The 46,784-nt window shown below is 34.1% G+C and carries 51 protein-coding genes and 1 pseudogene; 9 read left to right on the top strand and 43 right to left on the bottom strand.

Translation table 11 applies throughout. The features are described 5' to 3' along the window. The 7 genes from BAQ48_RS00265 to BAQ48_RS00235 all read right to left on the bottom strand — a co-directional run. On the bottom strand, window positions 1–516 hold a 516-nt coding region (locus BAQ48_RS00265), incomplete at its 3' end, for a GntT/GntP/DsdX family permease (protein WP_116758435.1). Window positions 517–530: 14 nt separating this feature from the next. After that, complete coding sequence (gntK, locus tag BAQ48_RS00260; RefSeq protein WP_071709516.1) at window positions 531–2,069, bottom strand: gluconokinase; 1,539 nt, start codon at window positions 2,067–2,069, stop codon at window positions 531–533. A gap of 341 nt (window positions 2,070–2,410) precedes the next feature. Then, window positions 2,411–3,448, bottom strand: coding sequence for an alcohol dehydrogenase AdhP (gene adhP / locus BAQ48_RS00255; protein WP_000649108.1), 1,038 nt, complete (start codon window positions 3,446–3,448; stop codon window positions 2,411–2,413). 333 nt (window positions 3,449–3,781) lie between these two features. Then, window positions 3,782–4,636, bottom strand: coding sequence for a MurR/RpiR family transcriptional regulator (locus BAQ48_RS00250; protein ID WP_071709513.1), 855 nt, complete (start codon window positions 4,634–4,636; stop codon window positions 3,782–3,784). Between the two features lie 210 nt (window positions 4,637–4,846). Next, window positions 4,847–5,482, bottom strand: coding sequence for a response regulator (locus BAQ48_RS00245; RefSeq protein WP_071709512.1), 636 nt, complete (start codon window positions 5,480–5,482; stop codon window positions 4,847–4,849). Window positions 5,483–5,496: 14 nt separating this feature from the next. Next, window positions 5,497–6,615 (bottom strand): GAF domain-containing sensor histidine kinase, encoded by a 1,119-nt coding sequence (locus BAQ48_RS00240; protein WP_071709511.1) that lies wholly within the window; start codon window positions 6,613–6,615, stop codon window positions 5,497–5,499. Window positions 6,616–6,801: 186 nt separating this feature from the next. Beyond that, entirely contained in the window at window positions 6,802–7,695 is an 894-nt protein-coding gene (locus tag BAQ48_RS00235; protein WP_071709510.1) for a mechanosensitive ion channel family protein, read from the bottom strand. A 358-nt stretch (window positions 7,696–8,053) separates the two neighbouring features. On the opposite strand from BAQ48_RS00235, the gene BAQ48_RS00230 reads away from it, so the two are divergent. Beyond that, window positions 8,054–8,503 carry an NUDIX hydrolase gene (locus tag BAQ48_RS00230; RefSeq protein WP_071709509.1) on the top strand — a complete coding sequence of 150 codons (450 nt, stop codon included), beginning with the start codon at window positions 8,054–8,056 and terminating at the stop codon, window positions 8,501–8,503. Window positions 8,504–8,539: 36 nt separating this feature from the next. On the opposite strand, the gene BAQ48_RS00225 is transcribed toward BAQ48_RS00230, so the two are convergent. The 11 genes and pseudogenes from BAQ48_RS00225 to asnB all read right to left on the bottom strand — a co-directional run bounded on the left by BAQ48_RS00225 (window position 8,540) and on the right by asnB (window position 17,117). Continuing rightward, complete coding sequence (locus BAQ48_RS00225) at window positions 8,540–9,088, bottom strand: cysteine hydrolase family protein (protein ID WP_000816777.1); 549 nt, start codon at window positions 9,086–9,088, stop codon at window positions 8,540–8,542. A gap of 114 nt (window positions 9,089–9,202) precedes the next feature. Further along, window positions 9,203–9,457 carry a hypothetical protein gene (locus BAQ48_RS28130; protein ID WP_242660423.1) on the bottom strand — a complete coding sequence of 85 codons (255 nt, stop codon included), beginning with the start codon at window positions 9,455–9,457 and terminating at the stop codon, window positions 9,203–9,205. Window positions 9,458–9,521: 64 nt separating this feature from the next. Beyond that, on the bottom strand, window positions 9,522–10,010 hold the full coding sequence (locus BAQ48_RS00215) for a putative periplasmic lipoprotein (protein WP_000713452.1): 489 nt from the start codon (window positions 10,008–10,010) through the stop codon (window positions 9,522–9,524). A 260-nt stretch (window positions 10,011–10,270) separates the two neighbouring features. Next, entirely contained in the window at window positions 10,271–10,918 is a 648-nt protein-coding gene (locus BAQ48_RS00210; protein WP_001105347.1) for a nitroreductase family protein, read from the bottom strand. A 98-nt stretch (window positions 10,919–11,016) separates the two neighbouring features. Continuing rightward, on the bottom strand, window positions 11,017–11,892 hold the full coding sequence (gene dat, locus BAQ48_RS00205; RefSeq protein ID WP_071709508.1) for a D-amino-acid transaminase: 876 nt from the start codon (window positions 11,890–11,892) through the stop codon (window positions 11,017–11,019). A 133-nt stretch (window positions 11,893–12,025) separates the two neighbouring features. Further along, window positions 12,026–12,988: an ABC transporter substrate-binding protein gene (locus BAQ48_RS00200; RefSeq protein ID WP_071709507.1), complete on the bottom strand. Its 963-nt coding sequence runs from the start codon at window positions 12,986–12,988 to the stop codon at window positions 12,026–12,028. A gap of 331 nt (window positions 12,989–13,319) precedes the next feature. Then, the gene (locus BAQ48_RS28525) at window positions 13,320–13,589 is read right to left on the bottom strand and encodes a phosphatase PAP2 family protein (protein WP_084064311.1); all 270 of its coding nucleotides are present in this window, start codon (window positions 13,587–13,589) and stop codon (window positions 13,320–13,322) included. Between the two features lie 152 nt (window positions 13,590–13,741). Then, window positions 13,742–14,128 (bottom strand): annotated as a pseudogene (locus tag BAQ48_RS00190) (phosphatase PAP2 family protein); the annotation flags it as partial. 253 nt (window positions 14,129–14,381) lie between these two features. Further along, window positions 14,382–14,711, bottom strand: coding sequence for a hypothetical protein (locus BAQ48_RS00185; protein WP_071709506.1), 330 nt, complete (start codon window positions 14,709–14,711; stop codon window positions 14,382–14,384). Between the two features lie 51 nt (window positions 14,712–14,762). Then, entirely contained in the window at window positions 14,763–15,122 is a 360-nt protein-coding gene (locus BAQ48_RS00180; protein ID WP_071709505.1) for a GNAT family N-acetyltransferase, read from the bottom strand. A 93-nt stretch (window positions 15,123–15,215) separates the two neighbouring features. Next, window positions 15,216–17,117, bottom strand: a complete 1,902-nt coding sequence (gene asnB / locus BAQ48_RS00175; RefSeq protein WP_071709504.1) for an asparagine synthase (glutamine-hydrolyzing) — start codon at window positions 17,115–17,117, stop codon at window positions 15,216–15,218. 217 nt (window positions 17,118–17,334) lie between these two features. On the opposite strand from asnB, the gene BAQ48_RS00170 reads away from it, so the two are divergent. After that, a complete protein-coding gene (locus tag BAQ48_RS00170; protein WP_001288092.1) occupies window positions 17,335–17,799 on the top strand; it encodes an Hsp20/alpha crystallin family protein in 465 nt (154 codons plus the stop codon). A gap of 34 nt (window positions 17,800–17,833) precedes the next feature. Here BAQ48_RS00170 and BAQ48_RS00165 read toward each other — a convergent pair whose 3' ends face one another. Further along, on the bottom strand, window positions 17,834–18,421 hold the full coding sequence (locus BAQ48_RS00165; RefSeq protein ID WP_071709503.1) for an SCO family protein: 588 nt from the start codon (window positions 18,419–18,421) through the stop codon (window positions 17,834–17,836). A 335-nt stretch (window positions 18,422–18,756) separates the two neighbouring features. Here BAQ48_RS00165 and BAQ48_RS00160 point away from each other — a divergent pair, with 335 nt between their 5' ends. Beyond that, window positions 18,757–19,731: an MBL fold metallo-hydrolase gene (locus BAQ48_RS00160; RefSeq protein ID WP_071709502.1), complete on the top strand. Its 975-nt coding sequence runs from the start codon at window positions 18,757–18,759 to the stop codon at window positions 19,729–19,731. Between the two features lie 181 nt (window positions 19,732–19,912). Here the strand turns inward: BAQ48_RS00160 and BAQ48_RS00155 are convergent, their stop codons facing one another. From BAQ48_RS00155 to BAQ48_RS00140, 4 genes are all read right to left on the bottom strand, one after another. After that, on the bottom strand, window positions 19,913–20,755 hold the full coding sequence (locus BAQ48_RS00155; RefSeq protein WP_071709514.1) for a DegV family protein: 843 nt from the start codon (window positions 20,753–20,755) through the stop codon (window positions 19,913–19,915). Window positions 20,756–20,907: 152 nt separating this feature from the next. Next, window positions 20,908–21,159: a DUF2535 family protein gene (locus BAQ48_RS00150; protein ID WP_000629012.1), complete on the bottom strand. Its 252-nt coding sequence runs from the start codon at window positions 21,157–21,159 to the stop codon at window positions 20,908–20,910. Between the two features lie 341 nt (window positions 21,160–21,500). Then, on the bottom strand, window positions 21,501–22,241 hold the full coding sequence (gene tatC / locus BAQ48_RS00145; protein WP_071709501.1) for a twin-arginine translocase subunit TatC: 741 nt from the start codon (window positions 22,239–22,241) through the stop codon (window positions 21,501–21,503). A 42-nt stretch (window positions 22,242–22,283) separates the two neighbouring features. Further along, window positions 22,284–22,469, bottom strand: coding sequence for a twin-arginine translocase TatA/TatE family subunit (locus BAQ48_RS00140; RefSeq protein WP_000492443.1), 186 nt, complete (start codon window positions 22,467–22,469; stop codon window positions 22,284–22,286). Window positions 22,470–22,682: 213 nt separating this feature from the next. Between BAQ48_RS00140 and trhA the strand changes: the two genes are divergently transcribed. Beyond that, entirely contained in the window at window positions 22,683–23,339 is a 657-nt protein-coding gene (gene trhA / locus BAQ48_RS00135) for a PAQR family membrane homeostasis protein TrhA (RefSeq protein WP_071709500.1), read from the top strand. A 41-nt stretch (window positions 23,340–23,380) separates the two neighbouring features. Here the strand turns inward: trhA and BAQ48_RS00130 are convergent, their stop codons facing one another. From BAQ48_RS00130 to BAQ48_RS00110, 5 genes are all read right to left on the bottom strand, one after another. Beyond that, window positions 23,381–24,100 (bottom strand): lysophospholipid acyltransferase family protein, encoded by a 720-nt coding sequence (locus tag BAQ48_RS00130; protein WP_071709499.1) that lies wholly within the window; start codon window positions 24,098–24,100, stop codon window positions 23,381–23,383. A 112-nt stretch (window positions 24,101–24,212) separates the two neighbouring features. Continuing rightward, window positions 24,213–24,848, bottom strand: a complete 636-nt coding sequence (locus BAQ48_RS00125; RefSeq protein WP_001991934.1) for an FMN-dependent NADH-azoreductase — start codon at window positions 24,846–24,848, stop codon at window positions 24,213–24,215. Between the two features lie 241 nt (window positions 24,849–25,089). Further along, window positions 25,090–27,075, bottom strand: a complete 1,986-nt coding sequence (gene pbpC, locus BAQ48_RS00120) for a penicillin-binding protein 3 (RefSeq protein WP_071709498.1) — start codon at window positions 27,073–27,075, stop codon at window positions 25,090–25,092. Window positions 27,076–27,231: 156 nt separating this feature from the next. Next, a complete protein-coding gene (locus BAQ48_RS00115) occupies window positions 27,232–27,720 on the bottom strand; it encodes a dihydrofolate reductase (RefSeq protein WP_071709497.1) in 489 nt (162 codons plus the stop codon). A gap of 19 nt (window positions 27,721–27,739) precedes the next feature. Continuing rightward, on the bottom strand, window positions 27,740–28,696 hold the full coding sequence (locus tag BAQ48_RS00110) for a thymidylate synthase (protein ID WP_071709496.1): 957 nt from the start codon (window positions 28,694–28,696) through the stop codon (window positions 27,740–27,742). Window positions 28,697–28,894: 198 nt separating this feature from the next. On the opposite strand from BAQ48_RS00110, the gene BAQ48_RS00105 reads away from it, so the two are divergent. After that, window positions 28,895–30,352 (top strand): serine hydrolase, encoded by a 1,458-nt coding sequence (locus tag BAQ48_RS00105; RefSeq protein WP_071709495.1) that lies wholly within the window; start codon window positions 28,895–28,897, stop codon window positions 30,350–30,352. Window positions 30,353–30,404: 52 nt separating this feature from the next. Here the strand turns inward: BAQ48_RS00105 and BAQ48_RS00100 are convergent, their stop codons facing one another. From BAQ48_RS00100 to BAQ48_RS00075, 6 genes are all read right to left on the bottom strand, one after another. After that, window positions 30,405–31,337 carry an aminoglycoside phosphotransferase family protein gene (locus BAQ48_RS00100; protein WP_071709494.1) on the bottom strand — a complete coding sequence of 311 codons (933 nt, stop codon included), beginning with the start codon at window positions 31,335–31,337 and terminating at the stop codon, window positions 30,405–30,407. Between the two features lie 11 nt (window positions 31,338–31,348). Beyond that, a complete protein-coding gene (locus BAQ48_RS00095) occupies window positions 31,349–31,735 on the bottom strand; it encodes a VOC family protein (RefSeq protein WP_071709493.1) in 387 nt (128 codons plus the stop codon). 1 nt (window position 31,736) lies between these two features. Continuing rightward, complete coding sequence (locus BAQ48_RS00090) at window positions 31,737–32,372, bottom strand: HAD family hydrolase (protein WP_071709492.1); 636 nt, start codon at window positions 32,370–32,372, stop codon at window positions 31,737–31,739. A gap of 108 nt (window positions 32,373–32,480) precedes the next feature. Next, window positions 32,481–33,068, bottom strand: a complete 588-nt coding sequence (locus BAQ48_RS00085) for a YpjP family protein (protein WP_071709491.1) — start codon at window positions 33,066–33,068, stop codon at window positions 32,481–32,483. A 281-nt stretch (window positions 33,069–33,349) separates the two neighbouring features. Next, window positions 33,350–34,549 (bottom strand): ABC transporter permease, encoded by a 1,200-nt coding sequence (locus BAQ48_RS00080; protein ID WP_071709490.1) that lies wholly within the window; start codon window positions 34,547–34,549, stop codon window positions 33,350–33,352. Beyond that, window positions 34,542–35,252 carry an ABC transporter ATP-binding protein gene (locus BAQ48_RS00075; protein WP_071709489.1) on the bottom strand — a complete coding sequence of 237 codons (711 nt, stop codon included), beginning with the start codon at window positions 35,250–35,252 and terminating at the stop codon, window positions 34,542–34,544. Before BAQ48_RS00075 ends, BAQ48_RS00080 begins: the two co-directional genes overlap by 8 nt. Window positions 35,253–35,405: 153 nt before the next feature. Here BAQ48_RS00075 and BAQ48_RS00070 point away from each other — a divergent pair, with 153 nt between their 5' ends. Next, window positions 35,406–35,837: a GNAT family N-acetyltransferase gene (locus tag BAQ48_RS00070; protein ID WP_071709488.1), complete on the top strand. Its 432-nt coding sequence runs from the start codon at window positions 35,406–35,408 to the stop codon at window positions 35,835–35,837. 29 nt (window positions 35,838–35,866) lie between these two features. After that, a complete protein-coding gene (locus BAQ48_RS00065) occupies window positions 35,867–36,394 on the top strand; it encodes an HAD-IIIA family hydrolase (RefSeq protein ID WP_071709487.1) in 528 nt (175 codons plus the stop codon). A gap of 243 nt (window positions 36,395–36,637) precedes the next feature. Here BAQ48_RS00065 and BAQ48_RS00060 read toward each other — a convergent pair whose 3' ends face one another. From BAQ48_RS00060 to BAQ48_RS00030, 7 genes are all read right to left on the bottom strand, one after another. Then, a complete protein-coding gene (locus BAQ48_RS00060; protein ID WP_071709486.1) occupies window positions 36,638–37,123 on the bottom strand; it encodes a DUF2975 domain-containing protein in 486 nt (161 codons plus the stop codon). Window positions 37,124–37,308: 185 nt separating this feature from the next. Continuing rightward, on the bottom strand, window positions 37,309–37,749 hold the full coding sequence (locus tag BAQ48_RS00055; protein ID WP_071709485.1) for a GNAT family N-acetyltransferase: 441 nt from the start codon (window positions 37,747–37,749) through the stop codon (window positions 37,309–37,311). Next, the gene (locus BAQ48_RS00050; RefSeq protein WP_071709484.1) at window positions 37,746–38,219 is read right to left on the bottom strand and encodes an SAM-dependent methyltransferase; all 474 of its coding nucleotides are present in this window, start codon (window positions 38,217–38,219) and stop codon (window positions 37,746–37,748) included. The genes BAQ48_RS00055 and BAQ48_RS00050 overlap by 4 nt, the downstream gene beginning before the upstream one ends. Before the next feature lie 95 nt (window positions 38,220–38,314). Continuing rightward, window positions 38,315–39,007: an aspartate/glutamate racemase family protein gene (locus tag BAQ48_RS00045; protein ID WP_071709483.1), complete on the bottom strand. Its 693-nt coding sequence runs from the start codon at window positions 39,005–39,007 to the stop codon at window positions 38,315–38,317. A gap of 183 nt (window positions 39,008–39,190) precedes the next feature. Beyond that, window positions 39,191–40,393, bottom strand: a complete 1,203-nt coding sequence (locus tag BAQ48_RS00040) for an iron-containing alcohol dehydrogenase (RefSeq protein WP_071709482.1) — start codon at window positions 40,391–40,393, stop codon at window positions 39,191–39,193. Window positions 40,394–40,480: 87 nt separating this feature from the next. Continuing rightward, window positions 40,481–41,920, bottom strand: coding sequence for a GntP family permease (locus tag BAQ48_RS00035; RefSeq protein WP_071709481.1), 1,440 nt, complete (start codon window positions 41,918–41,920; stop codon window positions 40,481–40,483). Between the two features lie 216 nt (window positions 41,921–42,136). After that, entirely contained in the window at window positions 42,137–42,802 is a 666-nt protein-coding gene (locus BAQ48_RS00030; protein ID WP_071709480.1) for an HAD family hydrolase, read from the bottom strand. Between the two features lie 194 nt (window positions 42,803–42,996). Between BAQ48_RS00030 and BAQ48_RS00025 the strand changes: the two genes are divergently transcribed. Both BAQ48_RS00025 and BAQ48_RS00020 read left to right on the top strand, forming a co-directional pair. Continuing rightward, window positions 42,997–43,794, top strand: a complete 798-nt coding sequence (locus tag BAQ48_RS00025) for a lipid II flippase Amj family protein (RefSeq protein ID WP_071709479.1) — start codon at window positions 42,997–42,999, stop codon at window positions 43,792–43,794. A gap of 24 nt (window positions 43,795–43,818) precedes the next feature. After that, a complete protein-coding gene (locus BAQ48_RS00020; RefSeq protein ID WP_071709478.1) occupies window positions 43,819–44,394 on the top strand; it encodes a nucleotidyltransferase family protein in 576 nt (191 codons plus the stop codon). Window positions 44,395–44,430: 36 nt separating this feature from the next. Here the strand turns inward: BAQ48_RS00020 and BAQ48_RS00015 are convergent, their stop codons facing one another. Both BAQ48_RS00015 and BAQ48_RS00010 read right to left on the bottom strand, forming a co-directional pair. Beyond that, on the bottom strand, window positions 44,431–45,351 hold the full coding sequence (locus BAQ48_RS00015; protein ID WP_071709477.1) for an alpha/beta fold hydrolase: 921 nt from the start codon (window positions 45,349–45,351) through the stop codon (window positions 44,431–44,433). Between the two features lie 35 nt (window positions 45,352–45,386). Beyond that, window positions 45,387–46,727, bottom strand: coding sequence for a sodium-dependent transporter (locus BAQ48_RS00010; protein ID WP_071709476.1), 1,341 nt, complete (start codon window positions 46,725–46,727; stop codon window positions 45,387–45,389). Window positions 46,728–46,784: the final 57 nt, after the last annotated feature.

Genomic DNA, 46,784 nt, shown 5'->3' with positions numbered 1-46,784 from the left:
ACCTACCGCTGCCATCGCTGCTGGATGCGGCGGCACTAGTCCGTGTACAACGGATAGCCCTGCTACAAGCGGAATACCGATTGTAATAAGTGATACCCCTGTTTCTAATGCAATTGTAAATACCAATGGAATTAGTAGTACAAATCCAACTTGGAAAAATACCGGAATCCCTACTAAAAATGCAACGAACATCATTGCCCAGTGAACACGTTTCTTCCCAAAACGATCAATTAATGTGTTAGCAATTCGTTCAGCACCGCCAGATTCAGCCATCATTTTTCCAAGCATCGTTCCTAAAGCTAAAACAATTGCCAAAAATCCTAACGTACTTCCAAGCCCCGATTTAATAGAATCAATGATCCCTGGATGTTGTGGTGAAGTTGCAACCAAGGGCATCCCCATTGCTAGCCCAACTCCGATTGCTGTTAAAATTAAAGCGACAAATGGATGCCATTTCACTACCGTAATAAGTAGAAGTAGTATGACAACTGCCGCTAGTACGATCCCAACTACCATTTCTCCCAATCCCCCTATTGTTTACGCTGGAAAGCAGCTATACAATCAAATTCTTCTTTCAAGCGATTGTAAAGTCGTTCATACATATAAAACATTTCTAAATAAATAGCCGTATTTTCTTTATTCGGTACATGGTGATGAACGATATCAATCCAATCTTTTACCTCTTCAAGAGAATCAATTTTTCCTATAGCATATAAAGCAACTGCCGCTGCCCCTAGCGCAGATGCTTCATGGCTTTCAGGTACAAGCAATTCTTTCCCCATCATATCGGATAACATTTGTCTCCAAAATGCAGATTTCGCAAATCCTCCTGAAACGCGTATTTCAGTAAGTGGGCCTGTACAATCCCTGATTGCGAGTGCAACAGAATATACGCTCATACAAACCCCTTCCATGACTGCACGTATAAAATGTTCTCGTTTATGCTGAAGATTAATTCCAAAGAATGTACCACGAGCATTTGCATTCCAATAAGGTGCACGTTCTCCAGATAAAAAAGGTAAGAACAGTAATCCACCCGCTCCAGCTGGTACACTTTCCGCATACTTAATTAATAAATCATACGGATCAATTCCAAGCTTCCTTGCTACTTCTTGCTCTGGACTACCAAATTCATCCCGTAACCATCTCAGTAATATTCCGCCATTATTCGTTGGTCCACCAATAACCCAGTGCTCATCAGTTAATGCATAACAAAACGTTCTACCTTTTTCATCTGTATTAACACTTGATGAAATTGTTCGAACTGCACCACTTGTTCCAATTGTAATCGCAGCTGATCCAGGCGATATTGCACCAACACCTACATTTGCAAGAACTCCATCACTTGCACCAATAACAACTGGAGTATCTTCATGAATACCCATCTTTTGCGCTAATTCCGGTTTCATTCCCGATAAAATATATGTAGTTGGTACAGGTGTTGATAATTGTTCTGATGACATTTGTAACATCGTTAAAACATCTTCATCCCAGTTTAATGTTTCTAAATTAAATAACCCAGTAGCAGAAGCAATCGAATAATCAACTACGTAACGTGAGAATAGTTGGTAAATAACATATTCTTTAATAGAGATAAATTTATAAGCACTCTTATATAACTCTGGTTCCTCTTCTTTCATCCATAATAATTTAGAAAGTGGTGACATCGGATGAATCGGTGTACCAGTTCTTCTATAAATATCATGACCATTCATTTGTTGTAATAATTTTTCTGATTGCTTTGTGCTTCGATTATCAGCCCATATGATAGAGCGCGTTAACGGCGCACCGTTTTTATCTACTGCAATTAATGCATGCATTGCTGTACTAATACCAATTGAAGAAATATCCTCTGGTAACACATTACCCTTTTCGATGGCAACGCTTACAGTTTTATATACAGCGGCACATATTACATCAGGATCTTGCTCCGCCCATCCGACGTTCGGCTGAATAATAGGATAATCAATTGCATGTGATGCAACGACTTTTCCTTTTTCTGTAAATACAACCGTTTTCGTACTTGTGGTACCGATATCAATCCCGATTACTCTCCCCCTTGTTTCCATACGAATCTTCCCTTCGTTTCTAGCAAAATATAATCTAGTAAACCGTTTACATGAATTAGTATATAAAATATTTTTTCTTAAATCAAGTTTTAAAAAGAAAATTTTTTTCATAAATGAATATAAGTCCTTTCTTTCCACTTGCATACAATCATAATTTCTCTCATTAACATGACAGGTTATATGGGATATGAAACGAAAATTGAAGAACTATATTCACTACTACAAACGAATTAAGGAAACATGAAAAGGCATGAATCCAGTTCAATACCGGACTCATGCCTCAAAACTATCGTTCTATTATTTAAAGAGATTCGCACTAACGATGATTTAAACAAAATGAATTATTTACAATTACAATCATGTTGTTTAAAATCGATGACCATACGTCCCTGAATTCTACCTTCTTCCATTTCTTTGAATACGTCTTGTACTTCATCTAGTGGACAAGTTTGGACAACCGGCACTACTTTTTCTTCTGCACCAAACATAAATGCTTCTTCTAGATCCTTACGAGTACCGACTAGAGAACCAACTACTTCAATCCCGTCTAGTACAAGTCGTGGAATATTTAAGTCCATCGTTTCTACTGGTAAACCTACCGCAACTACTTTACCACAAGCACGTACCGCATCAACTGCTGAGTTGAAGGCTACTTTAGAAACTGCTGTTACTACAGCAGCATAAGCGCCACCGAGTTCCTCTTGTACAATCTTATCAGCAGGCCCTTGCGTAATTGGATTGATAGTCATATCGGCACCAACTTCTTTTGCTAAGGCTAGTTTGTCATCATTAATATCTACTGCAATTACCTTTGCACCAAATACATGTTTAGCATATTGGATAGCTAGGTTACCTAATCCACCACAACCATAGATTACGATAGGTTGACCTGGTTTAATATCTGATACTTTAATAGCTTTATATGTAGTTACACCTGCACATGTAATTGATGATGCTTGAGCAGGATCTAATCCTTCTGGTACTTTAACCGCGTAATCAGCTGTTACGATACACTGTTCAGCCATACCGCCATCTACTGTATAACCAGCATTTTTAACTTCACGACAGAATGTTTCTCTACCAGTTACACAATATTCACAACGTCCACAAGATTGGAACATCCATGCAATACTTACACGATCACCAATCTTAAGTGAAGTTACATCATCAGCAAGTTTTGTAACAATACCTACACCTTCATGACCAAGGATACGGCCATCCGTGTTACCAAAATCATGATTCGCAACGTGTAAGTCAGTGTGGCAAACGCCACAATATTCTACATCTACTAACGCTTCGCCTGAACGTAACGGACGTAATTCTTTTTCAACAATTTCAATGTTTGCTTTACTATTTTTATTTACAACTACTGCTTTCATATGTGATCTCCCCTTTAGTGTTTTAGAATTTCAATGAGTTTACCTCACAACTTCTGTCTTCACTGTTTTGGTCAATTATTGCACCAAATTTAAGTGTTCAATCATCATTACATGTTCATCATAACATGTAATTTTGGAAGCATATTGTAAAATATTGAACAATATTTGAATTTTTAGCCAAATAGTTTTTTAAAGTATTTGAAAGGAAACCTGAAATTTTATTATATGTATATCGGTGTTTATTGGGGGAAATTGTGCACATTGAGTAGATCTAGTGACTATATCAACAAACTATTAACGAATATAAAAAAGCTCCTCATTTGAAGAGCTTTTTTATATTCGCTTCATCGAAATCGTTTCACGAATGCTTTGTAAATTTTGTAGTGTTACCTCTTGACGCTGTAACGATAATCCCACATACAAAGTATCCAACAAACTTAGCTGTGCTAATCGTGATGAACTTGCTTCCGTACGAAATTCTGTCTCACGAGTCGAAGTATATAGTGTTATGTCAGCAAGTTGACTAAGTGCTGATTTCTGATAGCTCGTAATCGCAATAATACGAGCTCCTCTCTTCTTTGCTACTTCTAATGCTTCAAGTAATCCTTTATTGCTACCAGAATGAGAAATTGCAATTACGACCGCTTCTTTTGTAAGTAAACCCGCACCCATAATTTGAAAATGTGAATCTGTATGAGCGATACAAGAAATACCCGTTCTCATAAATTTATGATATGCATCCATCGCAATAATACCAGAACCACCATTCCCATAAAACTCGATTCGGCTTGTTTCTTGCAAGGCCCGTATAGCCTGCTCGAGTGCCGTTTCATTTAATAAATGTAATGTATCTTGCAGTCCTGTAATATGCGAATGAAAAACTTTTTTAGCGACAGTTACCATACTATCTTCTGCTGATACTTCTTCATGAATATTTTGCATCGGTGTATGCACAATTTCACGAGCTAACGTAATCTTTAAATCTTGAAACCCTTGAAAACCAAGGTGTTTGCATAAACGGAATATCGTAGCTTCGGAACTATTCGTAACTTCAGCTAATTCCGTAATTGATTTATGTACAACATCTTGTGGATGTTTCAAAATATGTTCAGCAATACTTCGCAATTTCGGTGATAAACCATTTAACGAAGCCTGAATCTTTCCAATCCCACTTCTTGTACTAGGCATACCTATCTTCCCCTTCCATCGTAGCTGTATCCCGTAAAAACCCGATTGGTGCGGGCTAATAATCAGTGGGAATAGCCCCCACTGATTAAAGTTTCACTTTATTGTACCTAATTATTGAAAGAAGAAAAACCTTTATTCGGAATCACTATACATTTTAATGGTTCCTATGTATTCTGTCATAACATATAACACAATTATTCATACTTATTATTAGCTTCCCCTATGTTTCACTGCGTATAATGCAGCCTGTGTACGATCATCTACTTCCAATTTAGCTAAAACATTTGATACATGCGTTTTCACAGTTTGCTCTGTAATATGAAGTGCTGCTGCAATTTCCTTATTACTTCTTCCTTTCGCAATTTCACGAAGTACCTCTTGCTCCCTTTTCGTTAACATAGCAAAAGGATTCTCTTTTTCTTTTTTAACTGCTGGGCGTCCTAATAATGCAGGTGTTACTTTCGGATGGAAATTCGCATTTCCTTCATGTACTGCAATGATAGAAGCGACAAGTTGCTCAGGTTGTACTTCTTTTAATTGATAGCCATCTGCTCCAGCTTCGAGTGCGGGCAAAACATAATCTTGCTCTGAAAAACTACTTAGCATAAGTACCTTTATCGTCTCATCGTATTCTTTAATGCGTTTTGTCGCCTCAATTCCATCCATCTTCGGCATAGATACATCCATTAATACGACATCCGGTTTTTCTTTTTTTACAAAACATAACGCCTCTTCACCATTTTCTGCTTCCCCGATAATTTCAAATTCATCTCTTGTTTTCAAAAAGAATACAAGTCCTCTTCGAACGATATGATGATCTTCTGCTAATAGCAATTTAATCTTCACCTAGCTTCTCCCCTTCAAACCGGTAATTGAATTTCTATTTTTGTACCTTTTTTCGGCTCTGTTGTTATTTGAAACGATCCCCTCATTAATTCAATTCGTTCCTTCATACTTTTCAAACCAAGTGCGGACTCTCTTACTTGCTCTTGTATAAATCCTATTCCGTTATCTTCTATGTAAAAATGTAACTGGTTATTTTCTATCTTTAAATGAACATACACCTTTTCACACGAAGCATGTTTTTTACAATTATGTATTGCTTCTTGACTAATACGCCATAATACTTCTTCTATTTCATCTCCAATTGAGACCATTCCATCAATTCGAACTTCCACATGAATCCCTAACAACTTTCCGTAATTTTGAACTGCTTCTGCTAATCCTTTTTCTAATCCTTCCGGCCTTAATTGCCAAATTAAAAGCGTCATCTCTTGCAAGGCTTCTTGCGATAAATCTCCAATATAACTTAACATCTCTTGCAAGGCTTTATCTTCCGTCATATTTAGAGTGCCTTTAGCTGTTAGCATAATAGAAAATAACAATTGTTTAACGGAATCGTGTAAATCACGTGCAAGTCGATTTCTTTCAGCTACCACTACGTATTTACGTTCTTTCTCAACTAACTGAATACGTTGTATTGTCGTTCCAATTTGAAACGCAATCGATTCTAATAACGCTAACTCTTCCTCTGCAAAATGTGATTTATGAGGCGCAGCCACATTTAATAGACCAAATTTCTCCGATCCAGATCTTAACGGGATTGTTGCATGATGTGTAATATCTTCTGTTTCACCCCAATTACATTCAATCGCATCCTCTATTCGTTTACATTCAATAATATTTGTCGCTTTTTCCAATCTCCCGTTCACAAAACGCTCCACACACCAACAATCCCCCTCACACATTGGTTTCTTTTCTTGCCATGTAAGCGCTGGTGGTAAGTTTTGATCTACAAGCATTCGATGTTCTCCACTTTCATCAATAAAGAATATCCATCCTGTTTGTAAATTCATAACTTGTAATAATGTGTGTAATACTTTTTCTAACATATCCTGTAAATTTGTTGCTTCATTCAATAATTCAGCAATTTCTTTTAATGCTTCTAAACGATATATCTCTTGTTCATCAAAGTTCATTCTCATCACCAATTACCATTATAACATTAAGAAATTTCTAAATTCTACAAACAAAAAAGAACTGAATTCCTTCAGCTCTTTCTTCATATGAATGTTTCCTCTTCCAAACTTGGTAGTGTAATTCTTGTTACTATATACGCCAAGTATTAAAATCATTTTCTAGCAAAAGAAACTCCATCTTATTTTTTAACTATCCGATGAAGTTTGTCCTCTATGAATAGGCTGTAAACTTTCAGTAGTAACGAACATATTTGCTGCTGGCATTTGCACTTGATTCTTATGAAACATAGACATTAATTCAAACCTTACTTGTCTAGAAGTTTCAAAATAATCTTCTGGCCTTATCAAACCTATAATACAAAATTCGTACCCAACATATTTAAGGTTAGGATTTAAGTCTGTAACACCAACATATTTAAATGGTTCAACAGCCTCGTCCTCTACTCTATAAAGACTTTGATCTAATTTTTCATTGCAATTCACACATACTTCTTCTAATAATTCCTTAATTCTTGTAGGATCTTCCTGATAACTTACCGTGATCCGCTCAATAACTCGCATCCATCCTTTATTAAAGTTTTGAATCGTTCTGATTTCTCCATGTGGTATAGTAAGAAGTTTTCCTGACCATTCACGAATTTGCATAAACCGAATACTAATTTCCTCAATCGTTCCTGAATTTGTTCCATTAAAAGTAACAAAATCACCAACACGAAACTCTTTGTCCGCTAATCTTGCGAATCCTAAAATAACATCTTTTAGCATCTGTTGTGCAGCAAAACCGATGACAACTCCAGCTATCCCTGCACCTGCAATAATACTTTTTATATCTACAAATTGGCTAATTAAATATATGATAAGACTGATGATAATGATATACCTAAAAATAGATCGAATTACACTTTGTATCGTCTGCTCTACCTCTTCATCAAAAAAGCTTGATTTTCTAAAAAACCAATCAATAATACGGTTTATGACAAAAGAAATAATTAGAAGAACTAAAGCAAATAGTAGAAACCTTAAAAGTAAAAACTCCCTTACAAAATTAAAAAATTCCTCCGTATACGTCAATACACTCATTCATCCACTTCCTTAACTAATGAAAATTTCATACAGAGCTGATTTATTATAAATACATATTTATCATCTCGACACTTGTTATCGGAACACCCTGTATCCTGATCTTAAATCGCACTTTCTTACTTATGTATTTGTATTCATTTTTCCTCTTCAACAATATAACCCTTCCGTCAATCTTTGCATTTTAGATGCCCTTTTCTATTTATTATAAATATACCCTTTTTAATAGTCTAAAGGGAGATTACAATAGAAATTTTTATAAACAAGTTTGCTGCAATACTCAACTCATTCAAAGGAATATATTCACATAACACCGAATAGTTCATTTGATACTTTTTTCTCACGGAGGTTACAAACAATGGGATATATCGAAGAGCTAAGAGAAGTTATTGGATCAAGACCACTCAATTTAGCAGGTGTTGCTGTAGCTGTTTTCAATGAACAAGGACAAATACTATTGCAACAAAGACGAAATGGTATTTGGGGCGTTCCTGGAGGTTTTGTGGAGATTGCTGAATCAACAGAAGAAGCCGGAAGACGAGAAGTACTTGAAGAAACAGGTATTGAAATAGGAACTCTACAGTTAATAAACGTATTTTCTGGAAAAGAATTTTTTGTAAAATTACCGAACGGGGATGAATTTTACCCCATAACGATTGCATATCTTTGCAAAGACATTACAGGTGGTACGTTAAAAGCCGATGGGTTTGAATCATTACATGTACAATTTTTTGATTTAAATGCTTTACCAGAAAAAATTAGTCCGTTCCTAAGAAAACTAATCGAGCAAAACGTCGTCTCAATTTAAAAGTAAAAAAGAGACCTTTTTTAAAGGCCTCTTTTTTCACTTCACTTCTGCGTCTAAACAAGATTTAAAATGTCCAAGTGCATATTCATGACCTTGTGCATTAAAAGATGCAACTGCCTTTTCAAAAACAACAATTTTAAATCCTTTATTATAAGCGTCTACTGCTGTGTGAAGAACACAAATATCAGTACATACCCCTACAAGGTGGACTTCTTCAATTCCTCTTTCTCTCAGCTTCATCTCTAAATCTGTTCCAGCAAATGCGCTGTATCTCGTTTTGTCCATATAATATACATTCTCTGCATTTTTATATGTTTCGTATACACCTTGTAATTCACCGTATAAGTCTCTACCATTTGTCCCTGCTATATTATGTGGCGGGAATAACTTCGCTTCTGGATGATGCACATCATTTTCTTCATGTTTATCAATTGCAAATACAACATAATCTCCATTTTCTATGAATTGCTTCGTTATATGTACAAGTTCTTTCTCGATTTCTTGACCTGGTTTTCCACAAGTTAAGGCACCTTTTTCTGCTACAAAATCGTATGTATAATCAATATTTATTAGAGCTCTCTTCATTACTTCTATCTCTCCTTCTCCTGTTTCACAGTAAACAATAGAAAATTTGTTATTACGACATCGTATGTACTATTCGACATTTCGAATGAAATACCTACATTTTTCTTGCAAAACTTACCTTAGTCTGAGTTTATCATAAAACAAATAAGCAAAGACAAAACATACTATTCCCATTATCATGTCATGGATTTGATAATTGAGCGTCACGTGAATAATCTCTTGTATAGTAAACCAAATTACTAACATCATCATACTAATCAAGACGATACGAGCAAACCGATTCACATCTTCAACCTCTTTCTCTGTCATAGTAGTAATAAGCGATTTCTTATTACCCATTACTACTAGAACGCAAAACAAATTATTCACTATTAGATCATTCAATACAAACAAAAAAGCACACTACTTTTTAAGTAATGTACTTTTATTCATATTAAGACGCGGGCTTCGTTTCAAACGTCGCTTGATTAAAACTAATGACCTTTCCTTTCGGATCATTGTTTTCATACTGAACTGCAGTTATCGTATGACTACCTGTCTCAAGAGTCTTTTCTTTTAATTGTACTGTTGTCTGTGTTGTACTAGTTACTTGATGTTTATCTGCATACACTTTGTCTACAAAAACGAATGTTTCTATATCGTTTTGAAAATTAGACAGTTCTAATTCAACTTGCTGAATTAAAGTATCCTTTTTGATGAATACAGTCGGTATATTACCATTTTCAGAAGTACCATTTGGTGTAATAACTTTTACTTTTCCTTCTCCAACTGGCATTACTCCTTCAGGAAATACGACCATATTCTCATCACTTGCATTTACAACTTGTTCTTCCTGATTTGACTGTGCGTCCTCTTTTTCCTTTGGAGTACCACAGCCTACTAATAACAATACAGACAATCCAGCGATTATGAATTTCTTCAAAATTCATCCCCCCGGTAATTTCATTATAATTTATTATACAAAAATAATTTATAGGTCTTAAAACTAGTTTTCAACACTTTCATGAACAAACTTAAGCTTACTCACGATTACTGTATCATACTTTCCTTAATAGAACATTAATTTTTTGTATGCAATAAATAGAAATTCTTTCTTATTCATCATTTTAGCCCAAATTCGCAACAAAATATCCACAAAAATAAAAAAGACATTGTTATTTCCAATGTCTTTTAATCAAGTATTTAATAAACAAATGTCGTAATCTCATCTACTTCTTTTCTTGGAAGTTTCTTCGGCTTATCTTTTGGAAAACCAAGAGAAATAACCATATTTATTTGTTTTTCAGATTCAATCTGTAAATATTTTCGCAGTTCATCTTGCGCTAACAATACCGGTCCTGTCATTGGACAAGTGCCAAGCCCCTTCGCATGTGCCGCTAACATTAAGTTTTGTGCCGCTAAACAGCTACTCTTAATCCCTTCTTCTTCCCAAACTGAATCAGGAACGAAAGCAATTGGATCAAATATCTTTTCACGAAACTTTGATTCATATGGTGTTGCCAAACATACGATTAATACTGGCGCTTCAGAGAAAGCTGTCGCATACGGTCCGAAAGAACGTGTAAGTAATTTCCCCGCTTTTTCTTCTCCGTTTTCTGCCGCTTTTGCCGCAAGTTTATGTAATGCATCCCACGTCATTTGTTCAATTTCTTTAATTTTCTCTCGGTTCATAATGACCACGAATTCCCACGTTTGTGAATTCGTATCGCTCGGTGCGTAACGAGCACAATCAATAATTTCTTTTATATCACTAGTGGATACTTCTTGTTCCGTGAATTTTCTAACACTTCGTCTACCGTGAATTATTTCTTTAAAACCTTCATAATTCATACATTAAATCCCCTTTTTACAGCGTTTTCAAAACTTGTCCTACGGTTGAATTATATCATGAAAAAAAGCTGGGGGAATACCAGCTTTTTTCTTCATCATTAATTTGTCACTTTAAACAAACTAATACTTTCTTCATATGCAGCTTGTAGTTTTTTCGTAATTGGCCCTCTTTCGCCGCTTCCAAACTGTTCATCACCAATTTGAACGACTGGGAATATTTCAAGTGGTGTCGCTGTGAAGAAGCACTCATCTGCCTCATATACTTCTTGTAGTGAAAATTCTCGTTCTTCTACTTCAATATGTAACTCTTTCGCTAATGTAACAACGTAGTGACGTGTAATGCCGTGTAGAATGAAATGATCAGCTGGATGTGTAATCAATTTATTATTTTTCACGATAAAGAAATTTGAATGACAGCCTTCAGTAACAATGCCATCTCGTACTAATATCGCTTCTTGGTATCCTTGTTCATTTATTTTATTTTTAATCATAATATTAGGTAACAAGTTTAAAGATTTTATATGACAAAATTTCCATCTTATATCCTCTTCTACCGTTACTTTGATTCCTAATTCCATTGAAGAAATCGGCCTTGGGAACGAAACAATATTTGCAAAATATGTCGGTTGTAAATCTTTTTCATATACATGATTGCGTGGTTGTGCTCCTCTTGATATTTGCAAATAGACATTCCCATCTTCTTGAAATTGATTTTTTCCAATCATTTGAAGCAACTCTTCCACTAACTCTTCCTTCGTAAACGGTGGAATTAGTTTTATTTCTTCCATTGAATTAAAGAAACGCTCCAAATGTAAATCTAATAAATGAGGCTTCCCATCGTATAGTCTAAATACTTCATAAATACCATCACCAAATTGGAAGCCTCGCTCTTCTAGCGCGACCATCGGCTGTTCTTCCTTCGTATTTATAATTCTTCCATTGAACAAGATCCAATCTTTATGAGTAGCCTTCATTCTTTCCACTCCTTTTATTTATACTTGATTTAATTGTACAACTTATAACAACTCAATTAAAGGAATTTTCTGTATTTTAAAGCGATAAAAAAGTACATCACTTCGTAAGCGATGTACTTCATCATTCATCTATTTAATTAAAAAAATATTTTTCAATATCATCTAACATAAGGTTTGCAGCTACAATACCGCCTGCTGTATTCCAAATCACTTCATCTACTTGGAATACTTTATTATTTTTAGAAGCTTGCAGTTGCTTGAAGAGTGGATCTTCTGTCCATTCTTTTGCTAATGTATTTCCCTCATTATTCTTATCTGCATCTTTATCAGATGTGAAGTAGAATATGTAGTCCCCGTCCATATTAGGAATTTGCTCTTTTGTAATTCCTTTAATTGCAAATTCATCTTTATCTTGTAACGGCGGTCGTTTAAATCCGATATCATTTAATACAACGCCTGAGAATGAATTTTTTTGATAAATACGAACATCACCTGGAACGAAGCGAATAATGGAAACTTTAGAGTTAACTTTATCACCTAATTTTTCTTTTATTCCTGCAATACGCTTTTTATAATCATTAAGAGCATTTTGCCCTTCTTTTTCTTTATTTACAGCTTTTGTATAAAGCGTAAAGTTTTCTTTCCAATCCCCGCGTAATGTTTCAGCATAAACAGTTGGTGCAATTTCTTTTAACTGATCGTATATTTTTTCATGACGCATTTTGTTTCCGATAATTAAATCCGGTTTAAGCTTCATTACTGCCTCTAAATTAATATCACGCTCAGTTCCTACAACTTTCGTATCTTTTAACTCTTTCGCTAAATGAGGATACCATTCATCACCAGCACGTGGTTTTGTAGTTCCAACCGGTGTTACTCCAACAGATAACAGTGCCTCAGCACCTTCATTTGTTAAAACAACAACTCTTTTTGGCGTGCCATTAACTGTCGTTTCACCCATAGCATGTTTTATCGTATATGAATCTTTTGCTTTCGCTGACGTATCATTTTCTTTTTTCTCTTCTTTACCACACCCTGCGATTATGATCATTAGTAACATAATGCAAAGTATTAACATATTTTTAGTGCGTGTCATAAGTCCTCCTAGATGAAATTGATTATCATTTACATTTTAAAGACTAATGTATATCTCATACATTGTCAATAGATATATCAGAAAACTTTTTCAATATATATAATTCGGACCTCATTTTTATTCAAAATATTTTTTATTTGCTACTCACATTTTTTAAACTGTAACATGTAAAAAATACATGGACATAAGAACGTAATTGTAATTCCCGTGAATGCATAGCGTAAGTAATACATATGAGGCATTACTTTTTTTAGTATGAGCTGCATCAGTATCATAAAGCTGAGACCTAACACTATTTTTACGACTTGTATTTTTAAATTGTTAGTTTCATTCATTTAATAAAATGATTTTCTAGCATTGTACCAATCGTAGAACCTGTTAAAACTCCCAATAGTTTAAAATGATCTATTTGCTCTGTCATAAAATATGTAATGATTGAAACTGCCAATACAATTCGCTGTAACAAAATGAATTTCTTATCACTTAATTCCACTGTAACTTTCGTGTATAAATAAACAACTATAGCACTAAATAAAATGGCACCTAGTATATCACTGAGCCAATGTACACGCAAATATAGACGAGAAATAGTAACCAACATAATAAAGTGAAACTTTAATCAGTGGGGGTTTTCTTCATCCCCCACTGATTATTAGCCTTCACCAATCGGACTTTTATGGGCAGTTGATCCCCACCTAACTTCTTTGCTTCCGCTGAATTTTGAGGTGAGGGTCTTACTGCCCATTAAAGCGGGATAAAAATAATTCCCATACTCCAAATGATTCTCTTTTGGCATAAAGTCATAAGTGAACCCCAAAATGTTGTCGCTAACTGTACGTGTGTACTTGGAAATGAATAACTTGAAGCTGATTTTTCATATAAAGCCGAAATTCCATCATATGTATACGGACGCGGGATTTTCATGAAGTCTTTTACCGCTATCCATATATATCCGTATAAACAAATGATAACAATCATATGAAATGCTTTTCTCTTAGAAACAGACCAATATATAATCGAAATAATAACTAAATACAACGTTTCATTTGCAATACTAGATACAAGTTTAAAAAATGTTGTAAGCGCACTTCCTTCCAAACTTGTCATCCATTCAAGAAATAAAATATCAATATTAAACATACAAAAACGACGCCTCCCAAAAATTTCATTCCGCTATTTGCAAGCAATTAGGATACCTTAGCTTACTAACAATTCAACTTTATACCTCCACTTCCTATATAAGCTAAGAATTTATAGTATCACATACTAATAACAGGTGAAGTATTTAATCATCTAATCATTTTTATAAATTCTAACGAAAATTTTAGCTATATATACAATAGCGTACGTTTCATTTTTATAATCATTAGTAATACACAAATAAAAAACCACCTTATGTAAGGCGGTTTCTATCATTTTGCTTTAACCAATTTAAAATAAATATATATGATTGATAGTGAATATAACGTATGCAAAATAAGATAAATAAAAGAGCTATTCCAGCACCACTATACAGCAAACCAAACTTTAAAAAAATATTCAAAAGTGGTGGGAAGTTAGTTATATTTTGTAATGTAACAAGCATACAAAACAAAAATAAAAATACAGGGACGTATTGTATTTCATATGGCTTTCTTTTCTTATTCATTTTATTCCGAATGTATATATGGCTTAGTTCTGCTACTATAAAACATCCTCCAATTAATACAAGACCAGAAGTCATCGTCATACATCCACCTGCCTTATATTTATTTTACTGCATAACTAATCATCGTTATATTTTCTTCACATACATTTCATCTACCTCAATAAAGCCAAAGCTCTCTATGAACGATTTAGCTTGTTCTGTCAATTGCTCTTGTAATACTTGTATCTCTTTTACGCCCCTTTGTTTCATCATTTCTTCAAATGTGAAATACGTATTTGTACCATAACCGTAACCTTGATAATCAAAATGAATAATGAGCTGAGATAAGATAGCACTTTCCTCTTGAATACTATAATCTATTACACCAATATATGTATCATCAACTTTCACACAATACTGTACCTTTTTCTCACCTAAACTATGTGAGCTGAACATTTCTGTAACAACGCTTTCATTTTCTGTAGTTACTTTCTCAAACGTAATCATATGTTGTCCATCCTTTTACTATTATTGTATCAATAACACGTTCTATTTATGAAAAAAACCTTAAGACCATTTGTGATCTTAAGGTTTTTCTTATTAAACTAAGCTATACGCACGTTTTGTTTCTTCGTGGAACTTATTCGTATCGTATTTATGCTCAACATAAATTTGGTGCCATACCATAAATGCAAGTACAGTCCAAATTTTACGGCTATAATCGCCTTTATCTGCACAATGTGCTTCCAGTAAGTTTAATACATACTGTTTGTCGATTAAATGATCTGTTTTACTTTCGTTAATAATATTTATAGCCCAATCATGCATTTCGTCTTTTAACCAGTGACGAATTGGTACTGGGAATCCAAGTTTTTTACGGTCTAACACGTGATCTGGAACGATTCCGCGTGCTGCTTCACGTAAAATAGCTTTCGTAGTTCCGTTAGCAATCTTAAATTCAGTTGGAATTTTAGATGCAACATCGAATACTTCTTTATCTAAGAACGGTACACGAAGTTCTAATGAGTTTGCCATTGTCATTTTATCAGCTTTTAATAAAATGTCACCGCGTAACCATGTGAACATGTCAATGTACTGCATTTTGCTTACATCATCATAATCTTTAATCTCGTTATACAATGGTTTCGTGATATCCATATAGTTAACACTTTCATCGTAATACTTCATTAATTCAGCTTTCTCTTCTTCACGGAAGATTTTCGCGTTTCCATAGTAACGCTCTTCAATTGGCGTACATCCACGCTCTAGGAAGCTCTTTCCTTTAAATCCTTCTTTAAGCGCTCCACTTAATGCTTTTAGAACGCTCTTACCTGGGCTAGGAATGTAAGAGAACATTTTTAGTGAGTTTGGCTCACGGTAAATGTTATAACCACCAAATAGCTCGTCTGCCCCTTCACCTGAAAGAACAACTGTTACATGCTTACGTGCTTCTTTTGCAACGAAGTATAATGGTACAGCTGCTGGATCTGCTAAAGGATCATCCATATGCCAAATGATTTTTGGGAACTCATCCATAAATTCTTTCGCTGAAATGAATACGTTATGGTTTTTAACGCCTAGTTTCTCAGCAGTTTCTTTGGCAACATCAACTTCACTGAAACCACGTTGTTCAAAACCAACAGAGAATGTTAATAGGTTCGGATTCATTTCTCTTGCAATAGAAGCGATGATAGATGAATCGATACCACCAGAAAGGAATGAACCTACTGGTACATCACTGCGCATATGCACTTTTACTGAATCATATAACACATCACGAATTGCTTGGATATGCTCCTCTTTCGTTGCGCTTGAAGCGTTGAAATAAGGTTTCCAGTAACGATGGATTTCCATCTCTTTTCCAATTTCTTTCACGAAGTAATGGCCAGGCTCGATTTTATTAACATCAACTGTTAATGTTTCTGGTTCTGGACCATATTGGTACGTAAAGTAATGTTGTAGTGACTTTGGATTAACTCCTTTGTCTTCCATTACATGCATAATACTTTTCTTCTCAGATGCGAAGAATGTAGTATCACCTTGTTGTGCGATATATAATGGTTTAATACCGAAGTGATCACGTGCACCGAATAGTTTCTTTTCTTCACGATCCCAAATCATAAATGCAAACATACCACGAAGGTAATCTACACATTTTTCTTTCATATGTGCATACAATGCAATGATAACTTCTGTATCAGATTGCGTTGCAAACGTTGCACCTTTTTCAAGTAACATTTCACGTAATTCTACATAGTTGTAAATTTCACCATTAAAAATAATTACATATCGATCATTTTCATAAGTTAGTGGCTGATGTCCTGCCTCTAAGTCAATGATACTTAAACGGCGGAAGCCAAATTGTACATGTTCATCACGAAAATATCCTTCGTCATCTGGACCGCGGTGGAAAATCATCGTGTTCATATTTTCAAATTGATGTTTTTCTGTTTCTGAAAACTCTCTAGGGTTTTCACATAAACATCCTACAAAACCACACATACTTCTTACCCTCTTTCAGTTTTCATTCTGTCTCTATACTACTATATCAACCCTATTTATACTAGCATAATCAACTGAATATGGCGACCAAAAACTATAAAAAAATCACTCCATTTCACATTTTTAACAATTTTTTATGAAAACATGAAAACTAGGCAATCACCTTTCTCCGCTTTTGTCATATGATATTGCAAATTGATTTCTAGGAGGGAATACCATGAGTGAAGAAAAAAAAGATTCTTCTCGCCCACCGGTTCGCAATTATTTAAAGCAAATTGATGATTTCTTCGAGCAAACACCACTTCGCAGCGTAATCGCTGATTTAAATCATTTTTTCCAAAAAGGAAACCGTTTATTAACATTCCCTGTAGATTTATATGAAGTTGGTGAGGAACTCGTTGTTACTGCTGAACTACCAGGTATACAAAAAGAACAAATTCAAATTGAAATACAAAGTGAATACTTAAAAGTCTCTGTGAAAGAAGAGATACTTGAAGAGACAGAAGAGCAAACATCTCATAACTATTATCGCCGAGAACGGTCCATTTCAGAAGCATCGAGAATGATTAAGTTACCTTATTTAATTAATAAAAAAGCAGCGAAAGCTTCTTATCAAAACGGTGTGTTAGAAATTCGTGCACCAAAACTTCCACAGCAACATGACATTTTATCCATAGACTAATGTAAAAAAAGAAGGGTGCTATGCACCCTTCTTTTTAATCCACTAATCGCTTCATATCACGTATAATGTCTTCGTATGGCGTATTGCTTATGCCACTATATTTTTTCATTACTTTTCCGTTTTGATCAATTAAATAAAATGATGTTCCATGTATAACTTGACCATTCTCAGGTTTATCTACAAGTGATTGGAAATTATCTTTTGAAAACTTTGTAATATCTTCTAACGAATAACCTGTTAACAAGTTCCAGTTACTTGTATCTTCTGTAAACTTTTGAATGAAAGCTTTCAAGTTTTCTGGCTTATCAAGGTCAGGATCTACGCTAAATGATACAAACTGAATGTCTAATTTCTCTTCCTTCGCCATTTTCTGTAATTTTGCCATATTAGCAGTCATTGGCGGACAAACTGTTTGACAGTTTGTGAACATGAAATCTGCAACCCAAACTTTCCCTTTTAAATCCTTTGTTCCAAATTGTTTTCCATCTTGATTTGTGAATTGGAAAGTTTCTAAGTCCCAATTTAATGGTTTACGAAGCTTTGAGCCCGATCCACTACATCCAGCAAGTACAAAGAGACAAAATACAACCATAAGACCAATTATTTTTTGATAACGCTTCATTTATAAACCTCTTTTCTCTATCCTAAATTTAAATAGGTTATGTTTATCATAACAAAAGTTAACACTACGAGAAAATTGTTTACTACATTTGTTCACGAAATCGTACGAATTTACGTATGTTACTTCTTTATTTCAAGCTAATTACTAGACAAAATATCTTTTTTCACTATTATTTCTCTAAATAGTATTTGCAAAACTAATTTTATTGTTAATTTTGTAAATACCTCTCCCTATTTTTTAACAATTCCTTTAACATTAATCCATGTTTTTCACTGTATTCCTTAACAACATTTCGGTACAATACAAATACAACGATTTTAAATGAGGTGATGTTCATGGCAAAGCGCTATGAAAATATGGATAATGTTAGCACAAAAAAATCAATTCGCTCTTTTTTACGCTGGCGTAAAGAACGAAAGCAAAACAAAAAAGATTTTTCTTTCTTAGTAGAACAATCACCCGTTAAACAAAGTCCATTTTTGCAAAGCAATATTGAAAAAACGACTGTCACATGGATTGGGCATTCCACTTTTCTTATCCAAACGAATGGACTTAATATATTAACAGACCCAGTGTGGGCCAATAAATTAAAGCTAGTTCCAAGACTTACAGAACCTGGACTTTCTATAGAAGAATTACCTAAAATTGATATTGTCCTTATTTCCCACGGTCATTATGATCATTTAGATTTTTCAACACTTCGCCAACTAAATGATGATGTTCTATACCTTGTACCTATCGGGCTAAAAAAATTATTTACTCGTAAAAAATTCACAAAGGTTAAAGAATACAACTGGTGGGAAAGCATAACCCTTAATGAAGTAGCTTTCCACTTTGTACCTGCACAACACTGGACGAGAAGATCATTATTTGATATGAACACTTCCCACTGGGGTGGATGGGTTATTGATAATACGAACACGACAGAAACCATTTATTATTGCGGTGACAGTGGCTATTTCCAAGGCTTTAAAGAAATCGGCAAGCGCTTTTCAATTGATGTTGCTCTTATGCCAATTGGCGCTTATGAACCAGAATGGTTTATGAAAGTATCTCACGTTTCACCTGAAGAGGCAGTGCAAGCTTATTTAGATTTAAACGCTACACATTTTATTCCCATGCACTACGGAGCTTTTGCACTCGCAGATGAAACACCTCGTGAGGCAATAACTAGACTTCGAAACAACTGGAATTTACGTATGTTACCATGGGAACAACTGCATGTTCTCTTTTTAGGCCAAACTTTCACTTACAATAATGTAACAAATGATAAACACGTAAATAAAAAAATTGAAACGTTACACGTATAACGTAACTACTTATTTCTTGCACCCATCATATACTATAGAAAATCATAAAGGGTGTTTTCTATGAATGAATATTTGCAAATTCGCTATATCATTAGCGGTAGCGCCTGTATAACTCTTCTGATTTCTTACTTGCTCTTCACATAAAAAAGCTACTTGAAATATATTTCAAGTAGCTTTTTTATTACTCTGCTAAATACATAAATCCAATTGCGCCTGGACCTGTATGAGTACTAATAACTGGAGTTGTATAGAATATTTCGGATTGTGCAAATCCACTTACTTTTTCAACAGCCGCTTTTACATTTTCAGCTAAAGGAATTGCTTTCGCATGCGGAATTGCCACAGCTTTTACAACTTTTCCAGCTGTATCTTCCTCAAATAACTTAGCTAACGTTTTTACAATTTGCCCTTGGCTACGCACTTTCGTTACAGGGTTATAAACACCATCTTCAAGGCTAGCAATTGGTTTTATATTAAGCAGCGAACCGATAAACGCTTTTCCTTTACCAATACGCCCACCCTTCACTAAGTTTTCTAATGTATCTACTACTACATATAAACGAGTATTCTTTCTTACTTCATCTACACGTTTTAAAATTTCTTCTAGTGAGCGTCCTTCATTTGCCATTTTCGCAGCTTCAACTACTTGGTATGCTAAAGCATGTGTAATAAATTGCGAATCAACAACTGTTACTTTTGTGTCTGTCATTGATGCAGCACTATTTGCAGTTGCTACAGTACCACTCATTCCACTTGTCATATGAATGGAAAGTACTTCACTTCCATCTTCACCTAACTTGTCATACATTTCTACAAATGTACCCATTGCTGGTTGTGATGTTTTTGGTAGTTCCTCTGATTTAATCATTTCTTCAATAAATTCATCTGGTTGTAGATCAACGCGATCTAAATATGTTTGTCCATTTACAGAGATTGATAATGGTAGAACATGAATGTCATACTTCTCAATTACCTCTTGTGATAAATCTGCGGTTGAATCTGTTACAATTTTAATTTTTTGCATATTATATTCTTCCCTTTCCAATACGCTCTCCTTGTTATTATACTAGTATTCCCATTGCTTTCAACAATTTGGAACGAAATTTAATCAAATTAATTATATTTTTATACCTAAAATGAAAAAGACAGAGTTTTTAACCCTGTCCCTACTCTGTATCATGCATTTTTTTCAAGCGTATTTGTTTTATATACATTTAAATAATCATTCCACTTCAAACAATTTTGTAAATATTCACGGAAAGAATATGAAAATCTTGGGTGCTTTTGTTTTTGAATTTTTGCGATAAATAATTGAAGACGGGACTGAATTAGAAACGATAATGGATGCTGCGCCTGTAGGACGGGGATTTCGAATATTTTAATACAATCCCCTGTTGAATGAGTGAAATAAAAACTTTTCGTAATCACAATATCAATCCTCTTTTTCACTGGATTTTTGAACTTTCTCTACTTTACGCTGTAACACGTTGTTTAAAGTGGAGACTCTCATGAATACAACAGTATCCTTAGACAATCCCTATAGTCCTTATGGTTAGAAGATTTATACACTACTCATCTCCACCTAATCCATCCCCTATCTAAATACACTTTGAGACGGGAATCTCATTATCCGTAAATTACTTAATACATTCAGTATAAACGTATAAAAGCGCAAAGTTTGTCTAAATTTTGGAGATTCTATAATTTTTTTCTTCTTTATATTGTATACGTTTATAGCTATAGTATAACAACTAAATAAAAAAGTGCCTTTATAACGAGGCACTTTTCGAATGTATTTCTTCTCTTTTTTGTTTTCGTTTACTAACAATCTTTGATAAAGCGATACTAATTTCATAAATACAAATAAGCGGTACCGCTACTAAACTATGTGATAAAAAATCTGGTGGCGATATACACGATGCGATTATTATCAAGGCTACGTAAGCATATCTTCTTATTTTCACAAGAAATTCTGCTGTTAAAAGTCCAATACTCGTTAAAAACATCACCACTACAGGTAATTCAAAAATCACAGCGAATGGCACTGTTAAATTAAGTACAAAATGAAAATATTTTTCTGTAGTAAACATCGTATTAAACATTTCATTACCTATCGTAGTTAAAAAATGAAATAAAAACGGCATTACAACGAAATATCCAAAACATAAACCTAAAATAAATAATATAGACAATACCGGTATATACATCACTGTCATCTTTTGTTCATTTGGATGTAACCCCGGTTTTACAAATAACCAAATTTGTATAGCAGCAAAAGGAATTGTACAAACGATAGCAAATACTGTAGCGATCGAGAAAAAAATCCACAATACATCACTCGGTCCCAGAACTGTTAACTTCATCGGCAAATCTTTTACGAGCCAAAAATATATATCCTTCGTAAAAGTAAATCCAATAATTAAAAATAATACAAATGATAAGACTGTATATATTACTCGTTTACGAAGCTCAACAATATGTTCTACTACGCTCATTTCTTGATCTTCCATCTCGTTCACCACACTTTATTTATCCATTACAAGGAAAATTCATTACATTTTTTCTTTCTTTTCCTTCTCTTGAAATGCATCATCTGTCAATTCTTTCGTTGATTTTTTAAACTCTTTTAACGTTTCCCCTAAAGCCTTCCCGATTTCCGGCAATTTTTTAGGTCCAAATAAAATGAGTACAGCTACTAAAATTAAAATTAACCCTGGAAAGCCAATATTTGAAAACATTTCCCCATCCCCTTTATTAGTAGATTCCTTGTCCTACTATTACATAATTTTATTTTGTCAAAAAAGTTTGAAAACGTCAACAAATCCATTGGCTTTTGTCAAAAAAATTCAAAAATATAATCAATTATACAAATTTCATTTTCTATTGCCCTTGTGTATGATATGGTAAGGGAAACGACATATTATTTTATGATAGTAGAAAGGATTTGCATTATGACTGAAAAAATGACACGAATGACCCAATTTGTGAAAGAAGAAATTGCAAATGCAATTACACATGGTATCGGTGCCATTTTAAGCATCCCTGCCTTAATCATATTGATTATTCATGCCTCTAAGCATGGTACCGCATCTGCAGTAGTTGCATTTACGGTTTATGGTGTAAGCATGTTCTTACTGTACTTGTTTTCGACATTGTTACATAGCATTCACCATCCAAAGGTAGAAAAATTGTTTACTATTTTAGATCACTCAGCCATTTATTTATTAATCGCTGGCACGTATACTCCTTTTTTACTTATTACGCTTCGTGGACCATTAGGCTGGACGTTACTCGCTATTATATGGACACTAGCAATCGGAGGTATCATCTTCAAAATTTTCTTTGTACGTCGCTTTATTAAGGCATCAACGCTATGTTATATCATAATGGGCTGGCTCATAATCGTTGCTATTAAACCACTTTATGAAAATTTAACTGGCCATGGTTTTTCACTACTGTTAGCGGGCGGAATTTTATATTCTGTAGGAGCTATATTCTTCCTTTGGGAAAGGTTACCTTTCAATCATGCCATTTGGCATCTTTTCGTTTTAGGTGGTAGTGCGATGATGTTCTTCTGCGTACTCTTTTATGTCTTACCTACAGCGTAATAAAAAAGGTTTCAGCTTGATATAAGCTGAAACCTTTTTTACTACTTATGTAATTGAGATGCGATGACATCTTGAGTATGCTTCGTTAACTCTTTAATATCCATATTCGCATACTCTTCAGGCGTAATTGGCTTAGAAATCGTTACTGTTGCATGCGCTCGTTTCATGCGATTTCCATTCGCTTCAAACATTTTATATGTCCCATCTAATGTTACAGGTAAGATTGCTACACCAGATTTTACAGCAAGGTGAAAACTTCCAGCCTTAAACTCTCCAATTTCGCCACCTTTACTTCTCGTTCCTTCAGGGAAAATTACGATAGAATGTCCATTCTTTAACAGCTCAATTCCATCTTTAATCGCTTGAAGAGATTGACGACGATCATTACGATCCATAAATACACAATTCATAAGTTCCATCCAAGTTGGTACAACTGGGAACTTTTTAATCTCTGCCTTTGAAACGAAGCCAATTGGTTTATTTAAATAACCTAGTAAAACAGGGATATCCATATTACTTTGATGATTACTTACAACTAGTACCGGCTTGTCTTTCGGAACATTTTCAAGTCCTTTAACTTCTACTGTTCCCCCAGCTACACGTACCATTTTCTTACCAAACCAATTTGTCGTTTTGTACACAGCATTATCTTTTTCTTGTGGCGACATCGTATTTACTTGTCTTTTAAGACGCCACATTCTCGGTGTAATCGCAATTACGATTAAAATTAAATAAAAGATTTTAAAAAACGTTTGAATCATACAGAACCCCCACCTATTATCATTCCGACCTTCATTATACTAGACAAACGAAGGAAAAAGAAGAAAAAATGTCCAAACAGCAAGTGTTTGGACATTTTTTAAGCATTCTATATTAGAAACGTTTTGCTAATTCACGAGCATTAGCAATTGCTGCTTCTTTAATTTCTTGTGCTTTTTCAGGGTTTGCATTCATACCTTCAACTGCAATATATTCAGTATCATTTACACCGACAAATCCTAATACAGTTTTTAAATGATTGCGTCCGAAGTCTACAGCTGCGTATGCTCCTTCAGAATATACGCCACCTGTTGCTTGAATGTGAAGTGCTTTTTTACCTTCTAATAAGCCAACTGGACCATTTTCAGTATATTTGAATGTTTTACCTGCGATTGCTACGTTATCTAAGTATGCTTTTACTACTGGTGGGTAGCTAAAGTTCCACATTGGAGTTACGAATACATAACGATCTGCATGCATAAATGTTTCTAAGTTTGTGTTCATTGCTGCAACTTTTTGTTGTTGAGCTTCAGTTAAAGTTTCAAAGCCTTCACCTGCTGCAAATTTACCCCAAGCAGCAAATACATCTGCATCGATTGCTGGTACTGTAGTGTTGAATAAATCAATTGTTACAACTTCGTCTTGTGGATGTTCGTTTTTATAAGCTTCGATGAAAGCTTCCCCTACTGCCATTCCGAAAGAACCTTCTGCTGAATTTGGATTTGCTGTAATAAATAGTACTTTTGTCATTGTATTCTCTCCCTTTTTACACTTTATCTTTAATTTGAGATTTATAATTTGAAAGTAAATAACTTACCTTATGTAAGTATAATACAAAAAGTTATGTTCGATGTCAATAAAAAATAGCTACTTTTTTTTCGTAAGTTAATGATTTATTTTATTTCCTTAAAATTTAGTATACAAATATTAAGAATTTTTTCATATAAAAAGGCTAGCTCTACAAATTATAGAGCTAGCCTTTTATTACATATTATTTTTGAAATACATGTTTTACTTTTTCAGCTGGAATATTACTTCCACCTCTACCTTTTACATCTTCAATCATCATTGTAATGACCATATCCGGCGCATTTAAATCAAATGCAGCGAACCAACCTAGTTCTTTTCCTTCTGCCTCTTTTGATACTTTTAATTCTGCTGTGCCTGTTTTTCCAGCAAGAGTCATGCCATCAATTTTAGCAATTTTCCCTGTACCATCTGGATCATTAATTACTTTCGTCATAGCAGTTTTTAATATATCTTGATTTCCTTTTGAAATTACATTCTCTTTCCAAACTTTTGGTTGCTTATCTGTTTTAATAATATATGGAGAAGGTATGTTTCCGTCATTAACAATTGGTGCGTACGTTAATGCTAGATGAAGCGGCGTCATTAACACTTGCCCTTGTCCATAACCTGTGTCTGCCATTTGAATATCATTTTTAATACCATCATTTGCGATTTTCGAAGCTGGGAATCCATATTCAATTGGTAACTTCTCATCGAATCCGAATTTTTTCGCTTCACTCATAAATTTGTCTTTTCCGATTTTCAAAGCTTCTTGTGCGAAATAAATATTATCAGAATATTTCATCGCCTTATCAAAATCAATCGGATTTGCATCTTTTACACGCGTTACATAATAATTACCCCAAGAAGAATCTTTTGTCCATTTCAATCCTTCAATTTTCAACTCTTCTTTTGGATCAATCGTTTTCGTTTCAAGACCAATTGCAGCTGTAATTGGTTTAAATACAGAACCTGGTACTGATAATTGTGTAAAGCGATTTGTCATCGGTTTTTTCGGATCATTATTTACTGCATCGCGTTGTGCCTTTGACGCCCCTCTTGTAAGAGTATTTGGATTATAAGCTGGCGTGCTCACAAGTGCAAGTGTTTCTCCAGTCTTTGGATTAATTGCTGCACTTGATCCTACCTCATTTTTCATTTCAATATAAATTTCTTCTTGAACAGCACTATCAATCGTTAAAGTTACATTTTCTCCATCAACAGCTTCTGTTTTTGCTAAATTCTTTATTTCTTTTCCTTGTGCATCCTCTACAAAGACACGGCCACCTTTTTTACCGCGGAGCTTTTCTTCAAATACTTGCTCTAATCCGGCCTTACCAACTGGATCATCGGCTTGATAGCCTTTCTTTTGTAGCGTTTTTAAATCTTCAGCATTCACTTTTCCAATATAGCCAGTAAGATGTGCTGCCGCTTCTCCTAACGGATATGTACGAACATTTACAGGCTTTGTTGAAACACCAGGTAAATCAATATATGAATTTTGCGTTGCCCCTTCAGGTAATATTCCAATTGGTACGAGATAATTTGGTTTTACCCATTTAGCAGCTAGCTTTTGATCGATCTCTTCTACAGACATGTTTAACAACTTCGCTACAGTCTCTTTCGTTTGCGGAGCAGTATCGTCTAATTTTTCTGGAACTATTCCAATTTCAGAAGCTTTACCATTTACCGCAAGATATTTACCGTTACGGTCATATATTTCTCCACGTTTTGGCTCTGTCGTTTGCATACGAACTTTACTATCTTTCGTCATGCCTGGGAATATAAAATCAGGAGTCCAATCTATTTTCCAAGATTCTTTATCTCCATCTTTTTCTTTCACCATTTTCGCTTCATACCCAAAAGTAATTTTGCCACCAACTGTATCCATACTTACTTTAAAAGGAACAGGACCTTCATCTTTTTTATCTTCTTTTATTTCTCCTGTTTCAACTTTTAAGTTCTTCACTTCAATGCCAGAATAAATTTTTTCATATTTCTCAGTGAACTCTTTCTTTGAAATATCTTTTTTTGCATTTTCTGATAATTGCTCATACATATCTGCAAATTTTTGTTTATTCCATGCTTTTGCATATGTATCAAACGCTTCTTGTGGTTTTTCTTCTTTACCGCATCCGACTAACATGAATGTTAAGCAAAGAAAAAGAATCCCCCATATCTTTTTCAATCGATTCTCCTCCTCTTTCTATACTAGTACTTTGAAAATTTTAGCATTTTTTTACATGCTATCTTTTATTATAGCACTATCGAATCTCATCTATAAACTTATATTGATGAATACAAATAAAAAGATTGATGTGAATTTTCACATCAATCTTTTTGATTATTGTTTCTTCTCATATACATGGTAGTAATACGTATACGGATTTTTTTCATCTGTTAAACCTTTTTCACCAAAAATTTCTTCCCAATTTGTCATATCCATTTCTGGGAAGAATGTATCTCCTTCAAATGCATAGTGGATTTTTGTTATATATAACTTGTCTACATAAGGTAAAAAGAGATCATAAATTTGCGCTCCGCCAAAAATAAAAATCTCTTCTTCATTTTTGCATAGTTCGAATACTTCTTCTACAGAATGAGCAACTTCACAACCTTCAACATGATACCCTTCATTACGAGTTACAATAATATTACGTCTTCCAGGCAGCGGTCTACCAATCGCTTCATAGTTCTTTCTTCCCATAATAAGTGGATGACCCATCGTTGTTTTCTTTACATACTGTAATTCACTTGGTAAACGCCAAGGTAAATTATTATCTTTACCAATTACTCTATTCTCGTCCATTGCGACCATAAATGAAACTATCATCTTTTCATCTCCTCTACAATTACACTGCAACTGGTGCTTTAATTGCTGGGTGTGGATCATATCCTTCAATTGTTAAATCTTCCATTTCAAAATCAAAAACAGATTTCACATCTGGATTTAATGTAAGTTTCGGGAATGGACGTGGTTCACGTGCCAATTGCTTTTCTACTTGCTCAAAATGATTCGTATAAATGTGTGCATCTCCAATTGTATGAACAAATTCTCCCACTTCAAGTCCGCATTCATGTGCAATTAAATGTGTTAGTAGTGAGTAGCTTGCAATGTTAAAGGGAATTCCAAGGAATATATCTCCACTTCTTTGATATAACTGACAAGAAAGCTTTCCATCTGCTACATAAAACTGGAATAGCGTATGACAAGGCGGTAAGGCCATACTTGGTACATCTTCTGGATTCCAAGCAGAAACAATTAAGCGACGTGAATCAGGCGTTTTCTTAATCATATCAATTACATCTTTTAGCTGATCAAGTGTTTCACCAGCTGTCGTTTTCCAAGCACGCCATTGTTTTCCGTATACGTCTCCTAAATATCCAAACTTCTTGGAGAATGCATCGTCTTCTAAAACGTTCTTTTTAAACAATTCCATTTGCTCATCGTATTGCACTTTAAACTCTTCATCTTGTTGTGAGCGAAGACCGAAATCTGTCATATCAGGACCAGTATACTCGTCACTTTCTACCCAGCTCTTAAACGCCCATTCATTCCAAATATTATTATTATGTTGCAATAAATAACGAATATTTGTATCACCTTTCATAAACCAAAGGAGTTCACTTGCTACAAGGCGAAATGGTACTCTCTTTGTCGTTAATAAAGGAAACCCTTTACTAAGATCAAAGCGCATTTGATATCCAAATACAGATACAGTTCCTGTCCCTGTACGATCTTCTTTTTTCGTACCGTTCTCCATTACGTGACGGCATAAATTTAAGTATTCATATTCAGCATGTTTCATATGTAGAAAAACCTTCTTTCAATCTTATATGCAATTTATCATAACATGAAAAACCATAAATTTAATAATCCTAATTAATAAAATTTCTTTCAGTAATTCTTACAAAATTATTAACTTTCCATATTTAAAAAGGTTTTCATTTTCTATTACCGAAAGTATAGTGCGGTAGGGAAAAATTTATATTTGGAGGTTAGAAGTATGTCTAAAATTGAAACGCCTATTATGACTTCTTTACAAACAACGGTTGAAAAAATGATGAAGGATTTAAAAGTTCCTGGCGCTGCTATAGCTATTATAAAAGACGGCGAAGTTATTATTTCAGAAGGTTTTGGCTATCGAAATATAGAGACAAAAGAGCCTGTTACACCAAATACTTTATTCGCAATCGGTTCCTCAACGAAAGCTTTTGGTACACTCTCACTAAGCTTATTATCACAACAAAAAAAGTTTAATTGGGATACCCCTGTCCAGTCTTATATACCTAACTTCTCTTTATCTGACATATTAGCTAGTTCACAAGTTACAGGGCGTGATTTAGCTTCCCACCGCACTGGAGTAAGTCGTCACGATGCCCTCTGGTACAGTTCTTCTTTAACTCGTAAAGATTTAGTAGAAAAAATAAAACATTTATCACTTGATGCCCCGTTCCGCACAGCATTTCTTTATAACAACTTAATGTATGCGACAATTAGCTATATTGTGGAAACCATTACGAATCAAACGTGGGAACAATACGCTACAGAACATATTTTAGAGCCGTTACATATGAGGCATACAAACTTCTCTATTACAGATTCACAACATACAGATGATTACGCATTACCTTACGCTGAAGAAAATGGTGAAATAAAAGAAATACCATTCCGAAATATTGATACAGTTGGAGCTGCTGGATGTATTAACTCTACCATTGAAGATATGGCAAAATGGGTCCAGCTCCATTTAAACGAAGGGAAAATAGAAAATCATGATTTGATTTCTACTGAACTACTCCAAGAAATGTATACACCGCATACACCAATCCCGGATCAGCCAATGCTAGCAACAAGTGAATCACCATTAAACAGCTACGGATTAGGTTGGTTTATTAGCGCTTACCGCGGTTATAAACTTATTCATCATGGTGGTAATATTGATGGATTTTCTGCACTTGCGTCATTTATGCCAAACGAAAAGATCGGTATTATTGTACTAACAAATTCCGGGCAAACTTTACTTCCTACTTACATTACAAAACATATATATGACGAACTTCTCGGACTAGAATTTATCGACTGGCATGAACGTGCTGTAGAAGATAGTGAAAAAATGAGAGAAATGATGAAGGAGACATTGGAATCCCTTCCTGAAGCAATAAACGGGACTACACCTTCTCACAAATTAGAGGACTACACCGGTACTTTTGAACATCCTGCTTATGGAACATTACAAGTATACAAACGAGATGAATCCCTATATGTACAATTTATGGAGATGGAGATTCCATTGCAGCATCATCACTACGACATTTTCTCGGCACCAATCGACTTATTCCAAATGAAAATGAGCCTATTATTTGCTTATGAAATGAATGTAAGTGGTGAATTCCCATCCCTTCAGTTACATGTACCTGCTATGTTAAGTACACAGCCGCTTGCATTTACGAAAGCTAAATAGTTCATTTAATAGTAATCAAAAAAGTAGGTGTGGAATTACACACCTACTTTTCCTATTTTTCATTTATTATTTCACTCTCAAACCAAATTGGCTTCGATAGTTCAAAGTTTTTATGATCTTCTAACACAATAGTAAGACGCTCTAACGTATCATCTAACATATGTGGCGCTGCTCGTAAACACCAAACAACTGAAGAGAAAACAGTCATTCCAACGTACACTGCATATAACCGCCAAAACTCTTCTGGTATTTCCCCATTATAATAGCCTACTATTTGCCCGATGGAATACTGAATACTAATATCTCTTGCAAATAGTGCAATTTTTACGAAATCATGAAGTGGGTCGCCCCAGTCATATCCATTAAAATCAACAACACCTACATATTTCCCGTCCCGTAAGATTATATTCTCTAAATGAAAATCATCGTGTTGAAATCGATTTGGGCGGTTCTTTAAATATTTTTCATTTTCATCTATAAACTTTATGATTTTATCATCATTTTTTATTTTTATGCCACATGTTTTATATGCATCTAAATATTTTTGATGTTTTTTCATTGCTCTTTCATACCATGGAAGTATATCATTAGGAGCTTCATATGTATGCATTTTTGCTAAATCTTTCCCTGCATCTATACCAATCTCATATTGTTCTTTTGGTGAGTACGTAGGCAATAACTTCTTCGCATCTTCCCCTTCTAAATATGAAAAAATGCCATAGCATAAACCTTCTTCTGCCAACAAACCCATTTCAATTGGTTTTTGTGCTTGCACTCTACGGTTTTGCATTTCATTTAAAATTTGAAACTCTATTTTCTTTCTTTCATACTCTTTTATATCGCCTGTCCGCAATAAATATTTTTCATTATTCGTACTCGTAATTATATATTTCTTATCAGGTGAGAAACCTTTAGAAATTTCTTTAATATCCACTGCATCTTTTACTATTTGTATATTGTTTTGCCCTACTGTAATTGTCTTCATGTATATTCCCCTTACATTTCTACATTTGGTGTATACGCTACTTCTATAATAAACCCATTCGGATCATAAAAATCAATCGTATAGTACCCTTCCGAATAATGATTCATTTCAATCGGACCTCGTATTACTTTCACTTTTGTACTAAAAATAAACTCTGCTACTTCATCAACTACTCCTCTATGAATAGCTTGATAACAAATATGTCTTGGCCCTAAAGTCCTTACTATTTCCTCATCTACTTCTTTAAAATATATCTCACTTTCTCCTGTGCTATATGCTACTTCGTTTAACTTTCTCCATCCAATTATGGAAAACAACTTATCATAAAAAGAAATGGACTCCTCTAAATCCTTTACCCAAAGTTCAATATGATGAATACCCGCTCGAAGTGTATTCATATTAAGAATACGCTCCTTGTACTACTTGCACAATTTCCATCGGTGTATGAACCATATAATCCGGTGCATCTTTTTTTACTGTTTCAATGACATCATACCCCCAAGATACCCAAATTACATTCACACCAGCCTTTTTACACGCTGCTACATCTCTCTGCTCATCACCAACGTATAACATATCTTGCTCTGTTAGCTTTTTCGATTTTAAAAATCTTTTTATCATTTTATCTTTACCGAACAAATTTTTAGAACAGTACACTTCCTGAATGTTTTCTATTCCATTGTTGTGTAAAAATGCCCGAATATGCTCTTCTGAGTTCGATGATATGACTGCAATTCCGTATCCTTTTTTATGTAATTCATCTAATACATCCTTCATTCCATGAAATAAAATGAGATCTTTTATAGCGGGTTGATATAATTTGTAAAACTCTAACGCTAAAATAGGAAGCTTATACAGTGGTACATCAAGCTTTTTACATCTCTCAGACATAGTCAATTTTCGTAAAGGCTCAATTTCTTCTTCACTAACAGTCTTATAGCCATGCTTCTCAGCAAGTTGATTATAAATCGGTACAAATATATTTTGTGAATCTACTAATGTGCCATCAAAGTCAAAAACAATATATTTTTGCATCCCCATACTCCCTTTATTTCTTTTTTTCCTAAACCTCTGTTATTCAACAACATTGTTGCCTTACCCTTCTATAAGCATAAAAAAGAACAAGATTTTCTCTTGTTCTTTTTACGACAGCCATTTTGGCGGTACATTCGTATTCCAATAAATATTTCCTAATTCATGATGTCCTGAGTATCCATCATCAAAACGGTGATAGTGGAAGTTAAAATAATAACCATCTTGCGGTGGATGATCTCTTCTTACATGAAATCGCAGTAAGTCATTTCCTGATTTTGTATCATAAACGTGAAAAATTTTCTCATTATTTCCACCAGCTGGTCTTTGAGAAATCGCTAACGATTGTAACGATTCTTCTGGTACATCATTTGCCAGTTCAGCAATTGCTTCTTCAATTTTCGGTAAAACTACATCTTTAAACTCATCTTCAATTACTGGACCAATTTTAGTACCAAACTTTTGCATCGACTGTTTCTCTGCTTCTTGCATTGCATAAGTAATAAAAGTATCGGTGGTTAACCTATCATTCGTTTCTTCATATGTATAGGACGTACTCTCCAAATTTTGTTGCCTAGCTGTGCTCGTAGGCTTGTCCGCAGCTTTGGCATTATCAAGCAATATGGAAGGAGGCGTCACTAAACCAAATGTAAATACGGTAATTAATGCGACTAAGGTTTTTCTAAACCAATTTGGCATTTATGTTCCCTCCCCTTTCACTCATTATATTTTATATAACGGTTGTTTCTTCTATTATACAAAATGATTGTAATTTTTGCACTTTACAAATTTGTTAACGTTCACATATTTTTCACTTGAATATGAAATTGTAAGATTTCATACACTATAAATAACAACAATGAGGAGGCAACCAGATGACTTTAGATGTCATGTATTCTGCCGCAAGCATACTCGTTCTAGTATATTTTATTTATCAATGTGTTACAGACTAGAAAAAGAGCCATTTTCAGGCTCTTTTTCTATGGTAAAAATACAATCCAACCCATCAATAATATAAAAACAATCCCGGCGATTACAGCTGGAAATAAATAAAAATGAGAAAGTATAATGATTCCATACAAAAGTATTACTGGAAGTAGTAAATAACGATCCGCCTTCCACCTTAACAAAAGTAATTTCCCTTCTTCACAATATAAATGAAGAAACATTTTTTGCGTAAACGCATTCCAATAATCACGTGCATAACGTGAAATTGCAAATAAAGCAAATACGAGAATAATAGCTGCAATCCACCTTGGAGTCATAATTATACTTGCAGTGCTTATACATACAATTTGAATATAAAATATTCGCACAGTACTTGTACGGAAAAATTCTTTCAAAAAAGATTCAACAATACGAGAATCAGCTTTCTTCCCTAAAAACCTTTTAGAACGTGGAAACATCCATGGTTTTTTGTTCGAACTACTCGGCTTAACAGTATGGCCACCAACTTGCATAATCCCGCTCGTCCAGCGCATACTTTCTTCTTTTTCCTTTTCGACTTCTTTATAAAAGTAATTTTTATAATTCATCTTCTCTTTTACTAATACAATAATTAAAGAAATTGCTAGACTGATACATAGAATTGAATAAAATGGATTTTTATAAATAAAAAATAAACTAATTCCCGTAAAGGATACGCTCATAGAAAATATTACATTTTTTACAATCCATAAAACCCATCGTTTCCCAACACGTACATGAATAAATCTCGTCAACAACGACAGTAAAAATCGAAATACAGTAAAGAATGCCCAAAATAATACGATTTGTATCTCTGTTACTTTGATGCCTTTCATCAACACTGGTAACATAATAACGACTACTATTCCATTCGTTATCGCTATTCGAACAAATGTGTAAATCATGCCATACTGAACTAATTTTTGCATATGAGCTGGATACGAAATTAAAAACAAACTATCTGCTTGTTCAAAAAATGAGCGAACTCCTCTCGAATATGTTACAAGATAAAATACGAGTAACCCTAATCCGAAGTAAATCGTCTCTTCCATTGATAATTCATTTACCCATAGTGACCGGTAATAGATTCCCATAAATATAAAAGCTGGAATAATAATATATAACGCAACTGTCCAATCTGTTACCGAACGTATAGACTTCCATTTCCGCTCAAGTTCATGACGCAATCTTTTATAAAACTGTTGTTTAATCATGTTGTTCACGCCTTACAATTACATCAAAACAGTCTAATAATGAACTCCCTGTCATTTCCGCTAACGTTTGAATCGTGTGTAGGTTTCCATCCGCTACTAATGTTCCTTGTGAAATGAGCAAAAATCTTTCACAAATTCTTTCAGCGGTATCTAATACGTGCGTACAAAGTAAAATTCCTGCCCCGCGTTCTTTCTCTTTATATAGATAACTTAAAAATTCTTTTGTAGCTACTGGATCTAAACCGATAAAAGGTTCGTCAATTATATAAAAATCTGGTTCAGTTAAAAACGCCAATATGAGCATCGATTTTTGTTTCATACCTTTTGAAAACTTTGATAAATACTCATGCTTATGCTTATCCATTCGAAATGTATGTAATAATTGTTCCGCCCGTTCTTCCCAGCTTCCAATTTCACTTCCACGAGCTGCCATTAATAATTCAATATGTTCCCAAAGCGTCAAATAATCATAATAAGTTGGATGTTCTGGCACGTATGCATACGGATTTTTCTTTTCGCCAAATGAGATTTCACCATTCATATTTGCAAGTAAACCGAGCATCGTTTTAATCGTGGTACTTTTCCCGGCACCATTCGCACCAATAAGAGCAACTAGTTCACCTTTTTCGATGGAAAAAGCAATATCATGAATTGTTTTTTCACCTATTTCATATCCAGCAGAGCGGATATTTACTTTTAACATACATTCCCCTTCTTTCCATTTTCAATACAATCAAGGAAAAGAATAACATACAACTATCTATATATCACTATGAAATATTTATTTTCCTAGCAGGAAAAAACATTTTTTAACAGAATATTAAATGTTTGATTACATTTTATTGGAGTGGATAGTATGTCTTTTCAAATTCGTGAAGCGACGATAGACGATCTTGATGCACTTTGCTCTTTAACGAAAGAATTAAAAGGTTCCTCTATTTCCTATGAAGATATGAATAACCGATTGCAATTCGTACAAATGAGTCCTTTTGATTTTTTATATGTTTACGAGGAAGAAGAAACTATATTTGGATTACTTGGGTTTCGTATACGTGAAAATTTAGAAGATGTAACTCGGTATGGAGAAATTTCAATTATTAGCGTTGATTCAACAATAAGGCGTAAAGGCATTGGACAAGTGTTAATGGATTATGCAGAGCAATTAGCAAAGAAGCATAATTGCATTGGCACATGGCTAGTTAGTGGAACAAAAAGGGTAGAAGCTCATCCTTTTTACAAAAAATTAGGATATGAAGTAAATGGATATCGATTTGTAAAACATTTTTAAACTACTTATAAATTGAAAGGACTATAACTATGACAAACATTAAAGCAATTTTCATTGATCGTGACGGTACAATTGGCGGCGACACTACAATACATTACCCAGGCTCTTTTACATTATTTCCTTTCACAAAAGCATCCTTAAAAAAACTAAAAACTCAAAATATAAAGCTTTTCTCTTTCACAAATCAACCGGGTATCGCAGATGGAATAGCGACTGTAACTGACTTTGTACAAGAATTAGAAAGTTTCGGTTTTGATGATATTTACCTATGTCCCCACAAACACGGTGATGGTTGTGAGTGCCGTAAACCAAGTACAGGTATGCTTCTTAAAGCAGCGGAAAAACATGGACTAGATTTAACGCAATGCGCTGTAATTGGTGATCGATGGACTGATATTGTTGCAGGAGCAGAAATAAACGCGACAACGATTTTAGTACGAACGGGCGCTGGATATGATGCTTTACATACGTACCGAGACAAGTGGGCACATATTGAGCCGAACTACATTGCAGAAAACTTTGAAGATGCAACAAACTGGATATTAAATCAACTGTAAAACAATTTAAAAGAGACGTTTCACTCTGTAAAATAAAAAAATAGCAATATAAACCCTCTCTTACAAAAACAAGAGAGGATTTATATTGCAGGTTTTGATTCACACGCCACAATGTAAAACATTGTTTACGTTGCTTTTTGAGAAACAAACATTACAAATCACATCATATTTTTATCACTACTATCAATACAATTCTCTGAACAAATAACATCGATATTAACAATACTTGTCATACCCTCCATCTCAGACTGTCAAATCATTTTCTGATTTTATATTAATCGCTTCTTGTAGAAGGCGTTGGAGGATGGCAGCAAAAACAGCAATAACGAGCGAAGCAAAAATGATGATGAATCCCATTAATCCAATTGGAGGATCAACTTTCTTCGCTATAAAACGAAAGAGTGGCATAGCTACTATATACAAACCGCTGATTGTAATTGCACAACATTTTATGTTCTTTAACGCCTTTACAGATAATTCCGAGAAAGCTCTGTTCCTGTCAATATATTGCAAAAGATTAAAAGCCTGATGGAGAGCAATGTAAAAAGGTAAAGCCGCTCCATACATGACAATGAAAACAAAATATTTCATCAGGATAATATTTGGATACAACTCTGCCGCGAAATTCGCCATTTTGGGCACTAAAAATATACATAAAGCAAGCACTGCAATTCCAGCCAGAAAAATAATTACTTTTAAGAAAGTAGTTGAACCTCGTTTAACATTCATTTACAATACCTCACTTATTTAATGACAATATGATTTTACCACACGTTTTATCGTTTAACAATAAATTATTGTTGTTTTTTATCATAATATTATTGTTATCACCATGTTTTTTGACAAAAATAAAAAGAATTTCTCATTACAAAGAAATTCTTTTACTTTAAAATGTCTCTTTAATTTTATATATTTTAAAACGTTAATTCATAATGGAAATAACGATTATCTCTTAAATAACCATTTTCAGCGTATAATCGCTGCGCTGATAAATTATCAATCTCTGTTTGTAATTTTACACCTTTTGCGCCATTTTCTAATGCGAATGTTTTAGCAGCCTCTAATAATTTTTTACCTGTTCCGGCTCCGCGCTTCGCCTTTTGTACAAACAGATCATTTAAAATCCATAACTCTTTCATCGAAATTGAAGAAAATGATGGATATAATTGTGTGAATCCAATATATTCACCCTCTTCAACTGCCACGAAAATAACGGACTCTTTTCTCTCAATGCGATTTCGTAAAAATACCTTTGCGCCTTCTATATCTGAATCTTGATTATAAAACATACGATAGTTATTAAAAACTGATGCTAGTCCATCTAAATCTGCAATTGTTGCCTCATATATTCTCATTTTACTCCATTCCCCTTCCAATACTGTCTCATTATATCTGTTGCCCATTTAGGCTGTTGTATGTCCTCTTTCGGCATAAACTCTTTCATTATTGGCTTTATATCCAATATAGGAGTGCCATCAATAGCATCTAATCCCTCAACAATAATTGATTTACCTTCTCTTTTTATTACTTTTACAATTGTCACACCTATGCGATTCGGACGATTTTTTCCACGCTGTGCAAAAATACCTACTTTAGGATAATCATTATTATTTCTAGGATGTCTTGCTACATATTGAATTTGTTCAGCAGTTACTTTATGAAAATAAAAAACAATTTCAATATGAGAAAAGTCTTCAATTCCTTGCATACTTTCTTCTGTAAACATATCAGTTAAAGTAATGCAGGATCTAACTTCCCCCCACTCATCATCTTTTATTTCCTTTCTTTCATTATGTACAAATGCGATTGGTTGAACTGAAAACATACGCATTCCCCCTTAAATGTAACCACTTACATTATAAAATATTTTCTGAATGTTTTCCAGATAGACGCACTAAGTTTACATAATATAATTATAATCTATTTTTCTAAGGAGACATTTACAGCTTCAATTGCATGTATATGAGTAGTATCAAATACTGGGACTGGTACGTCTTCTTGCTTTATTAATAACCCTATTTCTGTACAACCTAATATGATTCCCTGTGCTCCTTTTTCCACTAACTCTTCTATGACTTTTTTATAACATTCTCTAGATTGAGATATTATTTTTCCTAAACATAATTCTGTATATATTACTTCGCTTACTTTTTCTCTATTTTTTTCTGATGGAACTATTACTTTTATATCATTCTCTTCTATTCGTGACTTATAGAAATCTTGCTCCATTGTATATCTCGTTCCAAGTAGCCCAACCGTTTGAATACCTTTTCTTTTAATTTCTTTTGCAGTTGCATCAGCAATATGCAAGACTGGAATATTAATATTTTTCTTTATTTTGTCAACTACCTTGTGCATTGTATTTGTGCAAATGATTATAAAGTCTGCTCCTCCTACTTGCAGTGAATATGCCGCATTCCCTAATACTTCTCCTGCGCCATTCCAATCTCCGTTAGACTGGAATCGTTCAATCTCTTCGAAGTCAACGCTATTAATCATACATTTTGCTGAATGTAATCCTCCTAACCTCTCTTTTATTTCTTCATTAATAATTCGATAATATTCAGAAGTTGATTCCCAACTCATACCACCTATAAGACCTATCGTTTTCATATAAACACCTACCTAAACTGTTTTTATAAAACTAATAACAACATTTTATTATGTATATTATACATAATAAAACAAGACTTTAAGTTTATAATATAAAGTCTTGTTTTAACTAATTTAAGATGTCAATAATGAAAATTAATTCTATATTCATTTCCAAGGAAATATTTATAGAATATTCAGAAATCAATATTCCGATGTTTTTATAGAATCTGCATATTTGTAATTAAAACATTCTCGATATAACTGTTTGATTTCATCATAAGAAGGTACTCGTGGATTATTTCCTGGGCTACCACTTTCAATTGCATCTGACGCCATTTTAGAAATAGCATTTTCAAATTCAATTTCATCGATTCCGTATTCTTTTAAATTTGGAATACGAAGATTAAAACAAAGTTTCTTTATTTCAGCAAGCGTGTAATTTGCTACTTCTTCATCAGAATATGAGTAAAAATCGTTGTTTAAACTGCGTCCAATTTCTGCTAACCTTTTCACTGCACTTGTTTTTGTAAACTCTAAAACTGTAGGTAATAGTATGGCATTCGATATACCATGTGGTACATGAAATAATGCTCCCACTGGCCGAGACATTCCATGAACTAATGTAACGGATGCATTGGAAAATGCGATTCCAGCTTGTAATGAAGCAATCATCATCGCTTCTCTTGCTTCCATATTATCTCCATCTTCATATGCAATACGTAAATATTTCATAATACTTTCAATAGCTGAAAGAGCAAGTACATCTGTAAGTGGCTGTGAAACTTTAGAAATATATGCTTCTATTGCATGGCACAATGCATCTATCCCTGTTGCTGCTGTAATCTGGGGTGGTACCGAACATGTTAAAATAGGGTCTATAATTGCTACTTGTGGTATAAAACTCGGATGCTTCATCATCATTTTTACATCTGTTTTTTTATTCGTAATTACTGCTACACTTGTTACTTCTGATCCAGTACCAGAAGTTGTTGGAATTGCAATAAGTGGTAGTGGATCATTTTCTATTTCAATATCCTTTTGAACGTAATATTCAATTTCTCCACCATTAGTATATAACACTGCTACCGCCTTCGCAGCATCAATACAACTCCCACCACCAATACCGATAATAAAATCACACTTTCCTTCTTTACAAATAGTTAACGCTTCTAATACGTGTATGTTTGTAGGCTCAGCATTCACTTTATTATATGTAATAACAGTAATGCCTTTCTTGTTTAGTTGTTTTATACACCTTTCTATATAACCTAATTTCTCCATAATCGTATCAGTAACTATAAAAGCTCTTTTCCCTAACTTTTTTGATTGTTCTCCCAGTTTTTCAAGCGAATTTCTTCCATATAATACAGACTTCGGCATACGAAACTCAGCAACTTCTTGCAAGTACTCCACCCCTTCTTACCCTAATTAATATTTTATGAAATAAACTATCGATTTGATGAATCTTTACTATTCGAATTTCAAAAATTATTAATAGATTCCTGTTAAAGTATAGAACGCGATGACTGCAAATACAGCAACCGTTTTCAAAATTGTAACAGCAAATATATCTTTATATGACTGTTTATGTGTTAATCCTGTTACTGTCAGAATTGTAATAATTGCACCGTTATGCGGTAATGTATCCATACCTCCTGATGCCATTGATACAATACGATGCATAACTTCTAATGGAATATCAAATTGATTGGCTGCTGCAATAAATTTATCTCCCATAGCACTTAAAACAATTCCCATTCCTCCTGATGCAGAGCCTGTAATACCCGCTAATATATTCGTCGTTACCGCTCCATTCACTAAAGGATTCGTGAACGTTGCAGAAATACTGTCTCTCATTATCGCAAAACCAGGAAGCGCTGCAATCACACCACCAAAGCCAAACTCTGCTCCTGTATTCATTGTTGCAAGTAGTGCTCCCCCTATACTTGTATTTAATCCAGCCTGAAAACCTGTTACTACTCGTTTCCAATATAATAAAAGTGTTGAAACAATCCCAATAATAAGCGCTAATTCTACTGACCAAATCCCTACTACTGCACTTAATTCTACCTTTCCAAATGCTTTCATACCAATTGCAGAAAAATCAAAACCGTTCGGATACCACTTCGGTATCATGATTGTGAAAACTTTATTCATTACACCTACTAAAATAAGTGGTACAAACGCAATTACTTGCTGTACTTTCGTAATCTCAATACCGCGCATTACTGGCATAGCTTTTTGTTCTAATTGTAAAGTTGCAGCCATTTCGTTATTCCCATCATTAAATCCGAAATACCCTTCCCCTGCTGCCTTAGCCTTTTTACGTCTACTCTCTAAATATAATAAACCTAACGTTAAAACAAAGATTGCTCCTAAAATGCCTAATATCGGTGCTGCGTAAATGTCAGTTTTAAAAAAAGTTGTAGGTATTACATTTTGAATTTGTGGTGATCCAGGAAGTGCATCCATTGTAAACGTCGCTGCTCCGAGAACAATCGTTCCAGGGATCAAACGCTTTGGAATATCCGCTTGTCGAAACAACTTAGCCGCAAACGGGAATATAGCGAATACCACTACATACACACTAACACCGCTATATGTTAAAATAGCTCCCATTAAAACAATCGCTAAAATTGTACGTTTTTCCCCAACTAACTCTACAATTGTCTTTGCGATTGAATCAGCAATTCCTGACATTTCTACTACTTTCCCAAATATTGCTCCTAGTAAAAACACTGGAAAATATAATTTAATAAATCCTACCATTTTCTCCATAAAAATATTAGAAAAGAAAGGTAATACAAAACTAGGTTCTGTCAAAAATACCGCAAATAATGCGAAAATCGGTGCAAATAAAATAACAGAGAACCCTTTATATGCTACAAACATAAGTAAGCTAAGTGCTAATAAAATAATAACTAGCTCCAATTATACCCCTCCTTTAAACTGAAAATTCAATCTTCTTTTGACAAACTTCTGTAATTTTGTCACACTCTATTCTTTCATGACAAACCTCCTCTATTTGTTACAAATTTTTCATGCTAAAAATGTCTAATTATACATATTCGATTACATATGAAAAATCCCTTTAAACAATAACGATTTCATCGTCATACGTTATAAAGGGACTGTTAATGTCTATATTCATTGCTTTATCAAGTTATTTTCTATACAAAAATGATATAACCCTTCTACATCATTCGCGATATGGGTCACACCAACTTCTTTCAACTCTTTTTCACTTCCATAACCATACAAAACTCCAATTGAAGCAATTCTATTATGATTCGCACCAATTATATCGTGCTTCCTATCTCCAATCATAACAATTTCTTCTTTATTAAGTTCATCATTTGTCTGTAGAATATGAGAAATGATTTCTTCTTTTTTTATTCTCGTACCATCTAAATTACTCCCGACGATATCTTCAAAATAATTCGTTAATTGAAAATGATCTAGTACTTGTTTCGCAAATACCGTAGGCTTTGATGTTGCTACAAATAAATGATTACCCGATTCTTTTAATTGTTGCAATATATCTGGAATACCTTCGTATACACTATTTTCAAACAATCCACTTTGCTTTAAATACTCCCGAAAATAAAAAACAGCTCGTTCAACTTCTCCCTCATTCATATTATATCTCTCTATGAATGATTGTTGAATAGGAGGACCAATAAATGAATCTAACTCGTTTGCATGTAATTCTTCAATCCCTACTTTTTTTAACGCGTATAAAACTGAATTTACAATCCCTTCTTTCGGATCCGTTAATGTTCCATCTAAATCAAATAAAAATGTTTTATACATGTTTCCTTCCTCCACTCACCTCATTGTATATGTAAACGAAAAATACCTTTTACCTACCTCTCCCCTATTATACTATTATTATCCATTTTTCTGACAAGTTACTTTTCCTATATCACGTACTTTCAGTTACAAAATACGATAGATATGATAAAGTGAAACAGTTACAATTAATTTAATAGAAATTGGTGAAACAAATGTCAATTACGTTAATTTTTATAATGGCTTTCACAATTGTCATCCACGCAGTCGAAACAAGTTCTTATAGTATTCGATTAGCGGGGGTTCGTTTAAAAAAGATTGCAGTTGCTTTATCTGTCGTAGGAATGGTACTGCTTATTTCTAGAACTTCTAACTTACTACAAGCCTTTTTAATCGGTGGTATTGTCGATGAAGCAAAGCTAGATTCTTCTATTGATTTAGAGCATATTATACGACTCGTACTATTATCTGCTTCTATCGGTACATTACTTGCAATTATACTTTATCCGACTTTGACAAAGCTATTTGGGTATGTCATTCAAAACTTTGAAACAGATGGTTCATTCATTCGAATGATGAAAACAAATAACATTCAAAAATTAAAGTACACAAAAAAATATGTACGCTTTCCAAAGCTAGAAATGATTCATCGAATGAGGATCGGTGGTATCCCAAAGCGTATTATGCTTATTAACATGTTTGCTACTGCAATTTATACAGCGGGTGTTCTGTCAGCCCTTTATGCTTCTTTTCTAAATCCAGATTATGCTACGAACGCAAGTACAGCTTCCGGTCTTGTGAATGGTTTTGCTACCATTTTATTAACGGTGCTACTCGATCCACGCATTGCTCTTTTAACAGAGCGTGCTTTACAATCAGAAAATGGTGCTGAATCTATGGGTAAAATGTATGGTTGGCTAATGATATCTAGACTTTTCGGTACATTATTAGCACAGCTCCTATTTGTACCAGGTGCTTACTGGATTTTATGGATTATTGAACTCATGCATTAATTTACTAGAAAGGTGAATATATCAATGAAGATACAAACAGAGCAAGATATAATTCGCTCAATAGAAAACGATGAATGGATGATGGATGTATTACAAATAGCAAAATCACTAGAGCTACCTGATTGGTGGATTTGCGCCGGGTTTGTCCGTTCTAAAATTTGGGATATTTTACATAACCACGAAGTAAGAACAACTACACCAGACGTGGATGTCATTTATTTTGATTCTTTTCATAAAGATGAGGCATACGAACAATTACTAGAAAAGAAGCTGATAAATTTGGATGCTTCTATACCTTGGTCAGTAAAAAATCAAGCTCGCATGCATGTAGTGAATAACATGCCGCCATATTCTTCTTCTATTGATGCTATTTCTAAATTTCCTGAAACAGCAACTGCTTTAGGCGTGACACTTGATGAACAAAACAATGTCATATTAACGTCTCCATGCGGAATAGAAGATGTACTTTCATTACAAGTGAAGCCGACAGCTCACTTCCTTGAAACGAAAGAACGGATACATATGTACAATAAAAGAGTTACTAAAAAGAATTGGCAAAGCAAATGGCCTAACATAACTATCACGTATCCAGAAATGTAGAAAGGGTGCTTCTCATTTGTAGAAGCACCCTTTTCTTCACTTCAAAAAATGAATGACTGTTTCAGCAAATCGATCCGCTTCCTCATAATGAGGTGTATGACCACTTTCTTCAAACACAATATATGTACCGTTTCGAGCACCTTTATTAAATGTTTCAATTTGTTTTTCACATGTGACTACATCATGTTTCCCTACAATTAATAACATCGGACTCTGTACATCTTTTATTTTAGTTAATAATGACGTATAACATGCTCCTTCTGACTTTAATCTATCGAAATGGATGTTGGAACGATTTAAAAATACATCCCACTCTGCGTCACTATATAAACTATCATCAGTTTCATCTTCTTTATAATTGTAAATCTCCATTCTTTTTTCTTCTAATTCAGCGCTTAAACTTATATAAGCTTCGAGCAACTCTTTTGAACTAGCATTTGCATTACTAGATGAATAAGTAAAACAGTCTTCTGCTACTAATTCTTTTCCATATTTCTTTAATAAAGTTCCTGTCTTTTGTAGTAAAGATCTACTTGTTAATGCAAAATCGAAAGTTGGCCCTTCAAATATGATTTTCTCTATTGAATTTGGATATGTCGCTGCATATAACAATGCTAAATATCCACCGAAAGAGTGTCCAACTATAGACCACTTCTCAATTTGTAATGCTTTTTTTAATTCCTCACAGTCTTCAATCAAATCTTTTAATCCAAAAGTTTCGTCTTCAGTAATTTCTTCTGAGCGACAAACACCTCTTTGATCTATCATAATTACATATAAATAATCTTTTAAACGTTCCGCTTGATGAAATGAAAAATCATAGCAACTTTCTCCTGGCCCACCATGCAAGTATAGGACTGGTTTATTTTTAGGATTTCCATGCGTTTCAACATATAGCTTTTTCCCTCTAATATTCATGTATTCCCCTGATTCTATCAAATTCGTCTTTATAATCATCACCTTCTTTTTACTGAATATTATAACATTTGTTATTAAATAATCCCTATTACATTTAAAAAGACGATGATGATTGCAAGTGGTGCTACAAATCGAAGTAAAAATGCCCAACAAGTGAATACTTTCTTTCCGTAATTTCCACCTACAAAAAACTCTGCTGCTTGCACCTTCTTTTCCATTTTGAATGAAACAAAAATACTAATAAATAGTGCTCCAAGTGGCATTAATATATTACTAGATAAAAAGTCTACAGCATCAAAAATATTCTTTCCGAAAATCGTAATATCACTCCATACTCCAAATGAAAGTGCTGATGGTATACCTACTAGAAAAATGCAGAAACCAATGATCCATGATAATTTATTTCTTTTTTCTGGCTTCCCATTCGCCATTGCTGAAACAACTGTTTCAAGTAAAGAGAACGCTGATGTTAGTGTAGCAAATGTAAATAGCGCAAGGAATACTGTTAAGAACAATCCGCCGAATGGAATTTGACTAAATACAGATGGTAGTACGATAAATAGTAGTCCAGGCCCTTCTGTCGGCTCCATGCCTAATGAAAATACGGCCGGAAAAATAGCAAGACCCGCAAATAAAGAAACAAATAAATTCAATCCAACAATTGTTATTGCTGATTTTGGTAAACTTTCTTTTTTGTTTAAATACGAGCTATACGTAACCATAATCGAAATCCCGATACTAATCGCAAAGAATGATTGTCCCATTGCGAACAAAATACTTTCTGAAGTAATCTTTGAAAAATCTGGTTGTAAGAAAAACTTCACACCTTCCATTGCATTGTCAAGTGTTAGTGAGCGAACAATAAGAGCGACAAATAAAACAAACAATGCTGGCAACATATATTTACTCGCTTTTTCAATTCCGTTTTGTACACCTTTTGATACAACCCAAATTGTAATGAACATAAAAGCGAAATGACCGATAATGGCCCAAGCGGGATCTCCAATTGTTTCAGTAAATAATGCACTATAGTTTTGTCCTGGAGTAATAAGCTGTCCAGTTATTCCTCTGAATAAATAAATTAATACCCATCCACCTACAACACTATAAAACGAAAGTAATATAAAACATGTTCCAACCCCAAGACGTCCAATCCAATGCCATCCTGTATTTGGCGCGATACTTTTAAATGCTCCAACTGCTTGTTTCTGTGTACTACGTCCAATCATAAATTCAGCTATTAGTAGTGGTAGTCCAATTAATACAGTAAATAATATAAAGATTAAAAAGAATGCTCCTCCCCCGCTCTTCCCAGCGATATAAGGAAACTTCCATATTGCACCTAGTCCAATTGCTGATCCTGCCGCCGCCATTATAAATCCTAATTTCGAAGTCCATTGCTCCGTCTGTTTCATCTTATTTTCCTCCTAATAAATCTTTTTATATAAATAATTAAATTTTATGAACTTATC

Source organism: Bacillus luti, from assembly GCF_001884105.1.
Taxonomy (GTDB): Bacteria; Bacillota; Bacilli; order Bacillales; family Bacillaceae_G; genus Bacillus_A; species Bacillus_A luti.
Note: the sequence above shows the minus strand (reverse complement) of the source record. Positions and strands in the feature narration are given on the sequence as shown.

Coding starts and splice junctions, on each gene's coding strand:
- tatC (WP_071709501.1), bottom strand. CDS start 22,241: ATGGAAGATCAAGAAATGAGCGTAGTAGAACATATTGTTGAGCTTCGT.
- BAQ48_RS00015 (WP_071709477.1), bottom strand. CDS start 45,351: ATGATTATAAAGACGAATTTGATAGAATCAGGGGAATACATGAATATT.
- BAQ48_RS28525 (WP_084064311.1), bottom strand. CDS start 13,589: ATGTTGGTTACTATTTCTCGTCTATATTTGCGTGTACATTGGCTCAGT.
- BAQ48_RS00075 (WP_071709489.1), bottom strand. CDS start 35,252: ATGTTAAAAGTAAATATCCGCTCTGCTGGATATGAAATAGGTGAAAAA.
- BAQ48_RS00165 (WP_071709503.1), bottom strand. CDS start 18,421: ATGAAGCGTTATCAAAAAATAATTGGTCTTATGGTTGTATTTTGTCTC.
- BAQ48_RS00025 (WP_071709479.1), top strand. CDS start 42,997: ATGTCAATTACGTTAATTTTTATAATGGCTTTCACAATTGTCATCCAC.
- gntK (WP_071709516.1), bottom strand. CDS start 2,069: ATGGAAACAAGGGGGAGAGTAATCGGGATTGATATCGGTACCACAAGT.
- BAQ48_RS00045 (WP_071709483.1), bottom strand. CDS start 39,007: ATGAAAACGATAGGTCTTATAGGTGGTATGAGTTGGGAATCAACTTCT.
- BAQ48_RS00100 (WP_071709494.1), bottom strand. CDS start 31,337: ATGAAGACAATTACAGTAGGGCAAAACAATATACAAATAGTAAAAGAT.
- BAQ48_RS00090 (WP_071709492.1), bottom strand. CDS start 32,372: ATGCAAAAATATATTGTTTTTGACTTTGATGGCACATTAGTAGATTCA.
- BAQ48_RS00070 (WP_071709488.1), top strand. CDS start 35,406: ATGTCTTTTCAAATTCGTGAAGCGACGATAGACGATCTTGATGCACTT.
- BAQ48_RS00115 (WP_071709497.1), bottom strand. CDS start 27,720: ATGATAGTTTCATTTATGGTCGCAATGGACGAGAATAGAGTAATTGGT.
- BAQ48_RS00230 (WP_071709509.1), top strand. CDS start 8,054: ATGGGATATATCGAAGAGCTAAGAGAAGTTATTGGATCAAGACCACTC.
- BAQ48_RS00055 (WP_071709485.1), bottom strand. CDS start 37,749: ATGAGAATATATGAGGCAACAATTGCAGATTTAGATGGACTAGCATCA.
- BAQ48_RS00180 (WP_071709505.1), bottom strand. CDS start 15,122: ATGATTACGTTTGAGAAAGTAACTACAGAAAATGAAAGCGTTGTTACA.
- BAQ48_RS00105 (WP_071709495.1), top strand. CDS start 28,895: ATGTCTAAAATTGAAACGCCTATTATGACTTCTTTACAAACAACGGTT.
- BAQ48_RS00160 (WP_071709502.1), top strand. CDS start 18,757: ATGGCAAAGCGCTATGAAAATATGGATAATGTTAGCACAAAAAAATCA.
- BAQ48_RS00155 (WP_071709514.1), bottom strand. CDS start 20,755: ATGCAAAAAATTAAAATTGTAACAGATTCAACCGCAGATTTATCACAA.
- trhA (WP_071709500.1), top strand. CDS start 22,683: ATGACTGAAAAAATGACACGAATGACCCAATTTGTGAAAGAAGAAATT.
- BAQ48_RS00250 (WP_071709513.1), bottom strand. CDS start 4,636: ATGCCTAGTACAAGAAGTGGGATTGGAAAGATTCAGGCTTCGTTAAAT.
- BAQ48_RS00170 (WP_001288092.1), top strand. CDS start 17,335: ATGAGTGAAGAAAAAAAAGATTCTTCTCGCCCACCGGTTCGCAATTAT.
- asnB (WP_071709504.1), bottom strand. CDS start 17,117: ATGTGTGGTTTTGTAGGATGTTTATGTGAAAACCCTAGAGAGTTTTCA.
- adhP (WP_000649108.1), bottom strand. CDS start 3,448: ATGAAAGCAGTAGTTGTAAATAAAAATAGTAAAGCAAACATTGAAATT.
- BAQ48_RS00125 (WP_001991934.1), bottom strand. CDS start 24,848: ATGACAAAAGTACTATTTATTACAGCAAATCCAAATTCAGCAGAAGGT.
- BAQ48_RS00185 (WP_071709506.1), bottom strand. CDS start 14,711: ATGACTTCTGGTCTTGTATTAATTGGAGGATGTTTTATAGTAGCAGAA.
- BAQ48_RS00030 (WP_071709480.1), bottom strand. CDS start 42,802: ATGTATAAAACATTTTTATTTGATTTAGATGGAACATTAACGGATCCG.
- BAQ48_RS00130 (WP_071709499.1), bottom strand. CDS start 24,100: ATGATTCAAACGTTTTTTAAAATCTTTTATTTAATTTTAATCGTAATT.
- BAQ48_RS00095 (WP_071709493.1), bottom strand. CDS start 31,735: ATGAATACACTTCGAGCGGGTATTCATCATATTGAACTTTGGGTAAAG.
- BAQ48_RS00010 (WP_071709476.1), bottom strand. CDS start 46,727: ATGAAACAGACGGAGCAATGGACTTCGAAATTAGGATTTATAATGGCG.
- BAQ48_RS00060 (WP_071709486.1), bottom strand. CDS start 37,123: ATGAATGTTAAACGAGGTTCAACTACTTTCTTAAAAGTAATTATTTTT.
- BAQ48_RS00080 (WP_071709490.1), bottom strand. CDS start 34,549: ATGATTAAACAACAGTTTTATAAAAGATTGCGTCATGAACTTGAGCGG.
- BAQ48_RS00085 (WP_071709491.1), bottom strand. CDS start 33,068: ATGCCAAATTGGTTTAGAAAAACCTTAGTCGCATTAATTACCGTATTT.
- BAQ48_RS00020 (WP_071709478.1), top strand. CDS start 43,819: ATGAAGATACAAACAGAGCAAGATATAATTCGCTCAATAGAAAACGAT.
- BAQ48_RS00235 (WP_071709510.1), bottom strand. CDS start 7,695: ATGAGTGTATTGACGTATACGGAGGAATTTTTTAATTTTGTAAGGGAG.
- BAQ48_RS00240 (WP_071709511.1), bottom strand. CDS start 6,615: ATGAACTTTGATGAACAAGAGATATATCGTTTAGAAGCATTAAAAGAA.
- BAQ48_RS00110 (WP_071709496.1), bottom strand. CDS start 28,696: ATGAAACATGCTGAATATGAATACTTAAATTTATGCCGTCACGTAATG.
- BAQ48_RS00050 (WP_071709484.1), bottom strand. CDS start 38,219: ATGTTTTCAGTTCAACCAATCGCATTTGTACATAATGAAAGAAAGGAA.
- BAQ48_RS00065 (WP_071709487.1), top strand. CDS start 35,867: ATGACAAACATTAAAGCAATTTTCATTGATCGTGACGGTACAATTGGC.
- BAQ48_RS00225 (WP_000816777.1), bottom strand. CDS start 9,088: ATGAAGAGAGCTCTAATAAATATTGATTATACATACGATTTTGTAGCA.
- BAQ48_RS00140 (WP_000492443.1), bottom strand. CDS start 22,469: ATGTTTTCAAATATTGGCTTTCCAGGGTTAATTTTAATTTTAGTAGCT.
- BAQ48_RS00200 (WP_071709507.1), bottom strand. CDS start 12,988: ATGACACGCACTAAAAATATGTTAATACTTTGCATTATGTTACTAATG.
- dat (WP_071709508.1), bottom strand. CDS start 11,892: ATGAAGGCTACTCATAAAGATTGGATCTTGTTCAATGGAAGAATTATA.
- BAQ48_RS00210 (WP_001105347.1), bottom strand. CDS start 10,918: ATGAATTATGAAGGTTTTAAAGAAATAATTCACGGTAGACGAAGTGTT.